Source organism: Flammeovirga sp. AWQ4_249, assembly GCF_056161045.1.
Genome location: NZ_JBSWYJ010000020.1, coordinates 1 through 57,671 on the forward strand (window position 1 = coordinate 1; position 57,671 = coordinate 57,671).

Annotated in this window: 48 protein-coding genes (1 of these 48 running past the window's edge); 20 read left to right on the forward strand and 28 right to left on the reverse strand. The window is 32.7% G+C overall.

The window, feature by feature from the left end:
• The 3 genes from ACXAHM_RS15075 to ACXAHM_RS15085 form a co-directional block, all read right to left on the reverse strand.
• Positions 1–781: phophatidylserine decarboxylase associated domain-containing protein (locus ACXAHM_RS15075; RefSeq protein ID WP_474961285.1), on the reverse strand; the 781-nt coding region annotated here is incomplete at its 3' end.
• 311 nt (positions 782–1,092) lie between these two features.
• Positions 1,093–3,234, reverse strand: coding sequence for a glycoside hydrolase family 97 protein (locus ACXAHM_RS15080; protein WP_474961286.1), 2,142 nt, complete (start codon positions 3,232–3,234; stop codon positions 1,093–1,095).
• Positions 3,235–3,433: 199 nt separating this feature from the next.
• Entirely contained in the window at positions 3,434–5,035 is a 1,602-nt protein-coding gene (locus tag ACXAHM_RS15085; protein WP_474961287.1) for a DUF6377 domain-containing protein, read from the reverse strand.
• A gap of 826 nt (positions 5,036–5,861) precedes the next feature.
• Between ACXAHM_RS15085 and ACXAHM_RS15090 the strand changes: the two genes are divergently transcribed.
• Positions 5,862–7,916 carry a M13 family metallopeptidase gene (locus ACXAHM_RS15090; protein WP_474961288.1) on the forward strand — a complete coding sequence of 685 codons (2,055 nt, stop codon included), beginning with the start codon at positions 5,862–5,864 and terminating at the stop codon, positions 7,914–7,916.
• Positions 7,917–7,969: 53 nt separating this feature from the next.
• On the opposite strand, the gene ACXAHM_RS15095 is transcribed toward ACXAHM_RS15090, so the two are convergent.
• The 3 genes from ACXAHM_RS15095 to ACXAHM_RS15105 form a co-directional block, all read right to left on the reverse strand.
• Positions 7,970–8,527: a hypothetical protein gene (locus tag ACXAHM_RS15095; RefSeq protein ID WP_474961289.1), complete on the reverse strand. Its 558-nt coding sequence runs from the start codon at positions 8,525–8,527 to the stop codon at positions 7,970–7,972.
• 128 nt (positions 8,528–8,655) lie between these two features.
• A complete protein-coding gene (locus ACXAHM_RS15100) occupies positions 8,656–9,267 on the reverse strand; it encodes a hypothetical protein (protein WP_474961290.1) in 612 nt (203 codons plus the stop codon).
• A 783-nt stretch (positions 9,268–10,050) separates the two neighbouring features.
• On the reverse strand, positions 10,051–11,025 hold the full coding sequence (locus ACXAHM_RS15105) for a helix-turn-helix domain-containing protein (protein ID WP_474961291.1): 975 nt from the start codon (positions 11,023–11,025) through the stop codon (positions 10,051–10,053).
• Positions 11,026–11,099: 74 nt separating this feature from the next.
• On the opposite strand from ACXAHM_RS15105, the gene ACXAHM_RS15110 reads away from it, so the two are divergent.
• Both ACXAHM_RS15110 and ACXAHM_RS15115 read left to right on the forward strand, forming a co-directional pair.
• Positions 11,100–11,288, forward strand: a complete 189-nt coding sequence (locus ACXAHM_RS15110) for a DUF6132 family protein (RefSeq protein WP_474961292.1) — start codon at positions 11,100–11,102, stop codon at positions 11,286–11,288.
• Complete coding sequence (locus tag ACXAHM_RS15115; protein WP_474961293.1) at positions 11,285–11,494, forward strand: hypothetical protein; 210 nt, start codon at positions 11,285–11,287, stop codon at positions 11,492–11,494. The genes ACXAHM_RS15110 and ACXAHM_RS15115 overlap by 4 nt, the downstream gene beginning before the upstream one ends.
• Positions 11,495–11,577: 83 nt before the next feature.
• Here ACXAHM_RS15115 and ACXAHM_RS15120 read toward each other — a convergent pair whose 3' ends face one another.
• Entirely contained in the window at positions 11,578–11,805 is a 228-nt protein-coding gene (locus ACXAHM_RS15120; protein ID WP_474961294.1) for a hypothetical protein, read from the reverse strand.
• 282 nt (positions 11,806–12,087) lie between these two features.
• Between ACXAHM_RS15120 and ACXAHM_RS15125 the strand changes: the two genes are divergently transcribed.
• The gene (locus ACXAHM_RS15125) at positions 12,088–13,293 is read left to right on the forward strand and encodes an aspartate aminotransferase family protein (protein ID WP_474961295.1); all 1,206 of its coding nucleotides are present in this window, start codon (positions 12,088–12,090) and stop codon (positions 13,291–13,293) included.
• 64 nt (positions 13,294–13,357) lie between these two features.
• On the opposite strand, the gene ACXAHM_RS15130 is transcribed toward ACXAHM_RS15125, so the two are convergent.
• The 4 genes from ACXAHM_RS15130 to ACXAHM_RS15145 all read right to left on the reverse strand — a co-directional run bounded on the left by ACXAHM_RS15130 (position 13,358) and on the right by ACXAHM_RS15145 (position 18,464).
• Complete coding sequence (locus ACXAHM_RS15130; RefSeq protein ID WP_474961296.1) at positions 13,358–15,772, reverse strand: TonB-dependent receptor; 2,415 nt, start codon at positions 15,770–15,772, stop codon at positions 13,358–13,360.
• 61 nt (positions 15,773–15,833) lie between these two features.
• On the reverse strand, positions 15,834–17,114 hold the full coding sequence (locus ACXAHM_RS15135; protein ID WP_474961297.1) for a sensor histidine kinase: 1,281 nt from the start codon (positions 17,112–17,114) through the stop codon (positions 15,834–15,836).
• Complete coding sequence (locus ACXAHM_RS15140; protein WP_474961298.1) at positions 17,095–17,787, reverse strand: response regulator transcription factor; 693 nt, start codon at positions 17,785–17,787, stop codon at positions 17,095–17,097. Before ACXAHM_RS15140 ends, ACXAHM_RS15135 begins: the two co-directional genes overlap by 20 nt.
• Before the next feature lie 2 nt (positions 17,788–17,789).
• On the reverse strand, positions 17,790–18,464 hold the full coding sequence (locus tag ACXAHM_RS15145; protein ID WP_474961299.1) for a YjjG family noncanonical pyrimidine nucleotidase: 675 nt from the start codon (positions 18,462–18,464) through the stop codon (positions 17,790–17,792).
• Positions 18,465–18,768: 304 nt separating this feature from the next.
• Between ACXAHM_RS15145 and ACXAHM_RS15150 the strand changes: the two genes are divergently transcribed.
• From ACXAHM_RS15150 to ACXAHM_RS15160, 3 genes are all read left to right on the forward strand, one after another.
• On the forward strand, positions 18,769–20,082 hold the full coding sequence (locus tag ACXAHM_RS15150; protein ID WP_474961300.1) for a dihydrolipoamide acetyltransferase family protein: 1,314 nt from the start codon (positions 18,769–18,771) through the stop codon (positions 20,080–20,082).
• Positions 20,083–20,628: 546 nt separating this feature from the next.
• Positions 20,629–21,018: a hypothetical protein gene (locus tag ACXAHM_RS15155; protein WP_474961301.1), complete on the forward strand. Its 390-nt coding sequence runs from the start codon at positions 20,629–20,631 to the stop codon at positions 21,016–21,018.
• Between the two features lie 691 nt (positions 21,019–21,709).
• Positions 21,710–22,108, forward strand: coding sequence for a hypothetical protein (locus tag ACXAHM_RS15160; RefSeq protein WP_474961302.1), 399 nt, complete (start codon positions 21,710–21,712; stop codon positions 22,106–22,108).
• Between the two features lie 83 nt (positions 22,109–22,191).
• Here ACXAHM_RS15160 and ACXAHM_RS15165 read toward each other — a convergent pair whose 3' ends face one another.
• The 3 genes from ACXAHM_RS15165 to trpA form a co-directional block, all read right to left on the reverse strand.
• Entirely contained in the window at positions 22,192–22,758 is a 567-nt protein-coding gene (locus ACXAHM_RS15165; RefSeq protein ID WP_474961303.1) for a LutC/YkgG family protein, read from the reverse strand.
• A 212-nt stretch (positions 22,759–22,970) separates the two neighbouring features.
• A complete protein-coding gene (locus ACXAHM_RS15170) occupies positions 22,971–24,323 on the reverse strand; it encodes an MATE family efflux transporter (protein WP_474961304.1) in 1,353 nt (450 codons plus the stop codon).
• 270 nt (positions 24,324–24,593) lie between these two features.
• Positions 24,594–25,370 (reverse strand): tryptophan synthase subunit alpha, encoded by a 777-nt coding sequence (trpA, locus tag ACXAHM_RS15175; RefSeq protein WP_474961305.1) that lies wholly within the window; start codon positions 25,368–25,370, stop codon positions 24,594–24,596.
• Positions 25,371–25,594: 224 nt separating this feature from the next.
• Between trpA and dapF the strand changes: the two genes are divergently transcribed.
• Together dapF and ACXAHM_RS15185 are read left to right on the forward strand one after the other, a co-directional pair.
• Positions 25,595–26,374, forward strand: coding sequence for a diaminopimelate epimerase (gene dapF / locus ACXAHM_RS15180; RefSeq protein WP_474961306.1), 780 nt, complete (start codon positions 25,595–25,597; stop codon positions 26,372–26,374).
• 224 nt (positions 26,375–26,598) lie between these two features.
• Positions 26,599–28,560 carry a CHU_0125 family OmpA-like outer membrane integrity protein gene (locus ACXAHM_RS15185; protein WP_474961307.1) on the forward strand — a complete coding sequence of 654 codons (1,962 nt, stop codon included), beginning with the start codon at positions 26,599–26,601 and terminating at the stop codon, positions 28,558–28,560.
• A 78-nt stretch (positions 28,561–28,638) separates the two neighbouring features.
• On the opposite strand, the gene ACXAHM_RS15190 is transcribed toward ACXAHM_RS15185, so the two are convergent.
• The gene (locus ACXAHM_RS15190; RefSeq protein ID WP_474961308.1) at positions 28,639–30,567 is read right to left on the reverse strand and encodes a DUF3857 domain-containing protein; all 1,929 of its coding nucleotides are present in this window, start codon (positions 30,565–30,567) and stop codon (positions 28,639–28,641) included.
• The gene (locus ACXAHM_RS15195) at positions 30,564–32,573 is read right to left on the reverse strand and encodes a DUF3857 domain-containing protein (protein ID WP_474961309.1); all 2,010 of its coding nucleotides are present in this window, start codon (positions 32,571–32,573) and stop codon (positions 30,564–30,566) included. Before ACXAHM_RS15195 ends, ACXAHM_RS15190 begins: the two co-directional genes overlap by 4 nt.
• A 264-nt stretch (positions 32,574–32,837) precedes the next feature.
• On the opposite strand from ACXAHM_RS15195, the gene ACXAHM_RS15200 reads away from it, so the two are divergent.
• The 4 genes from ACXAHM_RS15200 (at position 32,838) to ACXAHM_RS15215 (ending at position 37,233) form a co-directional block, all read left to right on the forward strand.
• On the forward strand, positions 32,838–33,200 hold the full coding sequence (locus ACXAHM_RS15200; RefSeq protein WP_474961310.1) for a CoA-binding protein: 363 nt from the start codon (positions 32,838–32,840) through the stop codon (positions 33,198–33,200).
• On the forward strand, positions 33,200–34,102 hold the full coding sequence (locus tag ACXAHM_RS15205) for a histone deacetylase family protein (protein ID WP_474961311.1): 903 nt from the start codon (positions 33,200–33,202) through the stop codon (positions 34,100–34,102). Before ACXAHM_RS15200 ends, ACXAHM_RS15205 begins: the two co-directional genes overlap by 1 nt.
• Before the next feature lie 269 nt (positions 34,103–34,371).
• Positions 34,372–36,069, forward strand: a complete 1,698-nt coding sequence (locus ACXAHM_RS15210; protein ID WP_474961312.1) for a Na/Pi cotransporter family protein — start codon at positions 34,372–34,374, stop codon at positions 36,067–36,069.
• Between the two features lie 204 nt (positions 36,070–36,273).
• Positions 36,274–37,233, forward strand: coding sequence for an acetyl-CoA carboxylase carboxyltransferase subunit alpha (locus ACXAHM_RS15215; RefSeq protein ID WP_474961313.1), 960 nt, complete (start codon positions 36,274–36,276; stop codon positions 37,231–37,233).
• Between the two features lie 52 nt (positions 37,234–37,285).
• Here the strand turns inward: ACXAHM_RS15215 and ACXAHM_RS15220 are convergent, their stop codons facing one another.
• Positions 37,286–39,244, reverse strand: coding sequence for a hypothetical protein (locus ACXAHM_RS15220; protein ID WP_474961314.1), 1,959 nt, complete (start codon positions 39,242–39,244; stop codon positions 37,286–37,288).
• A 41-nt stretch (positions 39,245–39,285) separates the two neighbouring features.
• On the reverse strand, positions 39,286–40,125 hold the full coding sequence (locus ACXAHM_RS15225; RefSeq protein WP_474961315.1) for a hypothetical protein: 840 nt from the start codon (positions 40,123–40,125) through the stop codon (positions 39,286–39,288).
• Between the two features lie 237 nt (positions 40,126–40,362).
• Here ACXAHM_RS15225 and ACXAHM_RS15230 point away from each other — a divergent pair, with 237 nt between their 5' ends.
• The 5 genes from ACXAHM_RS15230 (at position 40,363) to ACXAHM_RS15250 (ending at position 46,121) form a co-directional block, all read left to right on the forward strand.
• A complete protein-coding gene (locus tag ACXAHM_RS15230) occupies positions 40,363–41,637 on the forward strand; it encodes an asparagine synthetase B (RefSeq protein ID WP_474961316.1) in 1,275 nt (424 codons plus the stop codon).
• A gap of 3 nt (positions 41,638–41,640) precedes the next feature.
• Positions 41,641–42,774, forward strand: coding sequence for a glycosyltransferase (locus ACXAHM_RS15235; RefSeq protein WP_474961317.1), 1,134 nt, complete (start codon positions 41,641–41,643; stop codon positions 42,772–42,774).
• Entirely contained in the window at positions 42,765–43,370 is a 606-nt protein-coding gene (locus ACXAHM_RS15240; RefSeq protein ID WP_474961318.1) for an RNA polymerase sigma factor, read from the forward strand. Before ACXAHM_RS15235 ends, ACXAHM_RS15240 begins: the two co-directional genes overlap by 10 nt.
• Before the next feature lie 244 nt (positions 43,371–43,614).
• Positions 43,615–44,604, forward strand: coding sequence for an aspartate-semialdehyde dehydrogenase (locus tag ACXAHM_RS15245; protein ID WP_474961319.1), 990 nt, complete (start codon positions 43,615–43,617; stop codon positions 44,602–44,604).
• Positions 44,605–44,828: 224 nt separating this feature from the next.
• Positions 44,829–46,121: a Na+/H+ antiporter NhaC family protein gene (locus ACXAHM_RS15250; RefSeq protein WP_474961320.1), complete on the forward strand. Its 1,293-nt coding sequence runs from the start codon at positions 44,829–44,831 to the stop codon at positions 46,119–46,121.
• Between the two features lie 188 nt (positions 46,122–46,309).
• Here ACXAHM_RS15250 and atpG read toward each other — a convergent pair whose 3' ends face one another.
• From atpG to ACXAHM_RS15300, 10 genes are all read right to left on the reverse strand, one after another.
• A complete protein-coding gene (gene atpG, locus ACXAHM_RS15255) occupies positions 46,310–47,203 on the reverse strand; it encodes an ATP synthase F1 subunit gamma (RefSeq protein WP_474961321.1) in 894 nt (297 codons plus the stop codon).
• Positions 47,204–47,275: 72 nt separating this feature from the next.
• On the reverse strand, positions 47,276–48,853 hold the full coding sequence (atpA, locus tag ACXAHM_RS15260; protein WP_474961322.1) for a F0F1 ATP synthase subunit alpha: 1,578 nt from the start codon (positions 48,851–48,853) through the stop codon (positions 47,276–47,278).
• A gap of 81 nt (positions 48,854–48,934) precedes the next feature.
• A complete protein-coding gene (atpH, locus tag ACXAHM_RS15265; RefSeq protein WP_474961323.1) occupies positions 48,935–49,471 on the reverse strand; it encodes an ATP synthase F1 subunit delta in 537 nt (178 codons plus the stop codon).
• A 54-nt stretch (positions 49,472–49,525) separates the two neighbouring features.
• Positions 49,526–50,017 carry a F0F1 ATP synthase subunit B gene (atpF, locus tag ACXAHM_RS15270; protein ID WP_474961324.1) on the reverse strand — a complete coding sequence of 164 codons (492 nt, stop codon included), beginning with the start codon at positions 50,015–50,017 and terminating at the stop codon, positions 49,526–49,528.
• Between the two features lie 120 nt (positions 50,018–50,137).
• Positions 50,138–50,389, reverse strand: coding sequence for an ATP synthase F0 subunit C (atpE, locus tag ACXAHM_RS15275; protein ID WP_044203144.1), 252 nt, complete (start codon positions 50,387–50,389; stop codon positions 50,138–50,140).
• Positions 50,390–50,524: 135 nt separating this feature from the next.
• Entirely contained in the window at positions 50,525–51,589 is a 1,065-nt protein-coding gene (gene atpB / locus ACXAHM_RS15280; RefSeq protein ID WP_474961325.1) for a F0F1 ATP synthase subunit A, read from the reverse strand.
• 10 nt (positions 51,590–51,599) lie between these two features.
• Positions 51,600–52,004, reverse strand: a complete 405-nt coding sequence (locus ACXAHM_RS15285) for a hypothetical protein (RefSeq protein ID WP_474961326.1) — start codon at positions 52,002–52,004, stop codon at positions 51,600–51,602.
• A 76-nt stretch (positions 52,005–52,080) separates the two neighbouring features.
• Positions 52,081–52,377, reverse strand: coding sequence for an AtpZ/AtpI family protein (locus ACXAHM_RS15290; protein ID WP_474961327.1), 297 nt, complete (start codon positions 52,375–52,377; stop codon positions 52,081–52,083).
• A complete protein-coding gene (locus ACXAHM_RS15295; protein WP_474961328.1) occupies positions 52,361–52,807 on the reverse strand; it encodes a bactofilin family protein in 447 nt (148 codons plus the stop codon). Before ACXAHM_RS15295 ends, ACXAHM_RS15290 begins: the two co-directional genes overlap by 17 nt.
• A gap of 148 nt (positions 52,808–52,955) precedes the next feature.
• Entirely contained in the window at positions 52,956–53,828 is an 873-nt protein-coding gene (locus ACXAHM_RS15300; protein ID WP_474961329.1) for a peptidoglycan DD-metalloendopeptidase family protein, read from the reverse strand.
• 168 nt (positions 53,829–53,996) lie between these two features.
• On the opposite strand from ACXAHM_RS15300, the gene porW reads away from it, so the two are divergent.
• Complete coding sequence (gene porW, locus ACXAHM_RS15305; RefSeq protein ID WP_474961399.1) at positions 53,997–56,264, forward strand: type IX secretion system periplasmic lipoprotein PorW/SprE; 2,268 nt, start codon at positions 53,997–53,999, stop codon at positions 56,262–56,264.
• Positions 56,265–56,375: 111 nt separating this feature from the next.
• Positions 56,376–57,671 carry the 5' portion of a transglycosylase domain-containing protein gene (locus ACXAHM_RS15310; RefSeq protein WP_474961330.1) on the forward strand. 1,134 nt of this gene lie beyond the right edge of the window, so 1,296 of the gene's 2,430 nt are visible here — the first part of the coding sequence; the start codon lies at positions 56,376–56,378; its stop codon lies off the right edge, out of view.

Consider the following 57,671-nt stretch of genomic DNA (forward strand, 5'->3'; position numbering starts at 1 on the left):
TATCAGTCAATGAATAAGGTTGACCTTTGATCCAGAATTGCTCTTTTTCAGCAACGTTAGTCACTAATCTATAAGGAGCAGACTCACAAGCATTTGCAATGATGTTATCATTACCTTCACCTGCAACTGGTCTTACACCTTCTTTGAAAGTTCTTGTGAAGAAGTTATCCCAAGAAGTGAATCCATATCTTTCTTCTTTTTTATCTGATTTTGTTTCGAATAAATCTAAGAAGTTGTCGCCATAAGCAGCGTCACACATTTCTTTTAAAGCATAGTCGTTTAACCAACCTGATTCAGAAGTGTTTAATACTTTTGCTGATTCTGGTCCAGATAAAAATGCACTCCAGTATTCAAGAATTGCTTTTAATTTAGCGTTCACTTTTTTGTCTAAAAATGCTACATAACCAGACACTGTACCCATTGGCCAGTCAAGGATTGCATTGATAGGGAAACCTACTAAACCTGATTTATTAAAATAGGGAGGTTGAGACATGACTTCATTCATCAAAGCCAACATATGGTCATAATCTCTAATTTGTGGCTTACCAGTAGGGTCAACGTTATAAGGCGCCTTTGCAGGAACTTCGTTAAACATACCAGTAAATAATTTTGTGTAATATTCTTCTCCTTCAATTAGGTCTTTTAAATCTTGAACTGGAGGAAGTAAATCTTTTGGGTTAGCATCAACGTGATCGATTAGTTCTTGTAACCAGTTTTCTAAAAATTTTTGATCTGATGAAAGCCATTTACCTACTCGATAATTTGTTGTGTTTGATGTCATAATTGTAACTTTTTATAATGAATAGCAAAGAGTGTAAATTTCTTACGGAGAGCGTCCGTTCTACTCTTTTTGTTTATTGATGTTACAAAAGTACAATACCTAATTTTGAGAGAATGGTAAAAAAAAAGTTTTAATTGGTAAATTAATTAGCTCTTTAAAAAAACGATCTACAAATCATAAAAACCTCATTATTAGTAAATAAAAAAATAACCTAGCCACAAAATGTAACTAGGTTAAGTTTTACTTTACGTTTCGAAATAAATCCCTTACCCTATTTTAAGCTATAGCAAAATCTAGGATAAGTTCATTTTCTAAAGTTTCTTCAAGCCTTTTAACTCTGCTTTATCTTTTGCTTCAATAATGCTGATAGCATAACCACCACCTGGAGCTGTAAATTGAGATAATTTAGACTTACTTGTCACTACATATTTTTTAATTTGGTATGCTTGAGGATTATCTTTGAAGTGAGCATCCTTTGCATCTGCATATACTGTAGCAATATATTTTTTACCTTCAGTCAAGAAATCAAATTTGATTGTCGTTGTACGAGGTGTTTCGTCATTTGTTTTTCCAACATACCAGTTGTCAGTACCTTTTGCTTTACGAGCATATGTGATATAATCCCCTGGTTCAGCTTCTAATACTTTTGTATCGTCCCAATCGATCGCAACATCTTTGATAAATTGGAAAGCATCCATAAACTGCTCATAATGTTGAGGTAAATCAGCAGCCATTTGTAATGGAGAATACATTGTCACATATAAAGCCAACTGACGTGCAATAGTTGTTCTAACATAAGAAGTTCTATTAGGATCGTATTTACTAATGTCCGTTACAAAGATACCTGGCGTGTAATCCATTGGTCCACCTACTAATCTAGTGAAAGGAAGAATCGTTGTATGGTTTACTGTATTCCCAACAAATGCCTCATATTCTGTACCTCTTGCAGACTCATTACCAATCAAGTTTGGATAAGTTCTAGAAAGGCCTGTAGGACGAACAGCTTCGTGAGCATTAATCATAATTTTATAATCAGCTGCTTTAGTGATCGCATATAAATAGTGATTATTGATCCACTGAGAATAATGATGCTCTCCTCTTGGTAAGATTGGTCCTACATAACCTGATTTTACAGAGTTATAACCATTATCCACCATAAATTGGTACGCTTGATCCATATGACGCTCGTAGTTTCTAACAGAACCAGATGTCTCATGGTGCATCATCATTTTGACACCTTTGCTTTTTGCATATTCTCTGATTTCATCCACATCAAAGTCAGGGTATGGAGTCACAAAATCAAATACATAATCTTTTGACTTACCAAACCAGTCTTCCCATCCTTCGTTCCAGCCTTCTACTAATAAAGCATCAAATCCATGCTCAGAAGCGAAATCTATATATCTTTTTACATTCTCTGTATTCGCACCATGTTTACCGTTAGGCTTTGTCTTAGAGTAATCTGTGATACCTAATTCAACAGAATATAAATCATCAGTGTAAGACCAAGACGACATTCCTGTGATCATTTCCCACCATACACCCATATATTTTACAGGTTTGATCCATGATGTATCTTCGTATTTTGTAGGCTCATTCAAGTTTAAAGTAATACTTGATAACAAGATATCACCAGCGTTTTTACTTGCAATAACTGTTCTCCAAGGAGTAGTCATTGGTGCTTGTAAATATCCTTTTCTTCCTTGAGCATCTGGCGTTAAATGAGATTCAAAAACTAATGTTTCATCATTTAAATCTAAGTGCATTGTAGAATAGTTGATACAAGCTGCTTCATGAAGATTGATATATAAACCATCTTCTGATTTCAACATTAAAGCTGTTTGTACACCTGTATCTGAGAAGAAAGTTTGAGAAACATTACCTGTTTGAGCTTTCTTCATTAAGCCTCTAATTTCAGAAAGTTTAGAGATTGTGTAGTCATATTCTTGTGAGTCATAATCACCCGGTATCCAATATGCTGTATGATCACCTGCCATTGCAAATTGTGTATGTTCTTCTTCTAACACAAAATACACTAAGCTATGTTGCTCTGGGAATTCGTAACGGAAACCTAAACCATCGTCAAATAATCTAAAACGAATGATCATTTTGCGGTCCGTTGCTTTTTGAAGTAAAGTAACTTCTAACTCATTATAATGGTTTCTGATTTCCTTGAATTCACCCCATACAGGTTCCCAAGTTTCATCAAAAGAAGAGGTCTTAGTGTCTACTACATTAAAGCCTTCAATAAGGTCTTTATCATTATGTAATGAGAAGCCAAGTTTACTGTCTTTGATGACAGCTTCATTGTTAAGGTCTAATTTATAGGTAGGAATCCCTTTCGCGTCTACATGAAATTCCATTGTGAAATTCCCGCTTGGAGATTTTAAAGTTTGTGCATTTGCAAGTAAAGCAAATACAGACATTAGGATAGTTGATATGTATCTTTTCATAATATCGTGGTTGATTCATTTCGATAACACAAACTTAGTGTATCATTTACACTGAAAGAAGAGTAAGTTGTTAAAAAGTAGTTGATTAAAACATATAAGATACTATATATCAATGTATTAACAACCAAGCTATACACCAAAAAAGTAGTCAAACTTTTACATACATAATGTTATAAGAATGCTTTTTAAAACTTGATTATTATTGAATTTTCATTAATTCTTCTTCAAAGTGTTCTCTACCCACTTTTGCGTTATTTCTAGCTTTTGTTCTATAGTTATAAATAGTCGTAATTGAGTAACGTAAAAACTCTGCGATCTGAGTACTTTCCTCAATACCTAATCTTACCAATGCAAAAACGCGGAGTTCTGTATTCAACAATTCATTTTTCTTTAAAGTAATTTGAGCTTCTTCTATCATTAATTCATTATAACTTTCTACAAAATGAGGATATAATTTCAAGAAAGATTGGTCAAAATCTTTGTAGAAAATTTTCAATTCTTGATCAACAACTTCTTTTGATTTTAAAATTTTTAGAAGGTCTTCTTTATTCGATTTATTTCCTTTTCTCAAAAGTTGTCTTCTGTAATCATCCAATTTCCCGATATACATTGAACAAAGTTTTAAGTACCGTGCGATAGATTCTTCCTGTACATTATTGACACTTTTCAGTTGTTCGTTAGCGACTTCTATTTCCTGTTTACTCTCTTTCAATTCTAAGTTTAAAGCATTCAATAATTGGTTGGTTTCCTGAACTTGTTCATTTGATTCCTCCAATTTTCTTTTTTGCTTTTGAATAAAAATTAATGCTGAAAGTAAAATCAAGGATAGTATAAAAACAATCATTGAAAACAGCATAATATAACGTCGTATATTGTCTCTATTTTCTTGATAAGATTGGTCTATTAAGGGTAATATTTCTAACACTTCCGACCTTCTCAACTGTGCATTACTATCTACTGCATCCTCCAATGCAATTTTAATATATTGATAAGCTCTTGTTATTTCTCCTTTTTGATATAACTCTAATGCCAATGCTCTAAGAGCTGTATGTTCTTTAACTCCATTAATAATATCTGACTGTGAAGAGAGTGATAGATATTTAATTTTTTCATCAATTAAGCCTTTACGACCATATGCGTCGGCTAAAGTATAAGCAGTTGACGCAAATACTCTATCTTCTTTTTGCACACCTTCTAATATCTTTTTTAAGATTTCAATAGCTTTATCTAGCTTCCCAAATTCTTTGTAAAGTTCAGCTTCAGCTAATTGATGTCCTAGTGTTTTTTCTTTTTGACTGTCTCTTAAATTAGTTTCAAAATATTCCCACTTCTCTCTGTATTTTTTTCTGACAAGATCAGTATTTCGAAGTGAGGAAAGCGTATTATAAAGTACAGCATTGATGGAATAATATTCCACTTGAAAAGTATGAGTGAGTTGATCTTCTGGGTATTGCTCTAAGATTCCAACCGATTCATGATAAAGCCCAACTAAGATATAAGCTTGTGCTAACAAAAGATTTGATGCTATATCTTTCTCACTCTCTTTTAATTTCAAAGCTATTATACGAGTACTTGTAGCATATCTTAAAGCAGAATCTGCATTATAAGGAAGATATTGTTGTGTAATTTCTTTATTCAGAAAATACTTTTCTGATAATTTTTCAGTTTGGTTTAGTTCCGTTTTTAGTTGATCGATGGCATCAAGACGTTGCTGAAAATATGATTCCCTTAATTCTAGTAATGCATCTAATTGTTGGAGATAAACTTCATTGTTAGAAAATGCATTAAATGAAAGGAGCAAAAAGCAACTACTTATTAAATACTTTAATGCGGACATTGAACGAAAATACATTATGTACTTGATTTAATATTCTAAATAAAGATACTTTTTTATTACTGGATAAAAATAAAAAAAGAGACCTAAAAGATCTCTTTTTTATAGTTTACAATTTTTTTAATGTTTTTACATTCTTTTTTACCAAGTCTCTGTTTAGTGTCAAGAATAACTTTCTAAACAGTCTGTTTATAACCAAATTTTCATTTTCATATTTTGGAAAAAATCCGGTCAATGACTTTTTCTGACATTGACCAGATTGAGTTGAATTGAAATGTTTGTTTTAAGATAAATTCTCAGGCTTACCTTAATTTTAATTCAGTTCTCATTTCCATACTTACAAGACATTACAAGATTAGCCATAATGTTTTGGTTTATCGTTCTTCTAATATATTTTGATGTCCCACTTTATAAATGAACACCCAAAAACATCGATTTTTGGCTCTAATCATAGATTTATCAGTTAAAAAAATTAGCAGTATCACTTAAAAAAAATCAATGTGTTTCATTTTAATTCTCTTCTCTCTTGCTTTATAATCTTCTTGTATTTCATCACTGTACTCGATTTTTCAGTTTCTAGAATAGAAAAACTTATTTAGATATATGGAATTATGCTTAATTAGAAATTCATTGTCATTTCTCTTAGAAAATTAGGTATAAGTAATGAATCATTTTGAAAAACAATGTTTTATTTGTTTAAACAAAATTTAATATTTAACTATGGTTTTCACTATTTACTATTAAAATTCTTATACATTTGTTAAACACAAACATTGAAATATATTTTATTTAAATGAAAACTTTATTAACGAAAGCGCTTAGTGTCTCTCTTGGCGTAAGCGCTGTACTATACACTTCCTGCGAACAAAAGAAAGCAGACGAACAAGTTCCTATGGAAAAGGCATTAGATATGTCTAACATGGATAAAACGGTAAAGCCTGGTCAAGACTTTTATGCCTATGCTAATGGTGGTTGGATGCAAAAAGCTGAAATTCCATCAGACAGAGGTCGTTGGGGTAGTTTTGATGAATTACGTGAGCGTAATGAAAAAGCTACTTTAAATGTATTAAATGAAGCAATGGCTTCAGGAAATCTAAAAGACGGTAGCGATGAAATGAAAGCTGTTTATGTATACCAAAGTGGTATGGATTCGGCTACTATCGAAAAACTTGGTGCTCAACCATTAGCACCTTATATGGCATTAGTTGATGGTTTAAAATCTAAAAAAGATTTACAAAGAGTACTTACTGAGTTACATAAATCACAAACTGGAGTATTGTTTGGACCAAGCGTATTCCAAGATTTAAAAAACAGTAAAATCCAATCTTTCTATATTGGATATGAAGGTTTAGGTCTTCCGAACAAAGATTATTACACAAAAACAGATTCTGCTTCACAAGCAACTAGAGATCAATATGTACAACATATCACGAATATGTTTAACTTATTGTCTATCCCTAATGCAGAAAAAGCAGCACAAGATGTCTTTGCTTTCGAAAATACATTAGCACAACACAACCTTACTCCTGTAGAGGAAAGAGATCCAACAAGAATGTATAACCCTTATTCTGTTGCTGATCTTCAAGCAATGTGTTCTACTATTGATTGGGTTACTTATTTAAAAGATATCAACGTACCTGCAGATACAATCATCGTTACACATCCCCCTTATTTCCAAGAAATGGATAACATGATTGCTAATACATCATTAGAAACAATTCAATTGTACTTAAAATGGCATATTGCTCATGAAGCAGCTCCATATTTAAGTGATGCTTTTGTAAACGAAAGCTTTGATTTTTATGGTAAGAAAATGAGAGGTTTAGAAGAAAACCGTCCTCGTTGGAAGCGTGTATTAGGTACTACAAATGGTCTTGTTGGTTTTGCTGTAGGTAAACTTTATGTACAAGAAGTATTCCCTGAAGAAGCAAAACAAAAAGCAGAGAAAATGGTCTCTAATATTAAAGAGGCATTTTCTAAGCGTATCAAAGGTTTAGATTGGATGACTGACGAAACAAAAGAAAAAGCGTTAGTTAAATTAGAGGCTTTCAATGTAAAAATTGGATATCCTGACAAATGGGAAACGTATGAAGACTTAGAAATTTCTAAAGATACGTACTTCCAAAACATCGTGAACAGTAGCGAATTCCAGTTTGCGAAAAACATGAAAGAATACGGTAAGCCAGTAGACAAATCAAAGTGGGGTATGACTCCTCAAACTGTAAATGCTTACTACCATCCATTATATAATGAAATCGTATTCCCTGCAGCTATCTTACAACCTCCTTTCTACAACTACCAAGCTGACGAAGCGGTAAACTATGGTGGTATTGGTGCTGTAATTGGTCACGAAATTTCTCATGGTTTTGATGATTCAGGTCGTCGTTTCGATGCTCATGGTGAAATGAAAGATTGGTGGACTGAAGGTGATGACACTGCATTCAAAGGAAAAGCCGAGATGGTTGTTAAACAATACAATGCTTATGAACCAATCGAAGGTTTACATATTAACGGTGAACTTACTTTAGGTGAAAATATTGCGGACCTTGGTGGTGTTGCAGTAGCCTATGATGGTTTACAACGTTATTTAGCATTGCAAAAAGAAAAGCCAGGAAACATTGACGGATTTACTCCAGAGCAACGTTTCTTCCTTTCTTGGGCAACAATTTGGAGAACGAAATCAAGAGAAGAGGCGTTAAGAACGCAAATTCAAACAGATCCTCACTCTCCAGGTCAATATAGAGCGGTTGGTCCATTATCAGACTTTGATCCTTTCTATACTGCATTCAACATCGTAGAAGGTGATTCTATGTATGTTGCTCCAGATGATAGAGCTAAAGTTTGGTAATCAATTACCTAATCCAAAAAAGGGCTTGTGATTTTTACTTCACAAGCCCTTTTTTATTCAAAATGTGTCATCATAAATGGTTCTAGATCCATCCACATTTTTTTACAAAATATATTATTCGGAAATCCTTCACCTTTGATATATCCGTTCATACATTCAAAGGATACCTCAATATTATATTTCACTTCTTTTTTCTTTTCCAGGAAGATAATACCCTGCCTTGGATTATAACATCTCATTTGCTCAAATGTCCCCTCACCTGCTTTTGTAGCAAATAATAATTCAAGAAACGCCTTCTTATTTTTCCCTTTAAGGAAATGCTTTTTTGCTATAAAGTTATAATTAACATGACCATCAATTATTGAATTAGTAGCAATTTCTGGATATGTAAAAATTTGATTGAGAGGATATTTACTTTCTTCTTTTTTTGATTGAAAATTAACCCCGTACTCAACAAGCAAAATATCATACTTTGCAAATTCTTCGATTAATGCCTCTTTATTTTCATTTTCCATGCAATTCTCAAAAACTTTGATAGGGTTTTGAGCAATACTATTTCCATAGATTAAAAATAAGGTAAATAAGGCGATAAGATATCTATAATTTTTCATTAAAGTCTTCGTAAATGAGAAATAGAAAATTAGCTTTTCCTTTAAGATACCTCAATGTGTAGAGATAATTCACTTTTTCTTTATTTCTTTATACGAAAACTAAAATTAAGTAATTACAAAACAGACAATTAAGGCACTACTACTTTAATATTCTCTAAGTCGTCTATTGGAATTTGAGCAATTTCATGATAAAAACTAATCTCATTTGTTCGAGAAAGTGAAATATTTCCTTGAGGATTTTCGTCAATATTAGGCAAATAAATTCCAAAGTTTTTATTGTTTCGAAAAGAGCCTATAAAATGTTCATCTGAATCGGCACCAACATCTAACTTTACCACATAATCATGCATAGGATTCTTGTGATGTTGACAAAAACCAATCACTTGCCCTTCTTCATTTTTAATGCTCATTGAAAAAATTAGAAGATTATAGTCTGAAAAATTGAGGTCATCTCCTTTCAAAATAGTCCAATTATTAAGTTGAAAAACTTGGATATTTTTATCTGAAAAATCTAAATTCTCTTTAATTTTTTCATCTTTAAAATCTATAAAAATCAGCTTATTGTAATCACTAAAAGTAATTGGATTCCAATTCGGATCTTTTTCGGGTGAGGGTGGTATTGTGTAATGATGTGATTTCTTTTTGAATAATCGAATTATTGCAGAATATATTTTTAGTGTAATATAAAGTGTCACTGGAAATAAAATGATTACAAGTGCAAGTAGTTTAAGTTGTTCCATAAAAAATTGAATTGTTTGTTTAAGCATTACAATTTAAATAAAAAAAAGCATGCATATCAATATTTGTTAGCTTCCAAAAAATTTAGACATAAAAAAAAGTCTACAAATCGTAGACTTCTTTCCTCATTTTTAATTGTCCAATATTTTTATCGTTGGATTGCTCCAACTATTTTATCTTTTTTCTGATGATACAAATGTCAACAAATAAAATAAAAGATGGTTTTAAATTTTGACATATCATTTTCAAAAAACAACATTTTTCAATTTTGATCAAAAAAAAACAGCCTACATATCGTAAGCTGTTTTTCCTCATTTTTAATTGTAAATATTTTAATTCATCGAAATGTATCCGATTGATATAAAACTATATTACTAATCCATACTTGTAAATCATCATAAGATGAGGACAAGTATTTACTACTATTGACTATACAAAGGTCTGCAAAGTAATGGGAAAAGTATATCGAAATATGACATTCCGTTTACAAAAAATGACATATTCTTTTCGGAGTTAAAAAAAGCCTACAAAAATAGTAAGCTGCTCTCTCATTTTTAATGGACTTACACCTTTCCATAATTTTATTATCATAGTCAGATATATTTCCAATATATATTTAAATCACCTGAAGTGATGATCGTAAGTCGTTTTGTAGTGATACAAAGGTATGACAATATTCAACTGTAAAATATCAAATTATGATCAATTTATAACATAATAAGACTTTCAAATCCCCTATTATAATTCATTGACTATAAATATATTAAACATTAATTAATGAATGTTCACTCAGGCATTTCTACTCTCAATTGAGAGGGGGTTACTGCATATTGTTTTTTGAAACCATCAGAAAAATGTGCGGTATTACTAAAGCCTAAATCCAATGCTATTTCAGTGATACTATCTTTTGTACTTAATAAACGGCGATAAGCTTCTGCGTATCTTTCTTTCATTACAAATTTATGAATAGGAAGTCCTGTCACTTTTTTAAAATTCTGGCGTAATTTAGTCGCACTTTGACCGAATTTTTTCGATAATTCTTCGATTTTAGGAGCGTTATCAAAGTTTTCTTGTAATAACTTCTTGATTTGCATGACTACTTCATAGTCCTCAATAAGCATATCTACCTCTTCGCCTTCTTCACCTTCTTTGATCAATTGGGTGAATAACAAAGCTGATAATTCGATGGCTTTTGCAATAGAAAAAACTTTATGTCCATATTCTTTAGGCTTAAAAGCTAAGATTTCTCTCAGACATTTTTCCATAGAAGTATTGATAGGTTTTGCTATTACCCAAGGATCTTTACTTTTGAATATATTGTCCAATTTTGGAAAACGGCCATTGTGAATATTTTCCCAATCTTCTACTTTAATACGAATCGTAATCCATCGAATTAATTCGCCTTTAGGTAGATGAATCTCTACGGGATTGAATGTATTGCTAAGTAAAATTCCATTTTCTGTATTAGGCCCAGCAATAGTATTGTTTTGTTCAGGAAGTTTTACTTCAGAAGTAAGAATGAATCGAATGATTAAAAATTGTTCAATATCTTGTTCAATGACAATGATGGTATCTTCAGAAAACTGAACTTCATTGATTCCTAAAGAAATTCCGAAGATGTTATTGTAAAAAGTAATATCAACTTTCATATCCGAATGTTCTACTTTTAGGTTTTCACCATTCCAAGTTCCACCGAATTTATCGGCAAAGTGCTGATATAGCGTTGACGTTTCATGCTCTTTGATGACGTACTTTTTCAATATTCTTCTTTTTTTGTGACAATTATTACACAATATACCATTCTAAGTAGGTATTATTGTAAAAAGATAATAAAATGACATTACTTCGTAAATATAAATTTCACCTTCTAGGCCTTTGTATTGGGGCCTTACTAGGATATATTTATTATGTACAAGTAGGCTGTGTTAGCGGTACTTGTGCCATTACTTCAAAACCATTAAACAGTACATTATATGGTGCTGTAATGGGAACGTTATTCGTTGATTTATTGAAAAAGAAATGACTTTTGATGAGATAAAAAGAGACTGGCCGATCACAAGAATCCTTTGGTTGGTTCTAGGGTTAGCAGTTTTGATTCCTTCTTTAATGGATCTTGATGGTGTTGGGATATGTTTTGGAGCATTTTTAACCATTGTAATGGGAATCATGCGAAAAGGATGTCGTCCTAATCAAGGATGTAATGGATCAGGAGACTGTAAATGTGGATAAATAGAAAAGGCCATGATAAAATGAATTATCATGGCCTTTAATTATATATTCCTAATTAATTTCAAAAATCGTTACTTCTTGAATTATTCCCCTGGATTACCGTAACCTGGGTCAACATCTTCCGAGTCGTCACCTGGGTTACCATAACCTGGATCTACTTCCTCTTCTTCTTCATCACCTGGATTACCAAAACCTGGATCTACTTCTTCATATATTGGATTTTCTGGCTCTGGCTGTGGTTCTACATCATTTGACTCTGAACATGAGAACATAAACATAGCTAACACTGCAGGTAGAATAAACTTTTTCATAATTTTAAAATTTGTATTAATTGACAATAAATTAGATCGTGTAACTTTCTCAGATTGAATGTTTGTAAAGAAGTTACAGTATATTAAAACGCCCTTTCTACTCTGACGATTTACCCATAAAGCCCAAAAACTTCCCTAAAAAGACCAAAGTTAGAATTTAAACATATTCTGATAGTTTTTAGGCTTTTATCATCAAACCTTCCATTCTTTAAGATGTATTAAAAAGCATTTCATTCGTATTCTCTTTCAGTTAGTTATCTTTGTATAAACATTTCAAACAATATGGACATATCAAATAAATCTAACAGAGATATATTTTTCGAGCATCAAGCACAAACTTCTCCTTATCCATTAGGAATAGAGATTGATCATGCAAAAGGTGTGTATTTATATGATAAAAATGGAAAGTCATATATGGACTTGATTTCTGGTATTGCAGTGAATAACCTTGGACATGGACATCCAAAGTTGATTGAGGCTATTAAAGAGCAAGTGGATAAATATCTTTTTGTGATGGTTTATGGTGAAATGGTCCAAAAGCCGCAAATCGAATTAACAAAGAGCCTTCTTTCTGTTTTACCGGATAGTTTGAATAGTACTTACTTTGTCAACTCAGGAACTGAAGCTAATGAAGCAGCATTAAAATTAGCTAAAAGATATACTGGTAGAACAGAGTTGATCAGCTTCAACCGTTCTTATCATGGAAATACACATGGCTCATTGAGTGTATCAGGAAATGAAGTAAAGAAAAATGCTTTTAGACCTTTATTACCGGATGTTCGCTTTATTGATTTTAATGTAAAAGAAGACCTACAATATATTACTGAGAAAACTGCAGGTGTTATTGTGGAGCCTATACAAGGAGATGCAGGTGTTCGTATTCCTGATGTTTCTTATATGAAAGCATTAAGAGAGCGTTGTACTGAAGTGGGTGCTCAATTGATCTTTGATGAAATACAAACTGGGTTTGGTCGTACAGGTAAATTCTTTGCCTTCGAACATTTTGATGTAGTTCCTGATATTTTGACCATTGCTAAAGGAATGGCTGGCGGTATGGCTATGGGTTGTTTTGTTTCTTCTGCTGAAAAAATGAAGGTACTTTCTCATGACCCTATCCTTGGTCATATTACAACCTTTGGTGGTCATCCTGTATGTTGTACAGCTTCCAATGCTGTTATTAATATATTAAAGGAAGAAAAGATCATTGAAGATGTAGATCGAAAAGGAAAAATTATTGAAGATCGTTTGAATTCTCATCCCGCCGTAAAGGAGATTCGTCGTAAGGGATTGATGTTTGCCATCGACATGGAAAACTTTGAATTGGTCAATAATGTGGTGACCACTTGTATCGAAAAAGGAGTGATCACTTATTGGTTCCTTTCTACTCCTTATGCCTTCCGTATTGCTCCTCCATTAACGATTACTGATGAAGAAATTCACATTGCTTGTGATACAATTTTAGAAGCAATTGATGAGAATTATAAATAAGGGTTCCTTATTATAGATAAAAACCTCTGTAGTTATGATGACTACAGAGGTTTTCTTTTTTGATCTAGAATCTATATTTCATGCCTACTACTACAGACTGTGTTTGTTGATAATCTTCCTGATTCATCAAGAATGTCTCGTTGTAGATTGTTGTTTTTGTTTTGAATGAATTCAAGATATCTGTACCTGTAATAGAAATCTCTCCTTTGTTTTTAAAGATTGCTTTAGAGATACCGAAGTCAAGAGAATATCTTGCTTCAATCTCACCTTGAGGAATGATATCCGGTGCATAGTATACTCCTGAAAGTTGGAAATCGATATCATTTGGTAATTTGAAGGTTGTATTCAATTTAAAATTCCATGTATATGTCTCTTGTGCTTCAAAAGTGAATTCTTGTTCTGTTGGATAAATTGTTGTCCCGTTAAACTCTCCAATTTTATTTTGGTACCAGTTGAAGTTGGTATTAACTGTCCACCAATCGTTGATTTCTTGTTCTAAGATAATTTCTACTCCTAAGTTTGAACCATCATCCAAGTTTGTAGGTACACCATTTAATACATTTTCATCCACTGGATCTTGAGTATAAATTCTAGCAATTACGTCTTGAAAATACTTATAATAACCAGCTACATACAATGAACCACTTGACCACATAGAATTGTATCCAACTTCAAAGTTTTGAGAAAATTCAGGTCTTAAATTTGGATTACCAGTTCTCAATAATTCAGGATCATCATATTTAGGGAAAGGTCTTAATTCAAATTCACCTGGTCTTCTTACTCTCTTATTGTAGAAAGTTGAAATCTTGTTGTTATCATCTAATTTATAAGTGAATCGAACATTAGGATACACTTGGAAGTAATGGTATTCATATTCACTATCATAATATTGATTGTTTGGATCAATAGTATAGTTCGTATATGTCATTTCAGCTCTTAACCCTGCTTCAACTTCGACTTTCTTTGATTCAAAAATATAGTTGAAATACGCTGAGTATACATTTTCATAATAATCTGAGTACTCACCTAAGTTATCATCAAGGATAGAGTTTTCTCCATGCATTACTTCATAAGTAATTGGTAAATGTCTCAAATTCGCTTTCAACCCTGACTCCAATCGACCTGATCCTAGAGGTTTTACATAATCTAACTTAAAAGTGTTGACATACTCATAAGATTTTAAGAAAGTACTATCAAATGAAACACCATTTGCTGAAGAATCACTAAACATAAATAGCTCATCTTCTCCACCACCTATAAAGTTGTATGAAGCATCCAAAGTATGTCCTTTCTCATTAAAATCATGATGATACATTAAGGAGAAGTTCATGAATTTAGTACGTTCATCTTCTTCCCAAAGCCAAAGACGTTCTCGTCCATCTGAGTTATCGTATGGAACATCACCTCTATCGATATGGTATTCATCTTGGAATAAACCGTAAGCCGTCAACACATTATTATCATTAATATGCCAATCCATACCACCTTTGATATTGTATAATTCTTGGGTTCTATTTTCTAAGAATTGAGAATTGACATCATCAATAGATGGATCATAATAATCCCTTTTTGTAAACGTATTGGCATTTAATTTTGATCTCACCATTCCGTCTGCTTGGATGAAATAATTGATCTTATCAGTACGGTAGTTTAGTGAAACATTTGGAGCAATACTTGGATTAAAACCGTATTTGTCATTTAAATTTGGTAAACTTTCCTTTGGCGTAGAGAACTCACCCACTCCAAATGAAAGTCCTACGTCTCCATTTAATCCTTTCTGCTTCTCTTTTTTGTAAACAATGTTGATGATACCTCCTTTTCCATTGGCGTCAAACTTCGCAGATGGATTGTTGATGATTTCAATTTTCTCTACATTACCCGCAGGGATATTGTCAAGATTCGTATTGTTATCAAAACCTGTCAAACTACTTTGTTTGCCATCAATAAGGATTAATACATTACTATTACCTCTTAATGAAATCGTTCCGTCACTTTCTGTTGTAACGCCTGGTAAGTTTTTGATTGCTTTTAGTACTGAACCTCCTTGTTGGGAGATGTTTTTAGCTATGTTAAAGGTCTTTTTTTCTAAAGTGGTAATCACCTCTTGTTTTTCACCTTCTACCACAACTTCTTTAAGTTGTTCTACATCTGTTTGTAGTAGAATGTTTCCTACGTCATAGTTATCATTCAAATCACCGATATATACCTGTTTTTCGAAAGATGTATACCCTACATAAGAAATCTTTAATTTTAGTTCCCCAGTTGCTGAAAAATCTAATTTGAAGTCACCGTTTTCATCGGTTAATACACCCTCTATAAGATTGTTATCAGCAGAGTATAAAAGAACATTGGCATAAGGAGCACTGCTTGCTGCGTTTTCACTTTCAACAACAGTACCCGTAATGTGCTTTTGGTTTTGTGCCCACAAAGTCAGTGAGCTGCTAAGATAGATAAGGAAGATAAAAAGTTGCTTTTTCATTGTTTGTTCCTATTTGTAGTTCACATATTGAAACAAACATATCAACCAATTTAGAAGAAAATTAGAATTTTTGATCTAATTCAAAATTCACTGAAAAAATATGGTAATTATTTTCGTAAGTGTAATTAATTTTCCACTGTAATTGATCCACTATTTTCTTACAAATTGCCAGACCTAAACCTGTTCCTTTCTCGGAAGTATCAAATTTTGAAAATCGTTGAAATAATCGATTGGATTGTAAAGCTGTTCTCTTGCTTTGGTTTCCGATAGAAAAAGTAGTAGAAGTAAGATTAATTTTCAAAACTGTACATTCATCAGCATATTTGATCGCATTGGATACCAAATTTGACAAAAGAATTTCCACCCAACCTTTATTACCTTCTATTGAAATATTATCTTCTAAATTCAACTCCAATTGCATCTTTTTACTTCCCAATTGGTATTCATAGAAAAATAAAAGGTCTTTAATGACTTCATTTAAAGTTACCTTTTCCTTCACTATTTCAACTTGTTGATCTATTTTCGACAGTAAAAGTAAATTTGCATTTAATCTTGAAAGTCTAGATGTATTTTCAGCGATGACATTGACAATTTCAGCTTGTTGTGCTGTTAAATCTTCACCTTGAATTAATTCATCTAATTTTGCTTTAAAAACTGCAATAGGCGTTTGTAACTCGTGAGCTGCATTTTCTACAAATTCCTTTTGGCTCTTATAAATGGAAATACTATTTCTAGTCATTGCCAAAAGTTGTTCATTCAAAGTATGAAATTCATAAATATCTGTTTTATCAAAAGACAATTCCTTTAATTTTTGAATATCAAAACGCTTAATACTGGCTAAAGTTTGGTAGAAAGGCGCCCAAAGTGTTGTCGACAATCTCTTTGTGATCAAGTAATTTCCTACATTAATCATAATAAAAATGATCATTAGAAGTACAAAAACTTCCATTAAAATATCTTCATCTTCTACTAAATTAATTTTCGCTTGGAAAGTGTAGGGTTTACCTTCAATAGTAATAGGAGACCATAGTTCACGATATGGCTCATTTTCGTCCTCTAGTACTTCATAATATTTTGTATAAAACAAAGTGTCAGATTGAATACCTCTATCTTCTGTGATCTTAATATTTCTATTGTATTTGTTCCACTCATCAATCTCATCAATAGTTAGAGAAGACATCGTTTCCAAGACAAATTCTTTGCGATGCAAAATAAGATCCTCATCTGCATCAATCACATATAGTTTTTTGATAAAAAGAAAGAAAATAGGTGTTGAGATCAATAACACCAGTGTCAGATTAATACTATAGAATCGCTGTGTTCTAAGCAGTAGTTTTTTCATCTTCTACCCATTTATAGCCTAATCCATACACTGATTTAATGTATCTTTCAGCACCTTCTTTTTTCAATTTATTTTTAAGATTCTTGATATGTGCATACACAAAATCATGGTTATCTAGTACACCTGCAAAATCTCCCGAAAGGTGTTCTGCTAAAGATTCTTTAGACAATACTCTATTTTTATTTCGAATAAAATAAAGTAGTAATTCAAATTCCTTTTTGGTCAATACTACTTCTTTTTCACCTACCATTAATTTTTTTGCATCAATATCAATCGTCAAATTATCAATGATAATATGATTGGTTCCATTAAAAAATTTACGGCGTAAAATAGCAGTGATCCTCGCTTGTAATTCAGCTAAGTGAAAAGGCTTCACCAAATAATCATCCGCTCCAAGATGTAAGCCTTCCAATCGTGTTTCCAAGCTATCTTTGGCTGAAATGATGATGACTCCTTCTCTTCTTTGGTTGTTTTTGATGAACTTTAATACCTCAATACCATCTTCATTTTTCAGCATTAAATCTAACAATACACAATCATACTCTTTGTCAATCAAAAAATCCTGTGCGTCTGTGATATTCTCTGCCCAATCACAAAAGGTTTCTTTGTTCGTCAAAAACTTGACAATACTTTGCCCTAAATCTTTTTCATCCTCAACTAGTAATAAACGCATGCCTATAAGTACTCTATAATATCCATCAAATGTTGGACCTCAATATCAGCCACCGTTTTGTCTGTTCCGTAGTAGATCGTTTTTAAACCGAAATCCTTTGCTCCTTTAATATCAGCTGTTGGATTATCACCAATCATAATACTTTCTTCTACACTTGCCCCAGCTCTATTCAAAGCAAATTGAAAGATCGTTGGAGATGGCTTTTTAGCTCCACAAGATTCAGACGTCACCACTGTTTCAAAATATTTATCCAATCCTGTTGTGGACAATTTTGTAGCTTGTGTTTTATCAAAACCATTGGAAAGAATATGCATTGTATATTTCCCTTTTAATGAATCTAATAAAGGTATGGTTCCTTCTATTAAATGGGTCTTTGTTGGACAAATTGCTAAGTATTCATCTCCAATATCTGCAGGACATAATGCAGGGTCCAAACCTAACTTTTCAAAAGTCATGGGAAAACGTTTTAGACGAATGTCCTCTTTTGTTACTTTATCATAATTATAAAGTTCCCACAATTCATGATTTGTCGCTTTATAGGCTTTTAAATATCCCTCTACAGATACATTATGGTTAGCAATTTTATGATTTTCGAATAAAGTCACTAATGTTTCTTCAGAATTTCTTTCAAAGTCCCAAAGGGTATGATCTAGATCAAAAAATATATGTTTAATCATTTCTTTCATTATCTATTCTTAAATGGCTTGGTTTTCATAAGCAATGTTATAAGATGATCTAAAATTACGAAAACCATTTTTTTGAAAATAATTTGATGATTTTAATCTATTAAAAGATTTGTCATAATGTTTGGTTAAATAGATTTTTTCAATGGTTTCTAAGAATTTTTAACAATGAATTTAGCAAAAAACCTAATTTAATTTCTTTTAGTGTAGCTCATACACTAATTTTTTAAGTTCACTTTTATTACCTTTGCACAAAATCAATGATTTGTACTTAAAGATCAAGATCAACTAAAGATATATGGCACAAGTAGAAATGGTTCTTCCAGCAATGGGAGAAGGCGTTATGGAAGCCACCATTCTAGAATGGTTAAAACAAGAAGGAGACTCTATTACTCTAGATGAATCTATTGTAGAAGTTGCAACGGATAAAGTAGATACTGAAGTACCTGCTACTGTTGAAGGCGTTATCAAACAAATATTAGTGCAAAAGGATGATGTCGTTCAAATTGGCTCTCCTATAGCAATTGTAGAAACAGATGCAGTAGGTGAAGACTCAGCTCCAGCAGAAGAACCAATTAAGGAAGTTCAAGATGCTGCAGAGACACTAATGTCTGAAGTAACTACTATGGCTACTCCTGCCGCTGAAATCAGTGCTTCAAGTGGAAATCGTTTTTATTCTCCATTAGTTAGAAGTATCGCTAAAACTGAAGGTATTTCACAAGAAGTTTTAGATTCAATTCCTGGTACAGGTAAAGATGGTAGAGTAACGAAGAATGATATTTTAGGTTTCTTGAAAAATGGAGCACCTACTTCTACTCCTGCCGCTAAACCAACTCCTGCTCCCGCTCCTGTAGCTACAGCTCCTAAAGCAGTCACTCCTCCTCCTGCCGTATCAATGGACAACGGTGATGAAGTGATCGAGATGGATCGTGTACGTAAGATGATTGCAGATAGAATGGTTAGTTCTAAGCATACTGCTCCTCATGTCACTTCATGTGTAGAAGCAGATCTTACAAACGTAGTGGTTTGGAGAAATAAGCATAAAGATAGTTTCCAAAAGAAAGAAGGTGCAAAACTAACTTTCATGCCAATCATCATTTCTGCAATTGCAAAAGCAATCAAAGAATATCCGATGATCAATGTACAGGTAGATGGAAGTAATATTGTTGTAAAGAAAGATATCAACATTGGTATGGCTGTAGCAATGCCAAATGGTAATCTTATTGTTCCTGTGATTAAAAATGCAGATAGATTAAGTCTAAGTGGTCTTGCTATTAAAATCCAAGACTTATCTGTTCGTGCTAGAGAAAATAGATTGAAGCCAGACGAATTACAAGGTGGTACTTATACAGTATCTAACATTGGTTCATTTGGTAATACAATTGGTACACCTATTATCCTTCAGCCTCAAGTAGCAATTATGGCTGTGGGTACTATTAGAAAGAAACCTGCGGTAATCGAAACGCCTCAAGGTGATCTAATTGGTATCCGTCAGTTTGCTTACTTCTCGCACTCTTATGACCATAGAGTTGTAGATGGTGCATTAGGTGGCATGATGGTAAGAAAGGTTGCAGACATCCTTGAGAACTGGGATATCAATCAAGAAGTATAAATAGAATTAGATCCTATTGAAAAGAGGTATTTTTCGCTTGTAAAATACCTCTTTTTTTATGTCTCGTTTTTAGTCTATAAAAATCGGACACTTTTTACCATATCTCTAATTCATATTCGTAATATATCTATTCAATTATTAGATTATTAAAAAAATAGCTGAAAATTTTCCATTTATCTAAAAAACAGGATAAAGTTTACCATTAAAGAATTTCAACACTCAAAAACAAGACCTAAAAGACACTTTTAATCAGAACATTTAATAAGTAAAATTGATATACATCACCTTTTTATTCTATATTATTAATATTAAGTTCATATTAACCAAATAATATTCTGTAAATGAATTCAAATTCGTTCAAAACCGAACAATATGTTCATTTGAGGTACATCTAAAAGTGTATTATATATACTTAAAAGCAAAATAATCAATCATAAAATACTAGTAATCAATTAGTTATATTTTTATGGCATGCGGTTAGTATTTAGCAAAGTGTAATTAAATTAATCTGATTTCATCAATCAAACCCTTAAAATATAAGTTGTTATGAACACTTTAAGATATTTCTTTTCATTCGTATTTGTAGCATTAATTTCTTTCAATACTTCATTTGCTACGAACACTGTAAACGAAGACGAGATTGCTAAATTAAGAGCATCAGTAGAAAACGCAGAAGACTGGACTACATATGCTGATGCAGCTGAAAGATGTATTGAATTAAAGACCAACTTAAGTGAAGCATACTTGTGGTTAAACACTGCAATGGAAATGTCTGAAAGTGCTAGAACTTATGAATTAAAAGGAGATTATTTAAAATTAAATGGTGCTGATGATATGGCTATCGAAGCATATACTCAGGCTATTTTAAAAGGAATGAATGACGACTCTGTTGACGTAGATAGCGTTCAAAAGAAGTTGTTGTACTTAGCAAAATAAGTTAAGTAAAATATTAATTGAATTGGACATAGCGAAATGCTGTTAGAATTTTTCTGACAGCATTTTTTTATGCCTTTTTTTCATTATTCAAGAGCCTCTTATAACTCGAACAAAATATCATTTTATTCCAATTTAAAACACTCAAAAACAACCATTTATTGGTGACTTTGATCAACTAAATTCAAGCCTCATTTTCTTGAATAAATACCATTTCTCAAAAGCGTACACTTTACATTAATTCTCGTTCAAACAAGGAGAACTTTATGATATTCAAAAAAAATATTTCTTCAAATTTAGAATATTTACACAATTGATAATTATAATATCAAATTATTATCATTTTCATAAATAACATACTAAAGATTACTTTTTACACAAGAAAACTAACTTCCCTTTACACATGAAACAAAATATTAAAGACATTGATATGTATATTTACCAAATATAATTCTAAATAAATGTAAATAATCATTTCATTTCAGTATTATATTTTGAATAATTTTCACAAAAGTGATCGATTATGTACAATATGTTCATTTACGCAATAACAATTCCGTACAATTTACACTTAAAAATCAAATTTTAAGTCACAACTAATTAACTATCAAGTACTTAAGTTATTTTGGCAAGTATTTAGTATTAGGATAAGTGTAAATTAAACGAATCAAAAAAATACTAAACATATATAGCCATGAAATCTTTAAAACAACTTCTAGTTCTAGCGTTATTTGCAATCATCACTGTAAATCCTACATTCGCTAATCCAACGGACAATGAGGATAACGAGATTGACAAATTAAGAGCTTCTGTAGAAAATGCTACTGCTACAGATTGGGAGGCTTATTCTGACGCTGCTGAAAGATGTATTCAACTAAAAACAAACTTAAGTGAAGCATATCTTTGGATCGAGCAATCAATTGCGATCAATGCAAATGCTGATAACTTAGAAGTGAAAGGTGACTATTTAGCCTTAAACGGTGCTAGAGAAATGGCCATCGACACTTACAATAAAGCAATTTTAGCGGGTGTTACAAATGGTGAGGATGTTTCTGGAATCCAGAAAAAAGTTTTAAAACTCTCTCGTCGTTAATCGCACTTACTAATACTAACCATATAGACACAAAAAAGCCTTCAAGATTAAATTCCTGAAGGCTTTCTTATGTGCTTATCTTTTTACTTTTGAATAAATACAGTCAAAGATTTTGCTCCGTGTGCTCCTTTTACAAGAGATTGCTCAATATCGGCAGTTTTGGACGGCCCAGAAATGAATACTCCGTAACCACTTTGTTGAGGTTTTACATAAGTATACGCCTCATGCATATTCCAAACTACTTTTTGATACGGCAATACGATCACTAAGTGAGAAGCAACAGCAGTCAATGCTCTTTCAGCTAGTGTATCACCTTCAACCCAAATCGCACCGTTTTCAGCAACACCTAATTGACCTTCAATTACAGATAAGTTTAGATCTTCGACTTTTGTATGTTCTAGTGTATCTGAACATACAAAAGCTGGAATTGAAGAATAAACAGGTCCTTCTTTTTTTCTTTCATCGACCATTTGTTGTAAATGTGTTTTGTCATCACTTACAATTACCTCTACTCCTAACGAGTCTAACATCTCAAAGAAGAATTGGTGTTTATCTTCTCCTAAACCTTCAAAAATAGGAACTAGTGGTAAGTTCTTTGAAGGAAGGTCTAACCCTTTTATATTATTTAGAATCTTTTCTCTCGCTGTCATGTCTTAGTTGTTTTGTTTGAACCAATCATCAAAAGTTTGTGTTGGCACTGGCAACTCTCTGTCTTTACCCCAAGTATTTAAATTATTGTAGATGTTTCTTTAGAATTAAGTGGTAAAGATGCTGACTTAGATTTAGCTGTATAAGCAATATAAACATAACGTATTATGCTTCTTTCTAAATAAATTCCTTTTCAGCTATATTTAGTACTCCATCAAACACTAGCTCTTGGAACAAGCAATTTCTTCTTCAAATAGAAATAACCTATAACCAAAAATAAAGCTCTCAAAAAGGCACTAATACCTATCGCATACCAAACTCCATCCACTTCCCAGCCTAAATTATTGGCTAAGAAAAAGGCTAAAGGTACTCTGATAATCGTAAATGTAATATTGATCCAAGCGGGAATTTTGGTTCTACCCAAACCATTAATAACACCTGTGGCGACCATTTCTACACACATAGAAATTTGGGCGACTCCAAGTACTTCCAAGTAATCTGCACCTATAAGAATTGTGTCTCTTTCATTGACGAAAATATTCATCAATTCTTCATCCATATGATAAAAAAGTAAACCTGTCACTCCTCCCAATACCGCACACATTATCATGGATATATTAAAACCTTTGGCAATTCTATCAAACTTTTTAGCACCATAATTCTGCCCCGTATAAGACATCATTGCGGTAGCCAATCCAGTGATACACATATAGGTGATTGCCTCCAATTGATTGCCAATTTTTTGGGCGGCAATAGCATCAGAACCCCAATCAGAGATAATTTTTGTAATTGCAATGCCGACAACAGTAAAAACAATACGCTCTACTGAGGCTGGTAAACCAATTTTTATAATATCATTAATTCTTATAAAACGAATACCCCAATCAGTTCTTTTCCCAAAGAAATCTTTTCCGGATTTTATTAAAAATAAAAATAGAATTACCCCTTGTGCTACTCCAGTTGCCCATGCTGCACCTGCTACTCCCCAATCAAAATAAAAGATAAAAAGTGGGTCTAATGCTAGGTTTAAGGAAACACCTATTGACGAAAAAATAAAAGGACTTCTAGCATCTCCACGAGCATTACTAATGGATGTCAGCAACAAGGCTGGTAATGAAAAGAAAAGAAACAAAGTCATCCATGACATGTAGGAATAGGCATAATCTATAATGATTTGCTTTTGGAAATTGAAGTAACCAATGATTTCATCAAAGAAATACATCAAAATCGCACCCATGACAAGAATGATCAGCATCAAAGCTTTAATGGCATCTTTACTGTATTCTTTTGCTTTAGCATCATCATTTTCTCCTATGGATTGTGCAACTAGAACACCGGCTCCTATTAATATCACTGACGAAAAAGCCCAAACTAATTGTAAGAATACAGAGCTCGTACCTACTCCAGCAACGGCATCACTTCCTAATTTTCCTATCCAAACAATATCCACCACATTGGTCGCCGTTTGCATAAACATAGCACCAATAATAGGGATTGATAATCTTAATATTCCTTTGGCCTCATTGCCTTGGGTGAGATCTATATTTTTTGTCTTACTTTTTTCCAATAGTTTTTGAGATATTACTATAGAAGATAATTGATTTCAATGTTTTGAGAAAGTACTTCACGTACAACATGATCACGATTTCAATTCTTGTACTAGTTTTTATTCATATAGTATTAAAAAACACTACAAAGTTGTGACAGCTTTTGGCTTTTAGATCAAAAAAAGAATATTTCTTTGAACATTATAATTGAGACAAATTGAATCTCAATAAAAAAATGCTATCAAGTTCTCACCCAATAGCATTCTAATATTTTTATTTTTAAGAAGATATTATTCTCCTCTAATTCCTTTTACAAAAGCATTAATATCTTTTGGTAAATCATTGGATGATTTAATCAATTTCACGAAAGCAGAACCAATAATAGCTCCATTTGCATGTGCAGATGCTTGCGAGAAAGATTGATGATCTGAAATACCAAAACCAATTAATCTTGGATTCTTCAAGTTCATATTTTCAATTCTCTTAAAATAATCTACTTGAGCATCAGAAATACCCGTTTTTGCTCCCGTTACACTTGCCGAAGAAACCATGTAAATAAACCCTTCTGTATTTTCATCAATTTCACGAATTCTCTCATCAGAAGTTTGAGGAGAAATTAAGAATGTATTTCTAATACCATAAGAATTGAACATCTCTTTTAGGTTCATCTGATACTCAATCATCGGTAAATCTGGAACGATAATACCATCAATACCTACTCTTTGGGCATCTTTACAGAAATTCTCTAAACCATATTGCATGATAGGATTGAAATAGCCCATCACCACAACTGGCACTTGTACTTCTTCTCTAAATCCTTCTAACTGCTCAAACAATTTTTGCATAGTCATACCATTATCCAAAGCGATTTGATTACTGTCTTGGATCGTAGGACCATCCGCTACGGGATCAGAAAACGGAATACCAATTTCGATTAAGTCCACTCCTGAATCTTGAAGTGCCTTCAATACCACTCTTGTATCTTCTAATTTTGGAAAACCAGCCGTAAAGTAAATATTTAATACGTTTTCTTTCTTTCTCTGAAATAATTCGTCAATTCTATGCATGCTAAAATCTGTTTGTTTTGCTCCGAAAGTTACATATTCTAAAGCAAACTAACACCTTCTCTACTTGATTTCATTTCACCTAAAGCTTAGATCTACAATTATTTGCTTTTTTTTAAGTGAATTCCTCAATATTTTTGCATTAAAGAAAGAAGAAACGTATTGAAAAGTACAATCTTCCATTTTCTTTCAAGAATTATTAATAAATCATAGAATACAATAACAAAATGATAAACTTCTGGAAATACCAAGGGGCAGGAAATGACTTTGTAATGATTGATGATAGAGAAAATAAATTTGATATCAATGATTATAAAAAAGTTGCATTCTTATGTGATAGAAGATTCGGTATTGGTGGTGATGGCCTTATCCTTATCCGCTTACAAGACGGTTATGATTTTGATATGGTATATTTTAATGCAGATGGACACTTAGGTTCTATGTGTGGAAATGGCGGTAGATGTGCCGTACGTTTTGCACATACTCTTGGCCTATTTGAAACAAAAACGAAATTCTGGGCTGCTGATGGTGAACATGAAGCTGAACTTGATGCTTCTAATACTGTTCACTTAAAAATGAACCCTCCAGGTGAAATCGAAGTCAATAACGATCACTATTTCATGGATACAGGTTCTCCACACTATGTACGTTTTGAAAATACATTAGAAAATTTTGATACAGTAGCAGAAGGTAAAGCGATCCGTCATAATGAGCGTTTTAACGAAGAAGGTACGAATGTCAACTTCACAGAAGTGACAGGTGATCAAGCTTTGAGGGTGTTTACTTTCGAAAGAGGCGTTGAAGATGAGACATTAGCATGTGGAACTGGCGTGACTGCTTGTGCAATTGCAGCCAATATTGAAAAAGGAATGTCCTCTCCAATTGCTGTAAAAGTAAAGGGTGGAAATCTAGCAGTAGGCTTTAATAAAGTAGCTGAAAATAAATATGATAATATTATTCTTTCAGGTCCAGCAACCCCTGTATTTGAAGGTAAGATTGAAGCATAAGAAGATTAAATTATATAATAGCCTTCTCTCCTAATAATTTTCAAGGAGAGAAGGCTTTTTTTATTCTCTTGAATTTGCACTTTTATAAACAAAATCATAACTTTTATATCATAAGAAAGTTACACTCTTATATCTAAAGCTGATGAACGTTATATAATCTATCAAATGCTCACCTGCTTATTAGTCCATTTCACTAACCTTAGCAAACCACGAAACGCATAAATATGAAGCGTCTTCTTATATTTATAACATCTATCTACTTCTTTGGAAGTTGCTCTTCTCCTCTATCCGTTGCTGACAAGCACTTTATAAGTGGAGAATATCAGCCTGCTATACACAAATACGAGGCTATTATTAAATCTGACAAATATGCTAAAGAAAAACCTGAGGCATATTATAAAATTGCCGAAGCTTATCGCCTTTCGAATCGATTACCAGAAGCATTGCCTTATTACAAGCTAGCGAAGGATAATGGATACGAAAATATAGATATGTATTATTACTATGCATACGGCCTAGAACTACAAGGTGATTATTCCAAAGCAAGAAAATTATTTTCTAGATACGCTAAAGAAGGTGAAGATCGACAGCTGATTCGTCGTGCAAAAGATGAAATAAAACAGATAGACATGGTGGATAGTTTATCAAAAGTCGTTGATCCATTTATAGAAATTTCTAAATGTGATGCTTTGAATAGTGAGGCATCTGATTACTCTCCAATGTTCTTAAAAGGGGAAATGATTTTCGCTTCTACAAGAAGTAAAGAAACGGTATACCATGGAACAGGTGAAGGGTTTTCGAACTTATATACTTATACTTTCGACAAAGCAGATAGTTGTAATGGAACTGTCACATTCTTTGATAGTTTAGTCAACAAACCTGATTTTCACGAAGCATCAGCAACTTTTAATAGAGCAGGAAATTATATGATTTTCGCTAAAAGTAATAGTGGTCATCATAAAGAGAATTACAAAGAAGTTGATTTGTATGAAAGTAGATTGGAAAATGGACAATGGACAGAACCAACAATCTTAAATATAAGCAGTCCTCAATCATGGGATGCCTGCCCTGCCTTATCTACAAATGGTAAAACTCTTTACTTTGCTTCCAATAGAAAAGGTGGTTATGGTGGTATTGATATTTATCGTTCTCAATTAAACACAAATGGATCTTGGGGCAAACCAAGAAATATGGGTCCAAAGATCAATTCACGCGGAAATGATATGTTCCCATTCGTAGCTCCAACTGGAAAGATGTACTTTGCTTCAGATGGACATCCTGGATTAGGGGGTCTTGATATATTTGAAGCCACGCGTAAAAACAAAAAAATTAGGATCAGAAACCTAGGAAAACCTTTCAACTCTTCGGCAGATGACTTTGGGTTAGTATTCATGGAAAAAAGATTTGGTGCTTTCACTTCTAACAGAACTGAAGGTGAAGGTGGCAATGATAATATCTATTTTTTCTCTGATCAAACACCAATTCTGAAACCTGTAAATTATTTCTTAGCAGGTACTTCATATGCAATGAAAGATACTACGAAATCAATCTTAGCAGGCGCTGAAGTAGAATTATACACACCTGAAATGGAGTTGATTGAAAAAGCAATTTCAAATAAAGATGGTCGATATGAATTCAAAACTCAACTAAATATGGGTGATGAATATATATTGATTGGTAACAAGTTAAAATATTTCGAAGATTCTGTTTACTATACAACAGCAGATAAGGAAGTCGATCAAGAGGACCTAAAGGAACGACCTGAAAAAATAGTCAACTGGACTTTAGAATCTGAAGTAGAACTTACTAAAGATTTCTATGATGAATTGATTGAAGAAGGTGAAATTACACTCAATAATATTTTCTATGATTTCGATGATTACAGAATTCGTCCAGATGCTGCAAAAGAGTTAGACAAATTAGTGACGCTACTAAAGCAACATAATAATATTAGTATTGAGTTAGGTTCACATACTGATGACCGTGGTTCTGAAAAATATAATCTTAAGTTATCTCAAAAAAGAGCAGAAGCTGCTGTCGAATACATTGTAAGTAGAGGAATTAATCCTGATCGCCTTGAAGCTAAAGGTTATGGAGAACTTCTCCCAGTAGAGTTTAATGCTCAAACAGAAGAAGAACATCAACTCAACCGTCGAACAACGGTGGCTTTATTAGAAGATATATAAAAAAATAGTTTACAAAATTATAAATAAAAAGAGATCATTTCATTCTGCAGAAATGATCTCTTTTTTATATATTTTAATTTACTCTACATCAGTATCTTCCTTTACTTCAGCAGGAGAATATTCAACCCAATAATTTTCATCATCATATGCATTTACTTTTCGCATAAATGAATAATAATCATTGTATTTTTCATTAGAATATACACCTCCATTTAAAGTTAACTTTCTGATATATGTAATCGAAGTTTCTGAGGTTTTCACGACTTTAGAACTATAAGACCCAAAGTCAGTTTGTAATGATTTCTCCTCTGGAAATGCAGATAATTTCATGCCTTCCAAGAAATGAATTTCAACACTGTCTACATCAGAATAAGGATAATCAATTACAAAATCTGTTTTTCTAGAACGATATCTTTTAGGAGTTCCATAATCATCTTTAAAAGGAAATAATGGAATCATAAAACCGTTATTTACCATTTGACTATACTTACGCACCTCGCATGTATAGTCCATATTGGAAGATGGGTTTGGATATGATTTATCATTTTCAACCTTAAGGTCTAATAATGATGAAGCTGAAAGAGCAAATCTATTTGAAAATTGTTTCTTCAATTCTTCCTCAGATTCTCTTGCTAAATCTTCATAGTTATCATATTGAAAACCATAAGATGAAATATGACTTTGTAACCAAACACTATTATTTGCTTTCAACTTCACAATCGTTTTTCTTACTTGTGCATTGTCTTCCGCTGTATATTGTTTCGTCGATACAATCTTACTTTTTCCTTCTTCAATTAATAAAGCTTTTCGATTACCAGTAAAAGACCCCATATACCCAAAAGGTGTTGTTTGAGAAGTACATTCTAACCAAACGGTATCTTGATCAACAATATTCGGTAAACATAATATCGCATGATTAAATTGTGAACCTACCATTTCTTCATCCAATGTGGTATATCCTCTACCGCCTTTAATAATTACATAACGAGCATCAACACCCAATTCCTTCATTAGATTATAGGTATAATTCGATAGTCCTTTACAATCACCATATCCCTTACTATCTACCAAACTTGAATTCATCGGTTTTAATCCACCAATTCCTAACTGTATACTTACATATCTAGTTTTACTTTGCATGTATTCATAAATAATACGTGCTTTTTCTAAATCCGATTCTGCATCTTTCGTCAAAGCTTTTACTTCATCAATAACTTCTTGAGAAAGATCACGTGTGTTTTTATTTAACCCTGAAATGTAATCCCCAAATGAATTCCAAGAAGCTAAACTTCCTTTAGTATCTTCATAAATAAATTGATAAGGTTGAACAGAAACATAAGGTAAAAACTCATTTGCAGGTAAGCTTTTTCGTTCATATTTCTGAGCATTAAAGTTATTTAAGTTCCATTCATAAACGTCCTTTTGCTCACTTGTTCGTTTCGTATGCTTATTAATATTTTTCTCTCTAATTCTAAGTTTCTTACCACTAGGTACTTTTACTGTAAAACTTGATGAAACAATGGAAGCATTATAATCTGAAACTGGATACCACTTTGGATATACAAAAGTACCATCGAAAGTTTTGGTATATGAATACTCAATAACAGCAGGATAAACAGAAATAGTAGGTTCAATATATTTCACTCTTTGATCACTTATATCTGCTGCACCTGGAGAGGTGGATACATCTACAATTTCTTCTGTTTTGAATTTTTTAGGCTTCTTAAAACCTTTTTCTAAAAGAGAACCTTCTAAATTACTGATACTTGAACTTTCATCATAAAAAGCAACAAGGGAGGCCTTTCGAAGACCATCCTTGTTTTTAACCCATATTTTTTGATGGAAATGATATTCCATCTTTTCATCATCTTGTACATCTAATTCTTCATTAGATTCCAAAATAACAATATCCGAATACTTTAATACTTTCTCATCTAATTGTCCTAATTGACAAAATGCAGGAGTTACTAAAAGAAGAAAATATATGTATAAAATTAATTTTCTCATTTCACTTGCTCTTTTACTAAGACGATAGATGTATTCTGAAGTTCATATGCTTCATCAAAAAAGCCTTTTAAAGAAGTATATTCCTCAGGAACATAAACCAAACGATTAACTTTTAAATCAACCATTAGTGTAACAACATTCCCTTGATATGAAGCAATATATTTTACACCACCACTTCTCTTGTCAATAAGGCTCATACTTACAGGTTTCTTTAAATCTTTTACTGTATATCCTTCAGGAATTTTTACTTGAATTGTAAATTTTGTTCGATATGCATAAGGAAACTCAACAGGGTATCTTCTTTTTTCTAATTTAAATGGATTCTCAATCACACTTAAATATTTTAATGGGTTAATGATAATCGCATCTCCTGCTTTTTCAACACCATTTTCTAATTCAAAATCAAATACCTCAACAGGTTCTTCATAAATGTTATTATTATTTTCAACCTTATATTCCCCGATTAACAAACCAGGATTCTTTTCTTCATAATTTTCAAGATACTCATCTTCACTTTCAAAAGAATTATACTTTCTTCTCCAACTGATAGCATCGTAACCTAAATGTTTTCCTTTATAAGTTCCTGTTACATTTAGATCATTGTCAATATCTACAACTAGGGTTTCGTGAACTTCATCCTTTACAGCTGGTGATATATTCATAAATTGACCATTGACCTTATCATTTTGAGACATCAATACACCTTGGTAATTTAGATCTCTTGTAGGTAAAACTTTAAAAGGATAATTTTTTTCTGTAGCATCTAATAAGTAACTGTTGTCTCCATCTAATACAAAAGCCATTACATAATTTAATTGTGCTAAAGAAGGGCTAGACCTTACAATTTTTCCTTCCGAACGAATACTACCAAAGAATGGATAAGCAGATACTCCCACTTCTTTTAAACCTGCAATCAACATTAAATTGATATCTGCTACATTTCCTTTTCGGTTCATGTATGCCTTTCTTGTTCCACCATCATCAGCATATAATCCCAACTTTTTATTCCAAGTCATACGTTTTCTAACTACCTCATAAACTAAGAATGCTCTTTCATTAAGGTCACTTGTTCTAGCTTTAATAGCATCTAATTCTTCTTTCATAAATGCCGTTTTAGTCAACATACCTCCACAAGAAGATGATTGTCTTAATTTCACCATCGCAGAACTCCATGTAGTGGAAACAGGTTTTATACCTCTTTCTGTTGCAGAAAGTTCCATCTCAATTCTTGCAATATAGTCTTTAGGGGAAGTCATAAAAGGTTCCTTTTTGAAAGCAGGAATATTTTCTTCTCTCCAATGTCTTGTACTAGTACTTTCTGTAAAAGATTGTTTTGTATCTAGAAATGTAAAGGTTGCTGTGGAATTAGAAGATTTCAATTCTTTTAGGCTATAGTATCTAGAATTATTTACGGAATAAACTAAATACTCTGGCACTGTAAATTTAAAATCACTTACAAGGGTCGGAATATCTCTCTGAGCAATCCAAGGGTCTAGTGAAAATATAAAGTCAGATTTTTTAATGTATGAGTATTCAATCACAGATCCTACTTTTACATTACTAAATGAAACTTTTTTTACTTTTTTATTCTCACTTAATTTTTGATCATAAATATTATCCTTTGTCAGTTTTATCTTTTCAACAGAACCGCCTTTCATATTGTAGACATACCCCTTAATGGAAGAGATACTTTCTCTTAAACCATCATTTTCATAATAGTCTAATAATACATCAGCATACTTCAGCCCTTCTTTCTTTAATATTTTAATTCGGATATGCTGTTTGAAATTTGAACGGTAAAATGAATTACCACCATCAAACATAAGTTCTCCAAAATCTCCAATAACAACTGCAACTGCTGATGTATCGCTTTCAAAAGTTGTCATTTCTACTAATTCTTGAGATACTTTACCCATTTTCATTTTAGTAGGTGGAGTTTGCCCATATCCAAAAGTAAAGGCACAGGTAAGTAGAGTAATAGATACCAGCTTAATTAGTTTGTTCATAAGTAAAAGTTTACAAGTAATAATCTCTTCAAAAAAGATAGAAAAATCTGTTGACAAATCACAGATTTTCAAAACAATAGTTGACAATAGTTACTTTATCTATTGAATAAGATTAAAAAGAGATTTTTTTTAAAAATTAATGTAATACCTAATATCTTTAAAAGAATTGAAAAAGAAAAATTCAACTCTAAAATTTAATGCACTCCATAACAAGAATTGTGTATTTTTGTAGTTGGCTTAAACAATTTTAGTAAAGTACTTCAAATGAAAAAAACAGTCATTATTGGGGCGACACCTAACCCTTCTAGATATGCATTTCTTGCTGCTCAACGTCTAACTCAAAACGGTTACCCTATTGTTCCATTAGGAATAAAAAAGGGAAAAGTGGGAAATGATGTGACTATTATTAATGATAAACCAATGATTGAAGATGTAGATACAGTGACCATGTATGTTGGTCCTCAACGTCAAGGTGAATGGATAGATTATATTATTTCATTAAAACCTAAAAGAATTATTTTCAATCCTGGAACAGAAAATCCTGAGTTTTATAAAAAAGCAGCAGAAGCAGGAATTTTTACAGAAGAAGTCTGTACTTTAGTCATGTTATCTGCCAAGACATACTAATGTTAAAAGTAGCATACCATCCTAGATATGGTCATCCTGTTGAAAATGGACACCGTTTTCCTATGGACAAATATCCTCTTTTAAGAGAACAGCTCCTTTTCGAAGGCACGTTAAATGAAGAAAATCTATTTTCTCCAATTGAAGTTGAAGAAAAACATATTCTGACTACACATTCTCCTGAATATTGGGATAAACTTAAAAATCAAAAATTATCCTATAGAGAAATCAGAAAAATTGGTTTGCCTATGTCTGAAGATTTAATCACTAGGGAACTAATTATTACTCAAGGAACAATTGATTGTACAGAATATGCTTTGAAATATGGAGTTGCAATGAATATCGCTGGTGGTACTCATCATGCTTACACTTCACATGGAGAAGGTTTTTGTATTTTAAATGATTTCGGTGTTGCTTCTAATTATCTTATCCACGAAAAGGGTTTTTCAAGAATATTAATCATTGATCTTGATGTTCACCAAGGCAATGGAACTGCAGAAATATTCGAAGGAAATGATAAAGTATTTACTTTCAGTATGCACGGTGCTAATAATTATCCTTTAAAAAAAGAACAATCAGACCTCGATATTCCTCTTGAAGATAATATGGATGATCGCACATACTTAGATGTACTAAATAAATATTTAGATGAATTATTTCCTACAATACAACCTGAGTTTGTCTTTTATTTGTCAGGAGTTGATATATTGAGTACTGATAAATTAGGTAAACTAGGTTTGAGTATTCAAGGCTGTAAAATGAGGGATGAAATAGTTCTTCAAAACTGTTATGATTATAACATTCCAGTTGTGATTAGTATGGGAGGAGGCTATTCTAAAAAGCTTAGTACGATCATCGAAGCTCATGCAAATACCTTTAGAGTTGCAAATAATATTTATTTCTAAAATAAGAATGTGAAAATAATTATGATTATTAATTAGAAAGTAGGAATATTACGCCACAAAAAGGTCGTACTCACTCTGATTAGGTGATTTTAAAGCCTTGGGTCAATTTATTTAACCTTAAAAAATAAAATACTGAACTCTTGAGCTACTGTAATTAGATTAACAAATTATTAATTTACTTATATTTAATTACAGTATACTAAGATTTGAGTTACTTTGCACTTTCTAATCCAAAAGTGGATTTAGATTTTGTTGTATTTACATAAGATATGGAATTTGGAATTTTTGAGTTTCTGAAACTTGTAGGAGCGCTCGGTTTATTCATCTACGGGATGAAAGTAATGAGTGAAGGGATACAAAATGTTGCAGGAGATAAAATGAGAAGCATTCTCTCCGCAATGACCTCAAATAAGTTTGCTGGTGTTTTTACAGGATTCTTAATTACTACAATCATTCAATCCTCTTCTGCGACTACCGTAATGGTGGTTAGTTTCGTGAACGCAGGATTATTAAGTTTAACACAGTCTATAGGTGTTATCATGGGTGCCAATGTTGGTACCACCGTAACTGCTTGGATTATTTCGATTCTTGGTTTCAAGGTCAAAATGTCCAAATTAGCATTACCAATCATTGCAATTGCATTCCCAATGATGTTTTCTAATTCTAAGAAATTCAAAGATTGGGGAAATACATTAGTAGGTTTTGCTGTGCTATTTATTGGTCTTCAAATGTTGAAGGATTCTGTTCCGAATCCATCTCCAGAAGAACTTTCATTCCTTGAATCTTTCAAAAATTTAGGGATTTTTGCACCAGCTGCTTTTGTGATTGTAGGTACATTAATCACTATCATTGTACAATCATCAAGTGCTGCAATGGCCTTAACTTTAGTACTTTGTAATCAAGGTGTTATTCCTTTTGATATTGCTGCTGCAATGGTATTAGGAGAAAATATCGGTACTACTGTCACTGCAAACTTAGCTGCTGTAGTAGGTAACACAAATGCAAAAAGATCTGCTAGAGCTCACTTGATTTTCAATGTAACTGGTGTGATATGGATGTTATTAATCTATCCATTCTTCCTAAAAGGTGTCATTTACTTTATGTTGAATTTCACTGATTTTGGAAACCCACTTACAAATGCGAAATCAGTTCCAATTGCATTATCTATCTTCCATACATCATTTAATATCATAAATACAACGGTTATGATATTCTTTGTAGGAACGATTAGAGATATAGTAGTAAAAATGGTTCCTGAAAAAGAGGAACAAGATGACTACAGTCTTGAATTCATTTCTGATGGTAGACCAATCGCAAATGAAGCAGGCGTAGAACAAGCAAGAAATGAAATAAAACGTTTTGCTCACATTATTGCAAAACAAACAACGACTGCCAGAAATCTTTTTGGTACAGGGAAAGAAAATAAAAAAGAAAGAAAAGGATATATCGCTAAACTCCGTAAAATCGAGGAAAACTCCGATAGAATGGAGCAAGAAGTTTCCCTTTTCTTATCAAAAATATCAAGAGATCAATTATTATCTTCTTCTCAAATTGATGAAGTTAACAACCTTATGAGAGCTGCTCACGAAATCGAAAGAATTGGTGACATTTACAAAGGAATGACTTTTACCATTGAAAAGAGATATGATCAAAAAATCTGGTTATCTGAAGGCCAACAACAAGATTTAGATGAATTCTTAAATGTTGTGGATGAAGCTTTCAATATCATGAATGCTAATATTGATGCCACTACTGTTGATCTTGAAGCTGCAAGAGCAGCCGAAAAAGCAGTGAATCAAAAAAGAAAGCAACTTCGTAGAAAACACCTAGATCGTTCAGAGTCAACGTCTGAAGAATCAATTTCTACTGGAGGTCTTCTAGCATACAATGACTTATTATCATCAATGGAAAGAATTGGTGATCATATTTTAAATATTTCTGAAGCATTTTCAGGTGTTGTCGATTGATTTCAATCGCAATTCACTATAAATGAGCCTCTTCTTAATAAAGAAGAGGCTTTTTTTATATCATTTAACTGTTTTATTATTCCATTAAAACTTTTATTGCGTATGTTTGCTTTCTGAATAGTACAATTTTAGAAATCTTTCTAGGAATAATCCTTTCTTAGTCTGAAATTCTAATGAGAATTAAACATCATATTTTTCGTAGCAATGGATCAGAATACACTGCTAGATTTCGAAAAGCCCATCGCTGAGCTTGAGGCGAAACTTGAAGACATGAGAGATCTTGCATCTAAAAACAATGTAGATGTAAGTACTGCTATAGAAGAGCTTGAGAACAAAATCGTGCAATTGAAAAAAAGCACTTTTGAAAATCTTACGCGCTGGCAAAGAGTACAACTTTCACGTCATGCTGATAGACCGTACACACTCGACTATATTTACCAAATCACTGACGACTTTGTAGAGCTTCATGGTGACAGAGCCTTTGGAGATGATAAAGCAATGGTAGGTGGTTTCGGCAACATCGACGGAAAAACCTTTATGCTTATCGGGCAACAAAAGGGTAGAAATACAAAACAACGCCAGTTGAGAAACTTTGGTATGGCTAATCCTGAAGGTTACAGAAAAGCACTTCGCTTAATGCAACTTGCAGAGAAATTTAGAAAGCCTGTTGTTACTTTTATTGATACTCCTGGTGCATTTCCAGGTTTAGAAGCTGAAGAAAGAGGTCAAGCTGAAGCAATTGCAAAGAACTTAAAGGAAATGTTCAAATTGACAGTTCCTGTAATTTGTATTGTTATCGGTGAAGGTGCGTCTGGTGGAGCATTAGGTATTGCTATCGGTGATTCAGTAATGATGCTTGAAAACACTTGGTACTCTGTAATTTCTCCAGAATCTTGTTCTTCAATTTTATGGAGAAGCTGGGATTACAAAGAACAAGCTGCTGAAGCATTAAAGCTTACAGCGAAGGACATGAAATCTTTTGGATTAATTGATAAAATTATTCCAGAACCACTAGGTGGAGCTCACACAAATCCTCAAGAAATGTTCAAAATCATGAAGGACACAATCTTGAAGGAAACTGCTGAGTTAGAAGCTTTAGATACAATTACACTTAAGAATAACAGAATTGAAAAATTCTCTACTATGGGTGTTTTCAATGAGTAATCTTTATTACTCATTATACATAAGGTCAATTCATTTAATGGATTGACCTTTTTTATAACTTAAGCTTCATCTGAAGAAAAAACTCTTGCTTAATATGACTTGGTATTTCATCTTGACCACTCCCAATTACTTCACGATCAAAATAAAAGGTCCTTGCCCATCTTCCTATTAATTTAATTTTTGAAGATAATTGATATTTAAGCATTAAAAACGTCTTCCACCCTTCCCCATAATATGCAGGAAATGAAAAAGCATATTGAATATTTTTTTCATAACTATATAATCTCGAAGAATAATCATCTGTATTAAATAAAGCTATTCTGCTATCTAATTTTAACTTTCTAGAAAAATTACAACCAAAGTCTTGTGCGAATAAATAGCCAATTGATTCTTGTAATCCTTGATAATAATGGACTCGAATAGATGGATGAAAGTAAAATTTTCTATCGTGCTGCAAGACACTTCCTAATACAAATTTAAAATTACTTTCAATTCCTAATAGAGACTTTGAAAGTAAATCAACTGTATAATACCTTTCTTTTTCTTTATACCTTACTCTACAATACACATTTACAGTTGAAGACAATCTAGTTTGAAACTTTCCAAATAATTCTACTCCATTTATACCTGTATCATTTAAATAACTAGGGTAAAGTGATGAAAATAAATCTGCATACCCCTCAATCAATAACTTTTTATTTTTCTTCCATTTAAATCCTAAATAAAAACCCTCTTCATTAGTAGTATTGGTTCCTTCTGATAATCCATTTCCATAAATAGAAATATAATTATGTGCATAATTTCTACCTGAAAAGACTAAATCAAAATGTTTAGACAAACTTAAATAAGATGAAAAGACAAAAGCATAGCCTCCAAAACTAGAATAGGCAAGTTCTGAGAAAAATGAGAAATTCTTCCAGTTAAAAGATAAATCTAAACTTGTATTGGATACAAAATTTCCTTTAAAAATGGACAATGAATCTTGACGTACTTGAGGTGAAATATACCTAGAATATTTATTCTGTATATGATTTATACCCAGTAAATAATTCTTTTTATAATATTCTAATCGACCTCCAAAACTATAAAGAGTTAAGTTCTTTTTATTTGCTATTTCTGTATTTGAACGATGTAGTCCATTACTTATAATTCTAGTTGAATCCATTGCAACAGCATCTAATTTATTCACACTACCAAAAAGAGTAAATTTAAAAGAAGACAGAGGTTTAATGGTTACTAAGCCTCCTCTCATAAAACCACTCTCTGTAACTGAGTTGTAAGGACGTCCTTCAGATAAGGCTCTAGTAATATTAAGAATTGGATCTCCTCCTTTTCCTAAAAAATAACCTCCTCCAAAAACAAGCCCTTGCCCACCTATCATTTGGTAATCTCCTAAAATAACTTTTTCAAAAACACCTCTATTACTGACACTTAGATGTGCAGAATAATAATCTATTCCAAAACTTCCTTGATTAGGTTGCCAATCCCAAATTTCTCCAGCGTCATGTTGTAAGGCTAATCCAATACTGTAATTGTTTTTCTTAGACCAAGTAATTTTATTTTGAAAATGAAAAGGTACTCCTTTATAAGTATCATTGGAAAAACCTTTTGAAAAAGGAAATTTCATTCCGAAGTTCATTAAACTATAATGTATATCAGGTGCCACTAGTTCTTCTCTAAAATTCTTCCCATTTTCATCATTTTGAGATACATAAGTACAGTTTTTGACTAGCTGTATAGTTCTATTATCCCAACTAGGTATTCGCTTTAACTCACTTGTACTTACCCATTTTCCATATTCTTTTTGATAAGTATCAAAGGCTTTGACTTCATCATATGTTAAAGAAAATAGTATCTGTAATTTTGATAAAGAAATTGTATTTAAGTTTTTAGGGTTATGCATCAATGACAACCAATATTCAATTTCTTTAGGGGTCATTTGTTCTAAATCAGCTGTAGAAAAAACTTGTGTTAACCAATCATTTTCTTCTTGATTTACTTGAGCTAACATGGAATTTATTGATAATAATAGTAGTAGAGTGAAAAGGATCTTCATTTTTTTGTAAGTCCATAACGTAATGTAAAACAATGTGACCATGGTAAAACTTGATGTATTTGAAAGCCATAATCAATATTCCACCTATTCAATTGGACTGAACTTCCGAATCCTATTACTAAAGGAAATAAAGCAATACCAGTATAAATATTTAAGTATTTTGATAGTTGATAATGAAGGGATGTTCTTGATATTAAAACTTGATCAGTTGCCTTATCTAATTGAGTAACAACACTTAAATAATCATCAAAAGTATATTGAATACCTAGTTTAAAAAGTGACGTAATGAGAATATCAACTTCCTGATTTTCATACCCTTGATTTAGAAAATTATGTGTATGAAAAGAAAGAGATATTTTGGGTGATAAGCTTGCATTTATACCAAAATTAAAAGTATAGGCATGAAGTTTTTGTAAATAATCACCACCTATTTGATAAAAATTAATACTTCCTCCTATCTGAATAATTCCTAAAGAATGACTTAAACCTAAAGTAATTGCTTGCTCATTAAATTCTATATCACCAAAACGTTGAGCTGAGAAAGAAACTACACAATTCTTTAAGGGGTAAATAGAGGAAAATCCTATTGTGGAAACAGATAAAAGTTGAAAATTCCATCGATGTGAAAGACTCAATGAAGGATGCTTTACATCAGCTGTATTAGCTATCGCATTTACTGCTGACCAAGTATCTTTGAGAAATAAATTTGCTTGTGCACTTCCTAAAGAAATAGCTCCATTATCATGAAGTGTAGTACTGGAAGTAATAGTTTGCGCTTTTACTTCTTCTATGTAAAAAAAATAGAAGATAAAGACGCTCAAAAATGAACGTATCATTTGAACCGTTAAATAGTTAGTTATAAATGCATTAATCAGTGAATAGTTGATATAGTTTGCTATCTAAATCAGCTTATTTCAGAACTAAATTTAAAATATCAATACATACTTTCATAATTATCAACCTAATATTGTGAAGATTAAAGGAAAGAATTGTATTTTCAATTATGAAAGTGGAATCGATTAGCAAAAATCTGATATTTATACTCGATTTCAACTACCCATTAGACTTAGTTTATGAGAAAAAATAAATTCAATATATACATCCTGTCTATCCTTTTCTGGCTAATAAGTAGTCCTACTTTTGCGAACTATATTTTAGTTCCTATGGATAATACCCAGACAAATCACCTTAAAGCTTACGGTATTACGTATTGGGTGCTTCAAAAAGAGGTAGAAGCAGAATGGTTATTAAATTATCGCGGAGGAAGTTTTCTTTTCAAGTACGCTCAAGGTTTTGAGAACGAAATGATTGTGAGAGGTGTGAGCTATGAGGTAATTTCTGATGCTCAAGTACTCAATATTAAAAGAGAAATAGAACACCCTGAAGCAAATATGGATATCATGCGTTTAGATGTCCCTCCTAAAATTGCAGTATATTCTCCACCTTCAAAAATGCCTTGGGACGACGCTGTAACACTCGTTTTAACATACGCTGAGATACCTTATGATGTTATTTTTGATGATGAAGTTATTGCTGAATTACTTCCAAAGTATGATTGGCTTCACCTTCACCATGAAGATTTTACTGGTCAATATGGTAAATTCTTTAGAGCATACGGAAGGCAAAAATGGTATATTGATAATCAAAAGAAATTTGAAGCTTCTGCTCATAAACATGGATATAATAAAGTATCTCATTTAAAATTAGGTGTTGCTCAAAAAATAAGAGATTTCTGTGCAGGTGGTGGGTTCTTATTTGCCATGTGTTCTGCGACAGATACCTATGACATTGCACTTTCAGCAGAAGGTGTAGACATCTGTGATTTTATGTATGATGGAGATCCAGCTGATCCTAATGCTCAATCTAAATTAGATTACTCTAAAACTTTTGCCTTTAAAGATTTTAGACTTTATATGGATCCCTACAAATATGAATACTCAAATATTGATAATCAGTATTATGAAAGAGGTCTTACAGAAAGTAATGATTTCTTCAAACTGTTTTCTTTCTCTGCAAAATGGGATCCTATTCCTACCATGTTAACTCAAAATCATGAACAAAATATTAAAGGTTTCATGGGGCAGACTACAGCTTTCAAAAAACATCTTGTTAAATCTGATGTGATCATATTAGGAGAAACTAGTGAAGCAAATGAAGTGAGGTATATCCATGGTACATATGGCAAAGGTACTTGGACTTTCTATGGTGGTCATGATCCAGAAGATTATCAACATCTTGTAGGTGAAGAACCAACAGACTTAAACTTGCATCCTAATTCGCCAGGATATCGATTAATTTTGAATAATATCTTGTTCCCTGCAGCAAAGAAAAAGAAGCAAAAAACTTAGAATATGCACATTGCTTCATTTGTTAAAGAACATTCCCTTCTTATCGTACTTATCTATTTCATCTGTCTACTTCCACAGTTAGTCACTTGGGGGATTATTATACCTTATACTTTATGGAAAAAAAAGAAGAAACTTCAGAAATCAGATGAACCAGTAAGTATTATTATTGCTGCTCACAATGAAGAAAATAATCTACCGAAGCTTCTTCTAAGTCTCATTCAGCAAGATTATCCAAAGTTTGAAATTATTGTCATTAATGACAGATCAACTGACAAAACTACAGATGTAATTGATCAATTTTCGAAAAAATATCACATTGTAAAAAAAGTTGAAATTTTAGAAAAGCCTACGAATTGGAATCCTAAAAAAAATGCTCTATCAAAAGGTATTGAAAAAGCAGCATTTCAAAATTTACTTTTTATTGATGCTGACTGTTGGGTTAATACAACAAAGTGGATTCAAAACATGTCATCCTATTTCGTGAATTATGATATTCTACTTGGTATAGGATTATACAATAGTTCAATTGACAACTGGGTCACTAAACTTACAAAGTTTGAGACATTCCACACCGCTTTACAATACCTATCGTTCAACACATTAGGTATAAACTATATGGCAGTCGGAAGAAATTTTGGATATAAAAAATCCATATTTCAAAAGGCTAATGGCTTTGAAAAACACAAATTTGTAATGAGCGGCGATGATGATTTATTGGTAAATCAGATGTCGAATTCTCAAAATACAATTGGTATATTAAACAAAGATACGATCACTTTTAGTAAACCAGAAACAACTTGGAAAGCATGGTTCAGACAAAAAACTAGACATGTAAGTGCTAGTTATCACTATAAATTTTCAAATAAATTACTTTTAGGTACACTTAGTACTTCTCACGTATCAGTATATTTTATATATTTACTAATGCTACCACTTGGTATGGCAAATTTATTGCATCTCTCCTTACTATTCTTGTTACGTACAATACTGATGATTGTATGTTTCAAAAAATTCTCTGCAATAGTCGGTGAGAAAATACATTGGTGGCTTATACCAATTTTGGACCTAATGCTAATTGCATATCAAATTATAATAGGAGTATCCTCAGTGATCTCAAAGCGAAAAACATGGATTTAGACAGACAGTTTTCCCAAAAAGCGCTTGAAGATTTTGAATTAATAGACGAAGCGATTGAAGGTAATGAGCAAGCATACGCAAAGCTTATGAGCCGTTACCGTAAATCGGTATATCATACGATTTTAAAAATGGTTAGAAATGTAGATGATGCAGAAGATCTAACCATTGAAGCATTCGCTAAAGCATTTAAGAATCTCTCCAAGTTCAAAAAAGACTATACTTTTAGTACGTGGTTATTTAGAATCGCGTCTAATAATGCAATTGACTTTATTCGTAAGAAAAAGTTAGAAACGTATTCTATTGATGCTGAAGTCACCAATAAAGATGGTGATACTATGAGTATGAATATTCAGGATTCTGGATTAACACCTCAAGAAGAAGCAATCAAAGCACAAAAAATTCAAATCGTAAGAGAATTTGTAAGCTTATTACCTCCAAAATATCAACGTTTAGTAAAACTAAGATACTTTGAAGAAAAGTCTTACGATGAAATTGCAGATGAATTAGAAGCTCCACTTGGAACTATCAAAGCACAATTGCATAGAGCCAGAGAGTTACTGTATGACTTAGCAAAAAATAGTAAAAACATTCTGTAAGAAATTTACTTACAAAGCAGCATCAGTTCTTCTCAAAAAACTGATGCTGTTTTTTTTATAACACAATGTGTTATTTTTGTATAAAACAGTTTTATAACTAACATATTAAAGATAGATTTTCTACTTTTGAAATCAGTAGTCTTTCTATGAGCAATTGAAGGTTACTTTCAGTTGTGAAAGGTCATATGTTATTACGAATCGACCTTTAGCGGTTATTTTCAAACAAACCAACTATCCAAATTTTATGAAATTAGCAGTTGTAGGCGCCACAGGTTTAGTGGGCGAGCAAATCCTTAATGTAATCGATGAAAGAAACTTTCATTTCGATGAACTGTTACTCGTAGCATCAGCAAGATCTGCTGGTAAAAAAATGACATATAAAGGAGTTGAGTATACTCTTATTACTCCTGAAGAGGCTATTACACAAAAGCCAGACATTGCAATCTTCTCTGCAGGTGGAAGTACTTCATTAGAATACGCTCCAAAATTTGCTGAGGTTGGGAGTACAGTTATTGACAACTCTTCAGCTTGGAGAATGGATCCATCTAAAAAGTTAATCGTACCTGAAGTAAATGCAAAGTCTTTAACTAAAGAAGATAAAATCATTGCAAATCCTAACTGTTCAACAATCCAGATGATTGTAGCTGTGGGTCCATTGCATGAAAAATATACAATCAAAAGAATCGTAGTTTCTACTTATCAGTCTGTAACAGGTTCTGGTAAAGCTGCAGTTGATCAATTATTTGACGAAAGAGCTGGTAAAGAAGCTAACATGGTTTATCCTCATCAAATTGACTTAAACGTTCTTCCCCATATTGATGTATTCCAAGATAACGGATATACAAAAGAAGAAATGAAAATGATCAATGAGACAAAGAAAATCTTAGAAGATGATTCTGTAAAAGTAACTGCTACTACAGTGCGTATTCCTACTGTTGGTGGTCACTCTGAATCAGTTAATATTGAGTTTGAAAACGAATTTGATGAAGCTGAGTTAAGACAAATTTTAGCTGATGCTCCTGGTATCATCGTTCAAGATGACCCTGCAAACAATGTGTATCCAATGCCATTAACTTCTCATAATAGAGATGAGACTTTTGTAGGTCGTATCCGTCGTGATGAAACACAAGAAAAAACAGTAAACATGTGGATCGTAGCTGATAACCTTCGTAAAGGTGCTGCTACAAACACTGTTCAAATTGCTGAATACTTAGTTTCTAGCGGATTGGTTTAGTTTTTTAAATCAGATTATATATATCCAAACTGAGGTAATTTATTTTACCTCAGTTTTTTTTATTTTTAATAAAAAAACATCAGAGGCTAATTCAATTTAATTAACTCACAATAAGCATTCTAATACGTAATATTTTAGTAATTTCGCATCTTAAGTTGTTTTCAGATGTAACTATACATCACACCTAAGCTACAATATTTAAACTGTAACTACATTTAATCATTTTGGAAAAATCAATTAATAAGGGAAAACCTTTAGCTTTAATTCCATTACTAACTTTTTTAGTTAGCTATTTAGCCGTTTCTATCATTACAGGTGACTTTTATAAGATGCCCGCTACAATATCTTTCTTATTGGCTTCTGTAGTAGCATTACTTATGAATAATAAACTTTCTCTAAAAGAGAAAATATCAATATATACTCAAGGAATGGGACACAGTGACATAATGTTGATGTGTATTATATTCCTACTTGCTGGCGCCTTTGGTAATGTCAGTAAAACAATGGGAGCTATTGACTCTACAGTAAATTTTGCATTGACTTATTTACCGAGCAATTTATTGATTACTGGGTTATTTATTATCTCTTGTTTCATTTCAATCTCAGTAGGTACTTCTGTAGGTACTATTGTCGCTATCGCTCCTATTGCTGTTGGAATAGCTGAGAAAACCGGAATGCCTATAGGGATTGGTCTAGGAGCCGTTATTGGAGGTGCCATGTTTGGTGATAATCTTTCTATGATCTCTGATACGACAATCGCTGCAGCAAGAACACAAGGTGTAGAAATGAGAGATAAATTTAAAGCAAACATAAAAATTGCTTTACCAGCCGCAATTATTACAATCATTATTTATTTGGTGACAACAAATGGTATTTCTCTAAATCTTGAAGAAAATTATGAGTACTCATTAATAAAAGTACTTCCCTATATCGCTGTACTATTAGGAGCATTAACTGGAGCGAATGTATTAATTGTCCTATTTTTAGGGATAATACTTTCTGGAATTATTGGTATATCATTAGGCTCATTTGATATTTGGGGTTTAATTTCAGCAACATCACAAGGCTTTATGGGAATGTCTGAAATTATCATTCTATGTCTTATGATTGGCGGTGTTGTAGCTATCACCACTAAAAACGGAGGTATTGATTATATTATTCATGCTATTAACTCTAGAATTAATTCTGAAAAAGGTGGAGAATTAGGTATAGCACTACTTATTTCATTCATCGATATGTGTACTGCAAATAATACTATTGCCATTATTATTGGTGGTCCTATTGCGAAAGAGATTAGTACAAAATACAATATCGATCCTAAAAGGGCTGCTAGTATTCTTGATACATTCTCTTGTTTTACACAAGGAATTATCCCTTATGGAGCACAGATCTTGGTAGCAGTTAGTGTGGCACAAACCATCACTCCTTTAGGAGTAATTCAATATTTATATTATCCTTTTATCTTAGGAATATGTGCCTTGGGCTATATTTTCATAATGAAAAGATCTTTTAGTTAAAAAGTGACACATAAAAAACCCTTATTTGATATTATTCAAATAAGGATTTTGTTTATATCTATTCAGCCCTAAATAAATGTACTATAAACATCTGAATTTATAATTAATAAAATGTTTATCATTTTTAAATATAGAAATCCCAACCTCTCTAGAGAGATTGGGATTTCTATATTTAAAAATGAGGGAAATTAGTTTGCCGCTAATGCTTCTGCACCACCAACAATTTCAAGGATCTCATTAGTAATAGCTGCTTGACGCGATCTATTGTAATCTAATTTCAATTCTTTCAATAATTCTCCTGCATTCTCAGTTGCTTTATCCATTGCAGTCATACGAGCTCCGTGTTCTGCCGCATTCGAATCAAGCAAATGCGTATAGAAGTTCACCTTCAACGTCTTTGGAATCAACTCTGAAAGAATTTTTTCTTTCTCTGGCTCGAAGATGTAATCAGCTTCGTTTCCAGATTCTTCTGTAGATTCTGAAGTTTCTAAGGCAAAAGGTAAGAATTGTTTCGTTCTCACGATCTGAGTTGCAACATTTTTGAACTCATTATAAACAATCACTACCTTGTCAAACTTTCCTGAAACATAGCCATCCATAGCATATTCAGCAGACTTTCTTGCTTCTTCAAAAGTTGCATTGTGGAAGAAGTTCACGTAGTCAGAATTAACTTGTACGCCTCTCTTCTTGAAGAAGTCGTGACCTTTAGAACCAACACCTAAAACTTCTACTCTACCCGCTTTATGCTGAGTAGCGAATTCTTCATTAAGAAGTCTTGAAGTTTCTTTGATGATATTGGCATTAAAAGCACCTGCTAAACCACGGTCTGAAGTTACTACAATAACAAGAACGCTATTTACTTCGTCATGTGCCTCAACGAATGGACTAGAAAAGTCGTTACCAAGAGCCGCAGTAACGTTTTCAAGTATAGACGCAAGCTTATCAGCATATGGACGCATACCTGTTACACGGTCTTGAGCTCTACGCATTTTTGCCGCTGAAACCATTTTCATGGCTTTAGTGATTTGCTGCGTTGAGTTTACAGAGGTAATTCTCTCTTTTACTTCTTTAAGACTAGCCATTTTCTGTTTGAGTAATAAAAGTGAATTAGCAACAAGCGTAGTGAACTACCTTGTTGCTAATTTCTAATATAATTATTTGTGGTTCTGAGCTATTTCCTCACCAACTTTTCTTAAAACGTTGATTTGGTCATCTCCCCACTTACCTGAAGCAATTTCAGCCATTGTATCAGCATGCTTAGAGTTAAGTACTTCTAAGTACTCTGCCTCAAATGCTTTTACTTTTTCCTCAGCTACTGGATCTAGGATACCGTTAGTACCTGCCCAGATAATAGCCACTTGGTTTTGAACTCTGAAAGGAGTGTACTGAGCTTGTTTTAAAACTTCAGTATTTTTACGACCACGGCTAATTGTTAACTGAGTAACTGGATCTAGATCTGAACCGAATTTTGCGAAAGCCTCTAACTCACGGAATTGAGCCAAGTCAGTTTTTAACTGACCAGAGATTTTCTTCATTGGTTTGATCTGTGCGTTACCACCTACACGAGATACTGAGATACCAACGTTCATCGCTGGACGAACACCTGCGTTGAATAAGTTAGTCTCTAAGAATACCTGGCCATCAGTAATCGAAATTACGTTAGTAGGGATATATGCTGAAACGTCACCTGATTGAGTTTCAATGATAGGAAGGGCAGTTAAAGATCCGCCACCTTTTACCATACCTTTGATAGACTCAGGAAGGTCGTTCATATTCTTTGCGATATCGTCTGATGAGTTTACTTTCGCAGCACGCTCTAATAGACGTGAGTGAAGGTAGAATACATCACCAGGATAAGCTTCACGTCCTGGAGGACGACGAAGTAGAAGTGATACCTCACGGTAAGCTACCGCTTGTTTTGAAAGGTCATCATATACTGCTAATGCAGGACGCCCAGTATCACGAATAAATTCACCAATTGCAGCACCTGTAAAAGGAGCGAAATATTGCATTGGAGCAGGGTCAGAAGCGTTTGCTGCTACAACCACTGTATATTTCATAGCACCTGCTTTTTCAAGCGTTTGTACTAATGCTGATACTGTAGAAGCCTTTTGACCTACAGCAACATAAATACAGTAAACTGGTTCTCCTTTATCGTAGAACTCTTTTTGGTTGATGATTGCATCAAGTGCAACTGCAGTTTTACCTGTTTGACGGTCACCAATGATTAATTCACGTTGGCCACGTCCAATAGGAGTCATCGAGTCGATTGACTTGATACCCGTTTGCATAGGTTCGTCTACTGGTTGACGGAACAATACACCTGGAGCTTTACGCTCGATAGGCATTTCGTACGTTTCACCTTCGATCTCGCCTTTGCCATCGATAGGGTTACCTAATGCGTCGACAACACGTCCAAACATACCTTCACCAACATTAACTGATGCAATACGTCTTGTACGCTTTACTGTATCACCCTCTTTGATATCTGTGTATTTACCCATAATTACGGCACCTACATTATCTTCTTCGAGGTTCAATACCATACCTACGACTCCTGACTCGAACTCGATCAACTCGCCAGCTTCAGCATTAAGCAAGCCATAAATACGAGCTACACCATCACCTACTTCTAAAACAGTTCCCACTTCTTCTAACTCAGAAGAAGCTTTAAACCCTGTAAGCTGTTCCTTCAGGATCGCAGACACTTCATCTGGTCTAACTTGAGCCATTTTTGTATCTGGATTTGAATTTGACTATTCTTTACTAAAAAAAAGCATCCTAATTATACAAAGGATACTTCGTACAAAGGTTTACTGAAAAGCAACCTTTAATTGTTGTAACTGTGTTTTTACAGAACAATCTAATTGTCTGTCTCCCACAGTTAGAATGTAACCACCAATGAGACTTGGGTCTACTTTCTCTTCTAACTCTACAGTTCTACCTGTAGATTTAGCTACTTTATCTACTAAAACAGCTTTTGTATCAGCTGCTAAAGGTGAAGAAGTAACCACAGTAGCTCTTTGAATATTTTTTACAACATCAAACTCACTTAAAATCGATTCCATGATCTCTTTTAAGGCGTCTGTTCTGTTTTTGTCTACCACCAAGTCAAATAACTTGTTTGTTAGATCGCTTACTTTAGCTGAAAAAATTTCTTTCAGAATTGCTGCTTTTTTATCGGATTTGATAATAGGACTTTGAAGGGCTAACGCCAATTCTCTACTATCAGCAATAGTTGTCGCTACTAATTTAGCGTCATCATATAGTTTTGCTTGATCTTGTCCGTTTAATGCAACCGATACAAAAGCTTTTGCATATCGAGATGCTACTCTAGATTCTGCACTCATGGTTATGATTTATATACTACAAAGAGAGCACTCTTTGTTTGATTCCTGTTTAACTTAGATCTTAGCTTCAGCAACTAACTCTTTTACAAGTTCTTGTTGAGCTGCATCATCAGCAAGTTGCTTACGAACAACTTTCTCTGCGATGTCTAATGAAAGTTCAGCTACAACACCTTTGATTTCTGATAAAGCATCTCTCTTTTCAGCTTCAATCGACGCTCTAGCTTCTTCAATAATTCTTTTTGCTTCAGCTTTTGCGTTATCAGTAGCTTCAGTTACCATTGCATCTGCTTTCACTTTTGCTTCGCTAATGATTTGTTCTCTTTCAGCACGAGCAGCTTCTTTCATCTTCTCGTTGTCTGCTTTAAGTTGTGCAATATCAGCTTTCGCTTGCTCTGCACTTTTAAGAGCATTATCAATTGACTCTTCTCTCTCTTTTAGTGCCTTAGAAATTGCAGGAACGATTCCCTTTCCAATGATTAAGAACACTACCAAGAAAAATAAAGTGTTCCAAAATATAAGGCCTATACCAGGAGTTATGATATCCATTTTCGTTTATATTTTGCGTGTGAGCTTTGACGTTTCTTTGTTAAAAGATACCCATCGCCGGGCAAACCCCTTAAGCGACGGATATCCAAACAAAATGTTTCTTTTGCTTGTGATTAGGGATTAACCTAAACCGATCAATAGACAAACTACTACTGCGAATAGAGCAACACCTTCAATCAAGGCTGCTGCGATAATCATTGCAGTTTGAAGGTTACCTGCGATCTCTGGCTGACGTGCCATCGCCTCAACAGCGTTACCACCAATTTTACCGATACCAAGACCAGCACCAAATACTGCTAGACCTGCACCGATTGCTGCACCTAATTGACCTACGCTACCACTTACTTCTAGTAAAATCGAAAGTAATGACATTTTGAATTTTGTTTAAATAGTTTTAAAAAAAGAAACGTATATGAAGCTTTCGCTTGCGCGAAGATCATTCATTATATTCACTTATCCACATTCATTAAGTTAAATAACTCAAATACAAATGTGTAAGACAAGATTCTAGTGATGGTCAGCTACTGCTGCACCAATAAACAACGCTGAAAGCATTGTAAAGATATAAGCTTGTAAGAAAGCTACAAAGATCTCCATGAAATAAAGTGGGATAATAATGAAAGAGGCTACTCCTCCAACCCAAGCTGCTTCAAGGATAAACACTAATGACATGAATGACAATAATACGATGTGACCACCTGTGATATTGGCAAACAAACGAAGCATTAGGGCTATTGGTTTAGTAAAGATACCAATGATTTCTACTGGAATCATAATTGGAGACAACCACCATGGTACACCAGGAGTGGCAAAGATATGACCCCAATATTGCTTATTACCACTAAAGTTAGTTACAATTAGTGTAAAAGCTGCCATCAACATTGTAAATGAGATATTTCCTGAAGAGTTTGCTCCACCTGGAAGTAAGCCCATTAAGTTATTGATTAATACAAAAAAGAATAATGTCAATAAATAAGGAAGAAACTTATCAGTATTGTGACCTAAGTTAGGCTTAATCACTTCATCTCTCATATAAACTATAAGTGGTTCAAAGAAAGATTGTACTCCTGAAGGTGCTTTTCCTGCATTCTTCTTATATCCTTTAGATATCGCACTAAATACTAAAATTAATAGTATTACTGAGATACCAGTTGATGCTGCGTTTTTTGTTAATGAAAAGTCATAAACATGTACATTTTCATCAGTTGAAGCAATATGCTCATGATGATTTACATAGCTACCATATTGACCTTTCACAGGTTCGTGATGTAAAAACTCACTTGCCGAGAAAAATTCAAATCCTTTTCCTTCAACATATAAGATGACTGGAAGGTTGATACCATAATGGTGTTCATGACCTTGATCGTCTGTTGTTGAATAAATCGTCCAATAATGCTCATCCTTCACGTGGTGAAGAATTGTCTCTACCGGGTTATACTCCTTCACATGAGCTCCTGTTGGAGTCTCTCCATGTCCATCACTTGCATATGATGTGGAAGTTTGTAATAGTGCTGTAAAAAGCAACGCTAATGCTGCAAAGCGGCTGTAAATAGAAAAATAAGTACTTTTCATTATTATAAAATCACTCACTACCTTGTTTACCCTGTAACTTAGACATGAGGTGCTTTACCTCAAGGATAGTATATGCAAAATAAAAAAAGAAATAACTTAATATGAAAACTAATTTCTCATGTTTATCTGCATCCATCAAAATAAAGTACAAGATAAAGATGGTTAATGTTAGTAAAATCCTTATCAAGACTGTAGCCATATAAAAACCGTAGAAAATCTCACCATTGTCGGTGCTAGCTCCTAAACAAGTTACTTCATATGACATTATCGCTAACAATAAATTGAAACCTAATTCAATATATATATAACGACCAACATTGAACCCACTCTGAGAAGCTCCCAATATCGACAGTAAAAAAATCGTCGACATCACTAACATTCCAAAGTAAAAACGTGTTCGTAAACTTAGTTGCATATTAAAATTCCAACTCAATCAGTTGAATCGATTGCAAACATAAGGTAATACCTTTTAAACACAAAGAAGCAGGTACTCATTTTTTAGAAAAATTGTCTTGTTTACCTTTTTTTTTCATTATTTCTCCTTTTTTATTAGATATTTTCTTCAATCCATTGATTAAAATCATCAAAGAAGTGAAAACTCCGAATAAAAGAAAACCAATGGTGAAATACGGACCATTGGTTTCTACTATATCATCTAAATATCTCCCACCATAAGCACAGACCAATAAAGTCACGATCATTTCAGTACTTATAGAAGAGTATTTTAAAAAAGTCGAATATTTTTCAGTTGCTTTCTTTGCTTTCGAAATTTTATTCTTCTGTTCCATTTTCTTCTTCAATAGAAGTTTCAACTTCTGGAGCTGATGTTTCTAATAATGGTCTTGAAGATTCACCCATGTGGCACTGTCCATTGAATACAGCTCCTGGATCAATTGTCAATTTTTTAGTAATGATATCTCCATGCACAACAGCAGAAGCTCTTAAAACTAAATTGTCTGATACTTCGATCTTACCATGAATCTCTCCTTCAATCTCTGCATTTTGAGAGAAGATGTCACCTTCTACTACACCATCTTTCCCTAAAAACAATTTAGAGTGACAATGTAAATTACCGATGATTTTACCATCCATTCTTAAAATACCATGTGTTTCTACATCTCCTTTTAATGTAGTTCCATGTCCAATTGTATTATTTGCGGCATTAGTTGGTTGCTGTGTTGGAGCAACTCTTTCTTCGTTGTTTTTGAACAAACCCATATTTTTTAATATTTATAATCGTTAAAGTAGTATTCTCCTACAAAATGGATGATTTCTATTCAAGAAGTCAACTTGATATAAAATACATCCAAAAAAAGTGCAATAACATCCATAGAAATCTACTTATTCCACCTAAAGATAAGTATTTCTATTCAAATGGAATAAAGTCAACTGGATCTACTGGATTACCATTGAACCACAATTCGAAATGTAAATGTTGACCATCTGTCATTTCTCCACTATTACCGATAATAGCAATAATATCACCTGTTCTAACAGTTTCTCCTACTTTTTTTAGTAAAACAGAATTGTGTTTATAAAAAGATAGAATCTGACCTTTATGTTGAATTCCGATAACATATCCTGAATCTTGAGTCCAAGAGGATAAAATAACAGTTCCTTCTGCAATAGCTTTAATTCCTTCATTTCTTTTTGCTAAAACATCCACTCCATAGTGTCCATTTCGGATATCGAATGTTTTTGATAATACACCATTAGAAACTGGAGGAAAGAAAAATAAATCTTCAACACCTGAACTGACGCTATTTACTGGAGCTGATTTAATTTCTAGACCTTCAAATTCACTTCTAAACATAGAATCCACAGGATCTACTTCCTTTAAGTCTACTACGTTTTCTTTAACTTCCTCAGTATTTACAATTTTAGCTTTAATATCTTCTGCATCTTTAACCTCTCCATCTAGAATTGCTCTAATTGAAGCCATATAAACATCTTTATCCTCAGATGCTATTTCTAAAGAATCTACAAGGCGTTCCATTTCGATAAGTTTTCGATCTGTTTCACGGTATGCAACTCTTGGATCAAAAATCTTAGACAATAATGTTGTCGCAAGTACAAAGCTTAAACCACCGAGTATGGTAAAAACTATACCTGTTAGTAATAGTATTTTTACGTATGATAATCTATATGCTGCTCTTTCAGCAAATGTTTCTTCATCTCTAACCACAAGTACAAATCTTGTAGTTAGCCATTCAGATAACGTTTTCCCTTGTCTTTTCATGTATTTTTCTTCTTTCTTTAAGAAGGTATTTCTTTACAAAAATAGAATAAAAGTGGATTTTCTTGATATTTTTGACAGAAGTATTGAATTAATATAACTTTTTGGTCAAGAAAAACTGTAAATTAGCTACTAATTAAATTCTTTTAAGAGTAATTCTTGTTGAAAATGATGCAAACTTTTTCAAACTTCATATATAAGTATTTTTTCAAATCTTTTCTATTATTTTCTTTAATACTGATCTCCGGCTGTCATTTTTATCATAATACTGCCACTCATTACAATTCCTACTTCTTAGCAAAAGAAGGTATGGATGAATTTGAAAGAGATTATTTTAATGAACATGTAGATGATTACAATGATGTATTATCAATTTTAATACCTATTGATTCCAATAAAACATTATCTCATAAAGATAAATTGGATTATATCATTACGAAGGCTTCTCGTCCTATTAAATTTCATCAAACTAGTGATTGGATTGATGAATGCTACTTATTAGTTGCATGGGTTCGTCTTTATGAAGAAGATTATGAAAATGCTCTAACGACTTTTAAATTCATTAATGCTAAGACTACAGATAATGATAGTAGACATGCTGCATTAAATGGATTATTAAGAATGTTTATTGAGAAGGAGGAAGATGGAAATATTGTTTTAGTTAAAGATGTAATCAAACAAGAGGTAGCTCCTTTTAGCAAAGAAAACACTAAAAATTATCACTTGAATTTTGCGCACTACTATAGAAATAAAATGGATTTTGGGCAATCAATTCAACATCTTCGTTTTGCTGTTGACCTTGAAGAAAATAGACATAAAAGAGCAAGGTATTATTTTATTCTCGGGCAAATGCTTGAATCTAGAGGACAAATAGATGATGCTTATAAAGCGTATAGTAAGTCTGAAAAATTAGCAAAAAGCAATGAATTAGAATTTCAATCTAACATTAGTGCTTATTCGATGCAACCTGTCGACTTTAATGACGAAAAGCAAATGGCTAAAATCAGTAAGTACTTTTCTAAAAAATTAAAAGATCACAACAATTGGGACAATAGAGATAAAATCTATTATGAAATGGCCCAATTTCAAATTAGAAACCCTGATTATGATCAAGCTTTACATGAACTTAATGAATCTGTTCAAGTAAGTACAACAAATAAGATTCAAAAAGGACACTCTTATCTTGATGCAGGTGATATTTATTATGATGTCAAAAAAGATTACATTTCAGCAGCTGCCTATTATGACAGTGCTGTTCAAAATTTTGATGAAAGTGTTTATGGATTTGAGGAAATAAAAGAAAAAGCAAAAAACCTCCAAGACCTTGCTAATTATACTTCTATTGTTCAAGAACAAGAACGTCTTCTTAAATTATCAAAGATGTCTGATGAAGAACAAAATGAGTTTATAGATAATGAAATTGAACAGGAAAAAGAGGCTTTAATTCTAAAACAACAATATGCATTAGAGAACGAAAAAAGGCGACAAAAACCTGAGGTCAGTGAATCAAGTTCATTTAGTGCAAAAGAATCAAAAGAATTTTATTTCTATAATACAACTGCAATTACTCAAGGTAAATCTCAGTTTTTAAGAGTTTGGGGCTCTAGACCGCTAGAAGACAATTGGAGAAGATCTAGTAAATTAGATTTCTCTAACCCTACAAGTCCAAATCAAAATAATGTATCCAATCAACCTTCAAATAGAAACAAGAAACAAAAAGGAAATGAAGAGGAGGCTGTAAATAAAGACCTTTTTGCAAGTGTAAAATCATTTGATGAAAGAAAACAGGAAATACCTACAAGTGAAGAACAACTAGCTGAAGTGCATAAAAAATTGGCTGATGCTCTTTTTGAACTAGGTAAAGTATATATGTATCAAATTAAGATTCCTGAGAATGCTCTATCTAACTTTAATCGTTTCTTAAAAGATTATCCTGAGGATGAAAATGCATATGAAGTAGCATATTTAGTATATGTCATCTGTCAAGACTATGATGGATGTGATGAGGAAGCTTCAAAGCAATTCCTAATAACAAATTACCCTGATTGTCTTTATTCAAAAATCTTGGTAAACCCTAATTATGTAAAAGAGACAAACGAAAGAGAAAACTATATTAGAGGTTTATATTCCGATGCCTATGCATTATATATGAAAGGTGATTATAATGCCTCAGATAAAAAGTTAAATGAATTATTAAATGACTTTCCTAATTCATCTTATGAAATACAGGGACGTTTCCTTAGAGTATTATTAGTTGGAAGAACAACGAAGTACTACAAAATATTTAAAGATGCAATTTTAAACTTCCAAAAAAGATATCCTGATAGTGAATTTAATGACATAGCAAATGGTATGTTGGAACAAATCACAGAAAGGCGTCTTGAGAATGGATATATTCCTGGTCGCTATCACGACTTTGATATAACTATTGAAGAATAATAATTTTCTTAGGTCGTAGCTTCTTCAATTTTAAGATAGAATCACTAAATTGCTCTTTGAAGTTACTAAAACTTAACGAAAATTAGCTTAAGCACTGATTAATAAAAACTTATGTATTTAAAAGCTATTAAAACACTCTGGATACTTTTTATCATCGGAGTCATCAGTATAGTTCTAATTGGATTTTCCCTTTCTAACAACTGGTTTAACTTATATGGTGAGCTTCCTGATCCGAGTATTTTAGAAAACCCTAGAAGTGAATTAGCTTCAGAACTTTATTCTGCAGATGGTCAACTATTAGGTAAATATTTCAGAAAAAATAGAACAAAGTCTGAATACGAAGATCTTTCCCCGAATCTTCTAAATGCTTTATTAGCTTCAGAAGATGTTCGTTTTAGGGATCACTCTGGTATTGACTTTAAAGCAACACTTGCTGTACCGTATTATTTATTTAAATATGTAGTATTAGGTGGACAAAAAAGAGGTTCTTCTACAATTACACAACAGTTGGCCAAAAACCTTTTTAAAATTCGTAATGAAGAAAATTTAAAAGGTAAATTATCTGATGTAAGAGGATTAAATCTAGTGATTAATAAATTCAAAGAATGGATTGTTGCTGTTGAACTTGAAACTTCTTATACGAAGAAAGAAATCATTACAATGTATTTAAATACGGTTGATTTTGGTTCAAATGCCTTTGGTATTCACGTAGCATCACAAACTTTCTTCGGTGTAGATCCAGATCAATTGAGTATTCCAGAAGCTGCCGTCTTAGTCGGTATTCTTCAGGCTCCTTCCTACTATAGCCCAAGATATCATCCTGATAGAGCTATTTATGTTAGAAATAAAGTGATTTCTCAAATGGAGAAATACGGTTACATTTCAAAGACTGAGGAAGAAAAACTAATGGCAGAAGGACTTAACCTTAATTATAATGTTGAAAATCATAATAAAGGTATAGCTCCTTATTTTAGAGCTGAAGTAAAGAAGAATTTATTGAAGTTCTGTAGAGAAAATGGTTTAGATCTTTATGCAGATGGTTTAAAGATTTATACAACAATCGATTCTAGAGTTCAAAAATATGCTGAAGCAGCTGTTGAAAAACATATGCGTGAGCAACAATCTCTATTCAGTGATCACTGGAAAGGTCAAGGTGAACCTTGGAGAGACAGAGAAGGGGACGTTATTCCTAATTTCTTAGCCAACTCAATTCGAAGAACTGAAGTTTACAGAACCTTAAGAAAACAAATCGGAAATGATTCACTGGCAATTGACAAACAATTAAAAGTGAAAAAGAAAATGAGAGTTTTCTCATGGAATAGCCCTAATTATGAGATTGACACTGTAATGAGCTCTTATGATTCATTGAAGTATTATAAGATGTTCTTACAAATTGGTATGATGTCA

What these genes read in the sequence shown, in the direction of transcription:
- ACXAHM_RS15110 (WP_474961292.1), top strand. Translation starts at nt 11,100, where the DNA reads ATGACATTACTTCGTAAATATAAATTTCACCTTCTAGGCCTTTGTATT.
- ACXAHM_RS15080 (WP_474961286.1), bottom strand. Translation starts at nt 3,234, where the DNA reads ATGAAAAGATACATATCAACTATCCTAATGTCTGTATTTGCTTTACTT.
- ACXAHM_RS15285 (WP_474961326.1), bottom strand. Translation starts at nt 52,004, where the DNA reads ATGCAACTAAGTTTACGAACACGTTTTTACTTTGGAATGTTAGTGATG.
- ACXAHM_RS15245 (WP_474961319.1), top strand. Translation starts at nt 43,615, where the DNA reads ATGAAATTAGCAGTTGTAGGCGCCACAGGTTTAGTGGGCGAGCAAATC.
- ACXAHM_RS15230 (WP_474961316.1), top strand. Translation starts at nt 40,363, where the DNA reads ATGAGAAAAAATAAATTCAATATATACATCCTGTCTATCCTTTTCTGG.
- dapF (WP_474961306.1), top strand. Translation starts at nt 25,595, where the DNA reads ATGATAAACTTCTGGAAATACCAAGGGGCAGGAAATGACTTTGTAATG.
- ACXAHM_RS15235 (WP_474961317.1), top strand. Translation starts at nt 41,641, where the DNA reads ATGCACATTGCTTCATTTGTTAAAGAACATTCCCTTCTTATCGTACTT.
- ACXAHM_RS15090 (WP_474961288.1), top strand. Translation starts at nt 5,862, where the DNA reads ATGAAAACTTTATTAACGAAAGCGCTTAGTGTCTCTCTTGGCGTAAGC.
- ACXAHM_RS15165 (WP_474961303.1), bottom strand. Translation starts at nt 22,758, where the DNA reads ATGACAGCGAGAGAAAAGATTCTAAATAATATAAAAGGGTTAGACCTT.
- ACXAHM_RS15200 (WP_474961310.1), top strand. Translation starts at nt 32,838, where the DNA reads ATGAAAAAAACAGTCATTATTGGGGCGACACCTAACCCTTCTAGATAT.
- ACXAHM_RS15190 (WP_474961308.1), bottom strand. Translation starts at nt 30,567, where the DNA reads ATGAGAAAATTAATTTTATACATATATTTTCTTCTTTTAGTAACTCCT.
- atpG (WP_474961321.1), bottom strand. Translation starts at nt 47,203, where the DNA reads ATGGCTAGTCTTAAAGAAGTAAAAGAGAGAATTACCTCTGTAAACTCA.
- ACXAHM_RS15125 (WP_474961295.1), top strand. Translation starts at nt 12,088, where the DNA reads ATGGACATATCAAATAAATCTAACAGAGATATATTTTTCGAGCATCAA.
- ACXAHM_RS15140 (WP_474961298.1), bottom strand. Translation starts at nt 17,787, where the DNA reads ATGCGTTTATTACTAGTTGAGGATGAAAAAGATTTAGGGCAAAGTATT.
- ACXAHM_RS15195 (WP_474961309.1), bottom strand. Translation starts at nt 32,573, where the DNA reads ATGAACAAACTAATTAAGCTGGTATCTATTACTCTACTTACCTGTGCC.
- ACXAHM_RS15155 (WP_474961301.1), top strand. Translation starts at nt 20,629, where the DNA reads ATGAACACTTTAAGATATTTCTTTTCATTCGTATTTGTAGCATTAATT.
- atpF (WP_474961324.1), bottom strand. Translation starts at nt 50,017, where the DNA reads ATGGATATCATAACTCCTGGTATAGGCCTTATATTTTGGAACACTTTA.
- ACXAHM_RS15120 (WP_474961294.1), bottom strand. Translation starts at nt 11,805, where the DNA reads ATGAAAAAGTTTATTCTACCTGCAGTGTTAGCTATGTTTATGTTCTCA.
- atpE (WP_044203144.1), bottom strand. Translation starts at nt 50,389, where the DNA reads ATGTCATTACTTTCGATTTTACTAGAAGTAAGTGGTAGCGTAGGTCAA.
- ACXAHM_RS15130 (WP_474961296.1), bottom strand. Translation starts at nt 15,772, where the DNA reads ATGAAAAAGCAACTTTTTATCTTCCTTATCTATCTTAGCAGCTCACTG.
- ACXAHM_RS15210 (WP_474961312.1), top strand. Translation starts at nt 34,372, where the DNA reads ATGGAATTTGGAATTTTTGAGTTTCTGAAACTTGTAGGAGCGCTCGGT.
- ACXAHM_RS15240 (WP_474961318.1), top strand. Translation starts at nt 42,765, where the DNA reads ATGGATTTAGACAGACAGTTTTCCCAAAAAGCGCTTGAAGATTTTGAA.
- ACXAHM_RS15115 (WP_474961293.1), top strand. Translation starts at nt 11,285, where the DNA reads ATGACTTTTGATGAGATAAAAAGAGACTGGCCGATCACAAGAATCCTT.
- porW (WP_474961399.1), top strand. Translation starts at nt 53,997, where the DNA reads ATGCAAACTTTTTCAAACTTCATATATAAGTATTTTTTCAAATCTTTT.
- atpA (WP_474961322.1), bottom strand. Translation starts at nt 48,853, where the DNA reads ATGGCTCAAGTTAGACCAGATGAAGTGTCTGCGATCCTGAAGGAACAG.
- ACXAHM_RS15185 (WP_474961307.1), top strand. Translation starts at nt 26,599, where the DNA reads ATGAAGCGTCTTCTTATATTTATAACATCTATCTACTTCTTTGGAAGT.
- ACXAHM_RS15295 (WP_474961328.1), bottom strand. Translation starts at nt 52,807, where the DNA reads ATGGGTTTGTTCAAAAACAACGAAGAAAGAGTTGCTCCAACACAGCAA.
- ACXAHM_RS15100 (WP_474961290.1), bottom strand. Translation starts at nt 9,267, where the DNA reads ATGGAACAACTTAAACTACTTGCACTTGTAATCATTTTATTTCCAGTG.
- ACXAHM_RS15300 (WP_474961329.1), bottom strand. Translation starts at nt 53,828, where the DNA reads ATGAAAAGACAAGGGAAAACGTTATCTGAATGGCTAACTACAAGATTT.
- ACXAHM_RS15145 (WP_474961299.1), bottom strand. Translation starts at nt 18,464, where the DNA reads ATGATTAAACATATATTTTTTGATCTAGATCATACCCTTTGGGACTTT.
- ACXAHM_RS15160 (WP_474961302.1), top strand. Translation starts at nt 21,710, where the DNA reads ATGAAATCTTTAAAACAACTTCTAGTTCTAGCGTTATTTGCAATCATC.
- ACXAHM_RS15150 (WP_474961300.1), top strand. Translation starts at nt 18,769, where the DNA reads ATGGCACAAGTAGAAATGGTTCTTCCAGCAATGGGAGAAGGCGTTATG.
- ACXAHM_RS15135 (WP_474961297.1), bottom strand. Translation starts at nt 17,114, where the DNA reads ATGAAAAAACTACTGCTTAGAACACAGCGATTCTATAGTATTAATCTG.
- atpH (WP_474961323.1), bottom strand. Translation starts at nt 49,471, where the DNA reads ATGAGTGCAGAATCTAGAGTAGCATCTCGATATGCAAAAGCTTTTGTA.
- trpA (WP_474961305.1), bottom strand. Translation starts at nt 25,370, where the DNA reads ATGCATAGAATTGACGAATTATTTCAGAGAAAGAAAGAAAACGTATTA.
- ACXAHM_RS15225 (WP_474961315.1), bottom strand. Translation starts at nt 40,125, where the DNA reads ATGATACGTTCATTTTTGAGCGTCTTTATCTTCTATTTTTTTTACATA.
- atpB (WP_474961325.1), bottom strand. Translation starts at nt 51,589, where the DNA reads ATGAAAAGTACTTATTTTTCTATTTACAGCCGCTTTGCAGCATTAGCG.
- ACXAHM_RS15205 (WP_474961311.1), top strand. Translation starts at nt 33,200, where the DNA reads ATGTTAAAAGTAGCATACCATCCTAGATATGGTCATCCTGTTGAAAAT.
- ACXAHM_RS15095 (WP_474961289.1), bottom strand. Translation starts at nt 8,527, where the DNA reads ATGAAAAATTATAGATATCTTATCGCCTTATTTACCTTATTTTTAATC.
- ACXAHM_RS15220 (WP_474961314.1), bottom strand. Translation starts at nt 39,244, where the DNA reads ATGTTAGCTCAAGTAAATCAAGAAGAAAATGATTGGTTAACACAAGTT.
- ACXAHM_RS15290 (WP_474961327.1), bottom strand. Translation starts at nt 52,377, where the DNA reads ATGGAACAGAAGAATAAAATTTCGAAAGCAAAGAAAGCAACTGAAAAA.
- ACXAHM_RS15215 (WP_474961313.1), top strand. Translation starts at nt 36,274, where the DNA reads ATGGATCAGAATACACTGCTAGATTTCGAAAAGCCCATCGCTGAGCTT.